At 63.6% G+C, this 55896-nt stretch carries 55 protein-coding genes, 2 tRNA genes, 1 pseudogene and 1 riboswitch (1 of these 59 only partly in view); of the genes and pseudogenes, 39 read left to right on the top strand and 19 right to left on the bottom strand.

What is annotated here, in order from left to right:
- The 3 genes and pseudogenes from ACR65W_RS18645 to ACR65W_RS18655 all read left to right on the top strand — a co-directional run.
- Positions 1-504 (top strand): annotated as a pseudogene (locus tag ACR65W_RS18645) (beta-ketoacyl-ACP synthase I); the annotation flags it as partial.
- A gap of 238 nt (positions 505-742) precedes the next feature.
- A complete protein-coding gene (gene fabI / locus ACR65W_RS18650) occupies positions 743-1552 on the top strand; it encodes an enoyl-ACP reductase FabI (protein ID WP_424373914.1) in 810 nt (269 codons plus the stop codon).
- A gap of 4 nt (positions 1553-1556) precedes the next feature.
- Complete coding sequence (locus ACR65W_RS18655) at positions 1557-1871, top strand: c-type cytochrome (protein WP_434498709.1); 315 nt, start codon at positions 1557-1559, stop codon at positions 1869-1871.
- 35 nt (positions 1872-1906) lie between these two features.
- Here the strand turns inward: ACR65W_RS18655 and ACR65W_RS18660 are convergent, their stop codons facing one another.
- Positions 1907-2248: a four-helix bundle copper-binding protein gene (locus ACR65W_RS18660; RefSeq protein WP_434498710.1), complete on the bottom strand. Its 342-nt coding sequence runs from the start codon at positions 2246-2248 to the stop codon at positions 1907-1909.
- A gap of 354 nt (positions 2249-2602) precedes the next feature.
- Here ACR65W_RS18660 and ACR65W_RS18665 point away from each other — a divergent pair, with 354 nt between their 5' ends.
- The 8 genes from ACR65W_RS18665 to phoB all read left to right on the top strand — a co-directional run bounded on the left by ACR65W_RS18665 (position 2603) and on the right by phoB (position 10234).
- On the top strand, positions 2603-3676 hold the full coding sequence (locus ACR65W_RS18665) for a lysylphosphatidylglycerol synthase domain-containing protein (RefSeq protein WP_434498711.1): 1074 nt from the start codon (positions 2603-2605) through the stop codon (positions 3674-3676).
- Entirely contained in the window at positions 3673-4770 is a 1098-nt protein-coding gene (locus tag ACR65W_RS18670) for an ATP-binding protein (protein WP_434498712.1), read from the top strand. The genes ACR65W_RS18665 and ACR65W_RS18670 overlap by 4 nt, the downstream gene beginning before the upstream one ends.
- A 149-nt stretch (positions 4771-4919) precedes the next feature.
- Positions 4920-5978: a phosphate ABC transporter substrate-binding protein PstS gene (pstS, locus tag ACR65W_RS18675; RefSeq protein ID WP_434498713.1), complete on the top strand. Its 1059-nt coding sequence runs from the start codon at positions 4920-4922 to the stop codon at positions 5976-5978.
- A gap of 149 nt (positions 5979-6127) precedes the next feature.
- Positions 6128-7117 (top strand): phosphate ABC transporter permease subunit PstC, encoded by a 990-nt coding sequence (pstC, locus tag ACR65W_RS18680; protein ID WP_175095676.1) that lies wholly within the window; start codon positions 6128-6130, stop codon positions 7115-7117.
- A gap of 12 nt (positions 7118-7129) precedes the next feature.
- A complete protein-coding gene (gene pstA / locus ACR65W_RS18685; RefSeq protein ID WP_434498714.1) occupies positions 7130-7972 on the top strand; it encodes a phosphate ABC transporter permease PstA in 843 nt (280 codons plus the stop codon).
- Positions 7969-8754, top strand: coding sequence for a phosphate ABC transporter ATP-binding protein PstB (gene pstB, locus ACR65W_RS18690; RefSeq protein ID WP_434498715.1), 786 nt, complete (start codon positions 7969-7971; stop codon positions 8752-8754). Before pstA ends, pstB begins: the two co-directional genes overlap by 4 nt.
- A 23-nt stretch (positions 8755-8777) precedes the next feature.
- Complete coding sequence (gene phoU / locus ACR65W_RS18695) at positions 8778-9491, top strand: phosphate signaling complex protein PhoU (RefSeq protein ID WP_434498716.1); 714 nt, start codon at positions 8778-8780, stop codon at positions 9489-9491.
- Complete coding sequence (gene phoB / locus ACR65W_RS18700) at positions 9488-10234, top strand: phosphate regulon transcriptional regulator PhoB (protein WP_175095680.1); 747 nt, start codon at positions 9488-9490, stop codon at positions 10232-10234. Before phoU ends, phoB begins: the two co-directional genes overlap by 4 nt.
- 18 nt (positions 10235-10252) lie before the next feature.
- On the opposite strand, the gene ACR65W_RS18705 is transcribed toward phoB, so the two are convergent.
- Positions 10253-10771: a GcrA family cell cycle regulator gene (locus tag ACR65W_RS18705; RefSeq protein ID WP_175095681.1), complete on the bottom strand. Its 519-nt coding sequence runs from the start codon at positions 10769-10771 to the stop codon at positions 10253-10255.
- A gap of 290 nt (positions 10772-11061) precedes the next feature.
- On the opposite strand from ACR65W_RS18705, the gene ACR65W_RS18710 reads away from it, so the two are divergent.
- The 8 genes from ACR65W_RS18710 (at position 11062) to prfB (ending at position 19035) form a co-directional block, all read left to right on the top strand.
- Positions 11062-11190: a hypothetical protein gene (locus ACR65W_RS18710; RefSeq protein WP_434498717.1), complete on the top strand. Its 129-nt coding sequence runs from the start codon at positions 11062-11064 to the stop codon at positions 11188-11190.
- Complete coding sequence (locus ACR65W_RS18715; protein ID WP_434498718.1) at positions 11187-12383, top strand: aspartate aminotransferase family protein; 1197 nt, start codon at positions 11187-11189, stop codon at positions 12381-12383. The genes ACR65W_RS18710 and ACR65W_RS18715 overlap by 4 nt, the downstream gene beginning before the upstream one ends.
- The gene (argF, locus tag ACR65W_RS18720) at positions 12383-13327 is read left to right on the top strand and encodes an ornithine carbamoyltransferase (protein WP_434498719.1); all 945 of its coding nucleotides are present in this window, start codon (positions 12383-12385) and stop codon (positions 13325-13327) included. Before ACR65W_RS18715 ends, argF begins: the two co-directional genes overlap by 1 nt.
- Positions 13327-14298 carry an Hsp33 family molecular chaperone gene (locus ACR65W_RS18725; RefSeq protein ID WP_434498720.1) on the top strand — a complete coding sequence of 324 codons (972 nt, stop codon included), beginning with the start codon at positions 13327-13329 and terminating at the stop codon, positions 14296-14298. Before argF ends, ACR65W_RS18725 begins: the two co-directional genes overlap by 1 nt.
- 27 nt (positions 14299-14325) lie before the next feature.
- Positions 14326-15033, top strand: a complete 708-nt coding sequence (locus ACR65W_RS18730; RefSeq protein WP_434498721.1) for a fumarylacetoacetate hydrolase family protein — start codon at positions 14326-14328, stop codon at positions 15031-15033.
- Between the two features lie 118 nt (positions 15034-15151).
- Entirely contained in the window at positions 15152-16648 is a 1497-nt protein-coding gene (locus ACR65W_RS18735) for a pyridoxal phosphate-dependent decarboxylase family protein (protein WP_434498838.1), read from the top strand.
- Positions 16649-16717: 69 nt separating this feature from the next.
- A complete protein-coding gene (locus tag ACR65W_RS18740) occupies positions 16718-17806 on the top strand; it encodes a CorA family divalent cation transporter (RefSeq protein WP_434498722.1) in 1089 nt (362 codons plus the stop codon).
- Positions 17807-17906: 100 nt separating this feature from the next.
- A protein-coding gene (gene prfB, locus ACR65W_RS18745) for a peptide chain release factor 2 (protein ID WP_434498723.1) occupies positions 17907-19035 on the top strand; the annotation gives its coding sequence in 2 pieces (ribosomal slippage) (positions 17907-17975 and positions 17977-19035; 1128 coding nt in all).
- A gap of 6 nt (positions 19036-19041) precedes the next feature.
- Here prfB and ACR65W_RS18750 read toward each other — a convergent pair.
- Positions 19042-19431, bottom strand: a complete 390-nt coding sequence (locus ACR65W_RS18750) for a PIN domain-containing protein (RefSeq protein WP_434498724.1) — start codon at positions 19429-19431, stop codon at positions 19042-19044.
- 4 nt (positions 19432-19435) lie between these two features.
- A complete protein-coding gene (locus ACR65W_RS18755; RefSeq protein ID WP_196399402.1) occupies positions 19436-19672 on the bottom strand; it encodes an antitoxin in 237 nt (78 codons plus the stop codon).
- Between the two features lie 256 nt (positions 19673-19928).
- Here ACR65W_RS18755 and ACR65W_RS18760 point away from each other — a divergent pair.
- A tRNA-Ser gene (locus ACR65W_RS18760) sits at positions 19929-20018 on the top strand.
- 104 nt (positions 20019-20122) lie between these two features.
- Here ACR65W_RS18760 and msrA read toward each other — a convergent pair.
- The 7 genes from msrA to ACR65W_RS18795 form a co-directional block, all read right to left on the bottom strand.
- Entirely contained in the window at positions 20123-20800 is a 678-nt protein-coding gene (msrA, locus tag ACR65W_RS18765; RefSeq protein WP_434498725.1) for a peptide-methionine (S)-S-oxide reductase MsrA, read from the bottom strand.
- A gap of 11 nt (positions 20801-20811) precedes the next feature.
- Complete coding sequence (msrB, locus tag ACR65W_RS18770) at positions 20812-21321, bottom strand: peptide-methionine (R)-S-oxide reductase MsrB (protein WP_434498839.1); 510 nt, start codon at positions 21319-21321, stop codon at positions 20812-20814.
- Between the two features lie 95 nt (positions 21322-21416).
- Positions 21417-23195, bottom strand: a complete 1779-nt coding sequence (gene mutL, locus ACR65W_RS18775; RefSeq protein ID WP_434498726.1) for a DNA mismatch repair endonuclease MutL — start codon at positions 23193-23195, stop codon at positions 21417-21419.
- A 46-nt stretch (positions 23196-23241) separates the two neighbouring features.
- The gene (locus tag ACR65W_RS18780) at positions 23242-23781 is read right to left on the bottom strand and encodes a hypothetical protein (RefSeq protein ID WP_434498727.1); all 540 of its coding nucleotides are present in this window, start codon (positions 23779-23781) and stop codon (positions 23242-23244) included.
- A gap of 86 nt (positions 23782-23867) precedes the next feature.
- Positions 23868-24332: an NfeD family protein gene (locus ACR65W_RS18785; protein ID WP_434498728.1), complete on the bottom strand. Its 465-nt coding sequence runs from the start codon at positions 24330-24332 to the stop codon at positions 23868-23870.
- Between the two features lie 2 nt (positions 24333-24334).
- Positions 24335-25327, bottom strand: a complete 993-nt coding sequence (locus ACR65W_RS18790) for an SPFH domain-containing protein (RefSeq protein WP_434498729.1) — start codon at positions 25325-25327, stop codon at positions 24335-24337.
- A 179-nt stretch (positions 25328-25506) separates the two neighbouring features.
- Complete coding sequence (locus ACR65W_RS18795; protein ID WP_434498730.1) at positions 25507-27336, bottom strand: extracellular solute-binding protein; 1830 nt, start codon at positions 27334-27336, stop codon at positions 25507-25509.
- A 367-nt stretch (positions 27337-27703) separates the two neighbouring features.
- Here ACR65W_RS18795 and ACR65W_RS18800 point away from each other — a divergent pair, with 367 nt between their 5' ends.
- From ACR65W_RS18800 to ACR65W_RS18825, 6 genes are all read left to right on the top strand, one after another.
- The gene (locus tag ACR65W_RS18800) at positions 27704-28429 is read left to right on the top strand and encodes an invasion associated locus B family protein (RefSeq protein ID WP_434498840.1); all 726 of its coding nucleotides are present in this window, start codon (positions 27704-27706) and stop codon (positions 28427-28429) included.
- A 249-nt stretch (positions 28430-28678) separates the two neighbouring features.
- Positions 28679-29506, top strand: a complete 828-nt coding sequence (locus tag ACR65W_RS18805) for a cytochrome c oxidase subunit II (protein WP_434498731.1) — start codon at positions 28679-28681, stop codon at positions 29504-29506.
- Between the two features lie 115 nt (positions 29507-29621).
- A complete protein-coding gene (locus ACR65W_RS18810) occupies positions 29622-31388 on the top strand; it encodes a cytochrome c oxidase subunit I (protein WP_434498732.1) in 1767 nt (588 codons plus the stop codon).
- Positions 31385-32095 carry a cytochrome c oxidase subunit 3 gene (locus ACR65W_RS18815; protein WP_434498733.1) on the top strand — a complete coding sequence of 237 codons (711 nt, stop codon included), beginning with the start codon at positions 31385-31387 and terminating at the stop codon, positions 32093-32095. Before ACR65W_RS18810 ends, ACR65W_RS18815 begins: the two co-directional genes overlap by 4 nt.
- A gap of 81 nt (positions 32096-32176) precedes the next feature.
- Positions 32177-32836, top strand: coding sequence for a heme-copper oxidase subunit III family protein (locus tag ACR65W_RS18820; RefSeq protein WP_018406230.1), 660 nt, complete (start codon positions 32177-32179; stop codon positions 32834-32836).
- Between the two features lie 17 nt (positions 32837-32853).
- Positions 32854-33237 (top strand): cytochrome C oxidase subunit IV family protein, encoded by a 384-nt coding sequence (locus ACR65W_RS18825; RefSeq protein ID WP_434498841.1) that lies wholly within the window; start codon positions 32854-32856, stop codon positions 33235-33237.
- A gap of 190 nt (positions 33238-33427) precedes the next feature.
- On the opposite strand, the gene ACR65W_RS18830 is transcribed toward ACR65W_RS18825, so the two are convergent.
- The 6 genes from ACR65W_RS18830 to dgcA all read right to left on the bottom strand — a co-directional run bounded on the left by ACR65W_RS18830 (position 33428) and on the right by dgcA (position 42449).
- On the bottom strand, positions 33428-34855 hold the full coding sequence (locus ACR65W_RS18830) for an MFS transporter (RefSeq protein ID WP_434498734.1): 1428 nt from the start codon (positions 34853-34855) through the stop codon (positions 33428-33430).
- Entirely contained in the window at positions 34852-35706 is an 855-nt protein-coding gene (locus ACR65W_RS18835; RefSeq protein WP_434498735.1) for a polyphosphate kinase 2 family protein, read from the bottom strand. The genes ACR65W_RS18830 and ACR65W_RS18835 overlap by 4 nt, the downstream gene beginning before the upstream one ends.
- Before the next feature lie 32 nt (positions 35707-35738).
- A complete protein-coding gene (locus ACR65W_RS18840; protein WP_434498736.1) occupies positions 35739-38300 on the bottom strand; it encodes a plasma-membrane proton-efflux P-type ATPase in 2562 nt (853 codons plus the stop codon).
- Between the two features lie 118 nt (positions 38301-38418).
- Positions 38419-39609: an HlyD family efflux transporter periplasmic adaptor subunit gene (locus ACR65W_RS18845; RefSeq protein WP_434498737.1), complete on the bottom strand. Its 1191-nt coding sequence runs from the start codon at positions 39607-39609 to the stop codon at positions 38419-38421.
- Between the two features lie 39 nt (positions 39610-39648).
- Positions 39649-41211 carry an efflux transporter outer membrane subunit gene (locus tag ACR65W_RS18850; RefSeq protein ID WP_434498738.1) on the bottom strand — a complete coding sequence of 521 codons (1563 nt, stop codon included), beginning with the start codon at positions 41209-41211 and terminating at the stop codon, positions 39649-39651.
- A 137-nt stretch (positions 41212-41348) separates the two neighbouring features.
- Positions 41349-41410: riboswitch (Fluoride riboswitch) on the bottom strand.
- 55 nt (positions 41411-41465) lie between these two features.
- Positions 41466-42449, bottom strand: a complete 984-nt coding sequence (gene dgcA / locus ACR65W_RS18855; protein WP_434498739.1) for an N-acetyl-D-Glu racemase DgcA — start codon at positions 42447-42449, stop codon at positions 41466-41468.
- Between the two features lie 216 nt (positions 42450-42665).
- Between dgcA and ACR65W_RS18860 the strand changes: the two genes are divergently transcribed.
- The 4 genes from ACR65W_RS18860 (at position 42666) to ACR65W_RS18875 (ending at position 46245) form a co-directional block, all read left to right on the top strand.
- On the top strand, positions 42666-43814 hold the full coding sequence (locus ACR65W_RS18860; RefSeq protein WP_434498740.1) for an MlaE family lipid ABC transporter permease subunit: 1149 nt from the start codon (positions 42666-42668) through the stop codon (positions 43812-43814).
- 5 nt (positions 43815-43819) lie between these two features.
- Positions 43820-44677, top strand: coding sequence for an ABC transporter ATP-binding protein (locus tag ACR65W_RS18865; protein ID WP_434498741.1), 858 nt, complete (start codon positions 43820-43822; stop codon positions 44675-44677).
- Positions 44650-45552: an MlaD family protein gene (locus ACR65W_RS18870; protein ID WP_434498742.1), complete on the top strand. Its 903-nt coding sequence runs from the start codon at positions 44650-44652 to the stop codon at positions 45550-45552. The genes ACR65W_RS18865 and ACR65W_RS18870 overlap by 28 nt, the downstream gene beginning before the upstream one ends.
- Positions 45553-45648: 96 nt before the next feature.
- Positions 45649-46245 (top strand): ABC-type transport auxiliary lipoprotein family protein, encoded by a 597-nt coding sequence (locus ACR65W_RS18875; protein ID WP_434498743.1) that lies wholly within the window; start codon positions 45649-45651, stop codon positions 46243-46245.
- A gap of 23 nt (positions 46246-46268) precedes the next feature.
- On the opposite strand, the gene ACR65W_RS18880 is transcribed toward ACR65W_RS18875, so the two are convergent.
- Positions 46269-47075 carry a methyltransferase domain-containing protein gene (locus ACR65W_RS18880; protein WP_434498744.1) on the bottom strand — a complete coding sequence of 269 codons (807 nt, stop codon included), beginning with the start codon at positions 47073-47075 and terminating at the stop codon, positions 46269-46271.
- A 235-nt stretch (positions 47076-47310) separates the two neighbouring features.
- On the opposite strand from ACR65W_RS18880, the gene ACR65W_RS18885 reads away from it, so the two are divergent.
- The 5 genes from ACR65W_RS18885 to ACR65W_RS18905 all read left to right on the top strand — a co-directional run bounded on the left by ACR65W_RS18885 (position 47311) and on the right by ACR65W_RS18905 (position 51146).
- A complete protein-coding gene (locus ACR65W_RS18885; RefSeq protein WP_434498842.1) occupies positions 47311-47700 on the top strand; it encodes a 2Fe-2S iron-sulfur cluster-binding protein in 390 nt (129 codons plus the stop codon).
- A gap of 189 nt (positions 47701-47889) precedes the next feature.
- Positions 47890-48939: an NAD(P)/FAD-dependent oxidoreductase gene (locus ACR65W_RS18890; RefSeq protein ID WP_434498745.1), complete on the top strand. Its 1050-nt coding sequence runs from the start codon at positions 47890-47892 to the stop codon at positions 48937-48939.
- Between the two features lie 17 nt (positions 48940-48956).
- The gene (locus tag ACR65W_RS18895; protein ID WP_434498746.1) at positions 48957-49664 is read left to right on the top strand and encodes a 4'-phosphopantetheinyl transferase family protein; all 708 of its coding nucleotides are present in this window, start codon (positions 48957-48959) and stop codon (positions 49662-49664) included.
- A 63-nt stretch (positions 49665-49727) separates the two neighbouring features.
- Positions 49728-50315 (top strand): SRPBCC family protein, encoded by a 588-nt coding sequence (locus ACR65W_RS18900; RefSeq protein ID WP_434498747.1) that lies wholly within the window; start codon positions 49728-49730, stop codon positions 50313-50315.
- 126 nt (positions 50316-50441) lie between these two features.
- The gene (locus tag ACR65W_RS18905) at positions 50442-51146 is read left to right on the top strand and encodes a sulfate transporter family protein (protein ID WP_434498748.1); all 705 of its coding nucleotides are present in this window, start codon (positions 50442-50444) and stop codon (positions 51144-51146) included.
- 16 nt (positions 51147-51162) lie between these two features.
- Here ACR65W_RS18905 and ACR65W_RS18910 read toward each other — a convergent pair whose 3' ends face one another.
- Positions 51163-52194 carry a complex I NDUFA9 subunit family protein gene (locus tag ACR65W_RS18910; RefSeq protein ID WP_434498749.1) on the bottom strand — a complete coding sequence of 344 codons (1032 nt, stop codon included), beginning with the start codon at positions 52192-52194 and terminating at the stop codon, positions 51163-51165.
- Positions 52195-52378: 184 nt separating this feature from the next.
- Between ACR65W_RS18910 and ACR65W_RS18915 the strand changes: the two genes are divergently transcribed.
- The 4 genes from ACR65W_RS18915 to ACR65W_RS18930 all read left to right on the top strand — a co-directional run.
- A tRNA-Leu gene (locus tag ACR65W_RS18915) sits at positions 52379-52463 on the top strand.
- A gap of 771 nt (positions 52464-53234) precedes the next feature.
- Positions 53235-54401, top strand: coding sequence for an alpha-amylase (locus ACR65W_RS18920; protein ID WP_434498750.1), 1167 nt, complete (start codon positions 53235-53237; stop codon positions 54399-54401).
- Positions 54402-54498: 97 nt separating this feature from the next.
- Positions 54499-55071, top strand: a complete 573-nt coding sequence (locus ACR65W_RS18925; protein ID WP_434497726.1) for an ANTAR domain-containing response regulator — start codon at positions 54499-54501, stop codon at positions 55069-55071.
- Positions 55068-55896 carry the 5' portion of a CmpA/NrtA family ABC transporter substrate-binding protein gene (locus ACR65W_RS18930; RefSeq protein ID WP_434498751.1) on the top strand. It continues 320 nt past the right edge of the window, so 829 of the gene's 1149 nt are visible here — the first part of the coding sequence; its start codon is at positions 55068-55070; the stop codon falls past the right edge of the window. Before ACR65W_RS18925 ends, ACR65W_RS18930 begins: the two co-directional genes overlap by 4 nt.

Here is a 55896-nt window from a genome sequence, read left to right on the forward strand (position 1 = left end):
TTCGAACACGCCAAGGCGCGCGGCGCGAAGATCTACGCCGAAGTCGCCGGCTATGGGGCGACCTCCGACGGCCATGACATGGTGGCGCCCTCGGGCGAAGGCGCGGTGCGCTGCATGCAGCAGGCGCTCGCGACGGTGAAGTGCCCGATCGACTACATCAACCCCCACGCCACGGCGACCCCGGTCGGCGACGCCAAGGAAATCGAGGCGCTGCGCGAAGTGTTCGGCGTCGGCGACAAATGCCCGCCGATCGCCGCGACCAAATCCCTGACCGGCCATTCGCTCGGCGCGACGGGCGTGCAGGAGGCGATCTATTCGTTGTTGATGATGCAGAACGGCTTCATCTGCGAAAGCGCCCATATCGAAGAGCTCGATCCGGATTTCGCCGACATGCCCATCATGCGGTCGCGCCGCGACAATGTGAAGCTTGGCGCGGTGCTGTCCAACTCATTCGGCTTCGGCGGCACCAATGCGACATTGGTGTTCAAGCATCCAGACGCATAAGTGTTCAGCGGCGAGCGTCATCGCCGGGCTTGTTCCGGCCATGGGCGTCGATGCATCAAGCCGGCGTTTAGGAGAAGGCGTTTTCTTCCAGTGGATGGATTTGCGAACGACGCCAGCGTCGCTCGTGGATAGAGGTGTCGCCGACACGGCCCCTAGCGTCGGTTCTTCTTTGCTTGTCTGCTTCTCCGATAGGGCTTAGGCCCAAACTTTCGATCTCTCCTACGATGACAATCGCCATATGACAGTTTCAACCGGTCTCCTGCAGGGTAAGCGCGGCCTCATCATGGGCGTCGCCAATGATCATTCAATCGCCTATGGCATCGCGCGCGTTCTTGCGCGCCACGGCGCGACGCTCGCATTCACCTATCAGGGCGAGGCGCTCGGCAAGCGCGTCAAACCGCTCGCGCAGGAGCTCGGGTCGAACCTTGTGCTGCCGTGCGACGCCGAAGATATTTCAACGGTGGATCAGGTGTTCGCGCGTCTCGAACACGACTGGGGCGATATGGATTTTCTCGTCCACTCCATCGCCTATTCCGACAAAAGCGAATTGAAGGGACTCTACGCCGACACCTCGCGCGAGAATTTCATTCGCACGCTTGTCATTTCCTGTTTTTCCTTCACCGAAGCCGCGCGCCGCGCCGCCACGCTGATGAAGAACGGCGGATCGTTGCTGACGGTCAGCTTCGGCGGCGGCACGCATGTCATGCCGAATTACAATGTCATGGGCGTCGCGAAGGCGGCGCTCGATTCATCGGTGCGTTATCTTGCCGCCGATTTCGGCGATCGCGGCATTCGCGTTAATGCGCTGTCGCCCGGCCCGGTGCGCACCATGGCGGGCGCCGGCATCACGGGCGCGCGGGCGATGGGCGCGTTTCAAAAAAAGCATTGTCCATTGCGTCGAATGATCACGCTTGATGAAATCGGCGGCTCGGCGCTTTATTTGCTGTCGGAGCTGTCGGGCGGCGTGACGGGCGAAGTTCATCTTGTCGACGCCGGTTATAATATCATGTTGCAGCCACGTCCCGAGGATCTCAACGGCGAGGAGTAAGGCAATGAGGATAGCGCTGTCTTTAGGCTTGGTCTTCATTGCGGCGCCGGCGATGGCCGCGAGCGCGGATCCGACGACCGGCGCGCGTATCGCCAAGGCCGAATGCGCCTCATGCCATGCCGTTGGATCCAACGCAGAGGCCAAGAGCCCGGATCCCAAGGCGCCGCGATTTATCGATGTGGCGAAGATGCCTTCGGCGACTGAACTGTCGCTTAAAGTTTTTCTGCGCTCTTCGCACAAGAACATGCCCAACATCATTCTTGCCCACGAAGAGATCGACTCGCTGGCGAGCTATATTTTGGGGCTTGGCGGCAAATAGCCGCCAAGCTGATTGAAGCTGTTCCGCGCGTAAATTTATGCGGCCATCTTGCGTCCGGACATCCTGCGGCACTCCTCGGCGCAGCGACGGCATTCGTCGGCGCATTCCTTCATGTCCGGAATCGGATCGCACTCCTTGGCGCAGGCTTCGCAAGCCTCGGCGCAAAGCGCGCACATCTGTTTCGCCAGCGGCGAATTCATCAGCATCATTTGCGTGCTGTTGCGGCACATATCGGCGCAGGCGATCATCGCCCGGAAATGTTTGGGCTTCACATGCTCGCCGCCTTTCTCAAGGCAATGGGTCATCGCCATGCCGAAGCACATCTGATAACAGTTCAGGCAGGCGTCGATGCAGGCCTGCATTTCCTTCGGGATCATGTGCATGATCGATCGTTCCTCTTAAAGGCTTTCCGCCTCGCCGCCCCGCAGGCAGCTAGTTCGCCCGCCTCGCAGGTCAAGATTTGTGACGAAGGCGCAGGACCGACAGTCAAGCTTACAGGCGCAGACTTGACGTCACATCGCCGAGCGCCAACCTTTTGAGAGGCGCGAGCGACTGGGATCGTGCTAGTCGTCGCCATGCTCGTCATCGATGCCAGTCATCGCCATGACATGATCGAGGGATTGAACCGGATGACGCTTGCAAGAAGACAAAGGCAAGCTTCACGCGATATGACGAGTAAGAGGGTTGTGCATTGAAGGCTCCGAGATCCGGGCGTTGGGCGCGAGGTCGGCGTGACTTCGCGCGATAACGACGTGTTCGAAGCCACCACGCCGGGGTTGCCCGTCGCGAGGCCACAAGCAAGCGGCGGATTTTACGAGTCGCTGCGTGAACGGCTGCCGAGAGGCGCGCTGGGCGCGCTGGGCGTGGCGGCCAGTCTCGCCGTCTTTGCGCTCGCCGCTTATATTCTGGGCCGAACGCTCTCAAGTCTCAGCTACGCCGATCTGCTGAATGCCTTTCGCGCGACGAGCGGCGCGCAGATTTTAGCGTCCTTGGCCCTCTCCGCGCTCTCCTATCTGTTCCTGACCGGTTATGACGTCGTCGCCCTCCATCATATGAGAACGCGCGCGCCCTACAGGGTCGCTGCGCTCGCGTCCTTCGCAAGCTACGCCATTTCCTTCAATCTTGGATTTCCCGTCATCACCAGCGCGGCCGTGCGCTACTGGATCTACTCTCGCGTCGCGTTGAGCGCGCTGCAAGTCGCCAACATAACGGTTTTCGCCGGCGTCACGTTCTGGCTCGGGATGACGCTGGTGATGGGGATAGGCTTTATCTATGGCGCGGACGCGCTCGCCGCGCTCGACGGCTTGCCGGCTTTCCTTCACATCATTCCCGGCGTTCTCATACTTGCAGGCGTGCTCTTTTATTTTGCCTGGGTGACGGTTGATCGCCGGACGATTCGACTTCGCGGCCACGCTTTGGAGTTGCCGGGTTTTATCCCGACTGTTGCGCAGTTTGCGCTTGGGGTCGCCGACCTGTGCTGCGCCTCGGGCGCGCTCTATGTGCTGCTTCCCGAGGGCGTCCCGCTGGACTTTGTGCCATTCGTCGCGGTCTATGTCGTCGCCTGCGTCCTCGGCGTGATCAGCCATGCGCCGGGCGGCATCGGCGTCTTCGAGGCGACGATGCTGCACGCCATCCCGGCGGCGTCGCATGAAAGCATTCTGGCGTCGCTGCTTCTGTTTCGCATGATCTATTATTTTATTCCATTCGTTGTCGCGCTTGCGCTTCTCGGCGCCGATGAGGGCGCGCGCCGCTGGGCGACGTTGCGGGATGCGATCGCGCGCATTTTGGAGGAGCGCTCGAATTGAACGGCGCCGGACCAGTCGCCACGACACTGTCGACCCAGCGGCTCAAATGGCGCGACCAGGCGATAGATCTCCTGGCGCCCGTCATCAACGCGCTCCCGGAGCCGATCTTCGTTATCGACTCCGAAACCCATGTCGCCGCCGTCAATGCCGCGGCGCAGGCGCTCTCGCCGGCCATTCGGCCGGGCGAACCGCTCTCCCGCAGCCTTCGCTCGCCCGATATGCTGGACGCTGTGGCGCGCGTGCTCGCCGGAGGCGAGACGGAGAAGACCGTCTGGGTCGAACGTCTGCCGGTGGAATGCTGGTTTGAAGCGCATGTCGCGCCGATGCAGATCGAAGGGTTCGAGCCGGCCGCCGTCGTGAGCCTGCGCGATCTGACCGAATCCCGGCGCGTCGAGCGCATGCGCGTCGACTTCGTCGCCAACGCCAGCCACGAGCTGCGCACGCCGCTCGCCTCGCTGCTGGGTTTCGTCGAAACCTTGCAAGGTCCGGCGCGCGAAGACGCCGTCACCCGCAACAAATTCCTCGGCATCATGCGCGAGCAGGCGCAGCGGATGGCGCGCCTCGTCGATGATCTGCTGTCGCTGTCGCGCATCGAGCAGCACATGCATCTGCGGCCCGCCACGCCCGTCGATCTCACGCTGCTCGTCGAGCATATCGTCGACACGCTGTCACAGATGGCCGAAGACAGGGGCGTCGCCATCAATCTCGATCTGCAGCCGAACGTCGTCGCGCCTGGAGATCGGGACGAGCTTGCCCGGGTCATCGAGAATCTCGTCGAGAACGCCCTGAAATACGGGTGCGGCGACGATGGCGGCTGCAAGCCCATCGACATCTCGCTGGTCCGCAAGGGGGCGCTCGTCGTTCTCTCGGTGCGCGACTATGGTCCCGGCGTCGCGCCGGAGCATATTCCGCGTCTGACGGAGCGTTTCTATCGGGTCGACGCAGGCAAGAGCCGCGCCAAAGGCGGCACCGGACTGGGCCTCGCCATCGTCAAACATATCGTGCTGCGCCACCGCGGCCGGCTCGGAATCGAGTCCGCGCTTGGCGAGGGAACGCTGTTTCGCGTCATTCTGCCGGCGAGCGATTCAGCGTAAATACGCTAAGTGTTTAAAATACAAGAGTATTCACTGTCATCATACTGTAATCTTTTCGTCACAAAACGCTGTTGTCGGACCAGTAGTTTCTGCCGCGTGATGACGCGGGGCGCATCGCAAGTCCATTCTCGAGCAAGAGAGACCCTCAAATGATCTCGACGATTTTCAGGCGCGGCGCTGGCGCGGCGCTGGCGCTCGCCGTTATGTGCGGCGGGGCTGCCGCCATAGACATTTCCGGCGCCGGCGCGACCTTCCCCTATCCGATCTACGCCAAATGGGCCGAGGCCTATAAGAAAGAGACCGGCAGCGGACTCAATTATCAATCGATCGGCTCGGGCGGCGGCATCAAGCAGATCAAGGCGCGAACGGTCACGTTCGGCGCCAGCGACCAGCCGCTGAAACCCGAGGAGCTCGAGGCGGCGGGTCTGATCCAATGGCCGCAGGTGATCGGCGGCATTGTGCCGGTGGTCAACCACGCTGGCATGGCTGGCGGCGACCTCACGCTCAGTGGCGAGACGGTGGCCAAAATCTTCCTCGGCGAGATCACCAAATGGGACGATCCGGCGATCAAGAAACTCAATCCGAAGGCGAAGCTTCCTTCGGCGCCGATCGTCGTCGTTCATCGCTCCGACGGATCTGGAACGACCTTCAACTTCACCAATTACCTCTCGAAGGTCTCGCCCGACTGGGCGTCCAAAGTCGGCGCGAACACTTCGGTCGAATGGCCCGTGGGCATCGGCGCCAAAGGGAATGAAGGCGTCGCGAACAACGTCGCCAACACTAAGGGATCGATCGGCTACGTCGAATACGCCTACGCCAAGCAGAACAAGTTGACTCACACGAAAATGATCAACAAGGACGGCAAGACCGTCGCGCCGAGCATGGAGACGTTCCAGGCGGCCGCCGCCGGCGCAGATTGGGCCCATGCCGAGGGGTTCTATGAAATCCTGACGAATGAGCCTGGCGCGAAATCCTGGCCGATCACCGCAGCGACCTTTATCCTTCTTCCCAAGGAGTCCAAAGACGAAGCCGCGGCGGCCGAGGCCATGAAATTCTTCTCCTGGGCCTTCGCCAGCGGCGGGAAGATGGCTGAAGAACTCGACTATATTCCGATGCCGAAACCGGTCGTCGAGCTCATCAAGAAGACTTGGACGAGCGTCAAGGGACCGGACGGCAAGCCGCTGTCGCTCTTGACTCGGCCGAACTGACCTTTTGGTTGAACCGACGGCCGTTCAGTGCGGCCGTCGGTTGTGATTGGCGCCATTCGCGAGGGACGGCGTCGGGAGATGAGCGAATGTTCTCGATCGAGCCGAGCCGGCGAAGCGCGAACGGAGCCGGCGGGGAGGCGGGTTCAGACATGTCGGAAGTAGTCTTGCAGCAGGCGGCGCCACTCTCAGTCGCCGCTGATCGAACACGCGTTCTCAGTCGGCTGGCGCTCGTCGACCGCCTATTTCGCCAGGTCACGCGCGCTGCGGCGGTGATCGTGCTGGTCATCCTGGGCGGCGTCATCGTCTCGCTCGTTTACGGCTCCTGGCCGGCGATGAAGGCTTTCGGTTTCGGCTTTCTCTTCTCGCAGTCGTGGAATCCGGTCACCGAGAACTTCGGCGCATTGCCGGCGATCTACGGCACGGTGATGACGTCGATCATCGCCATGCTCATCGCCGTGCCCGTCGGCCTTGGCATCGCGATTTTCCTCACGGAGCTTTGCCCCTATGTTCTGCGTCGGCCGATCGGCACCGCGATCGAGCTGCTGGCCGGGATTCCGTCGATCATCTACGGCATTTGGGGCCTCTTCGTTCTGGCGCCGTTTCTCCAGTCGCACGTCCAGCCTGCGCTGATCGCCGCCTTTGGCGATATCCCGGTGTTCTCGACGCTTTTCGCCGGCCCGCCTTACGGCATTGGCATGCTGACCGCGGGCTTCATTCTCGCCATCATGGTGCTGCCCTTCATCGCCTCGATCTCGCGCGACGTCTTCGAAACGGTGCCGCTGGTGCTGAAAGAAGCCGCTTGGGGCATCGGCGCCACGACATGGGAAGTGACGCGCTATGTCGTCATCCCTTACACGCGCGTCGGCGTGATTGGCGGCGTCATGCTTGGACTGGGGCGAGCGCTGGGCGAGACGATGGCGGTCACTTTCGTCATCGGCAATGCGCACAAGATTTCCGGGTCGCTGCTCGCGCCCGGCACCACGATTTCGGCGACGATCGCCAATGAGTTCACCGAGGCGGTCGGCGATCTCTACACCTCTGCGCTGATCGAACTCGGCCTCATCCTCTTCTTCATCACCTTCGTCGTTCTGGCGGTCGCGCGTTACATGCTGATGCGCATCGAACAGAAGTCGGCGTAAGGGAGGCGCTTCATGTCTCTTTATGCATCTCGACGCAGCGCCAACTCCATCGCGACGACGCTCTGCTGGGTCGCGGCGATTTTCGGGCTGGCTTGGCTTTTTGTGATCCTTGGGGTGCTTCTTTATGAAGGCGTCCGCGGCCTGTCGCCGGCGGTCTTTACCGAAATGACGCCGCCTCCCGGCAGCGCGGGAGGATTGCTCAACGCCATCGCCGGCTCGCTGGTCATGACCGCAATCGGCGTCGCGGTCGGCACGCCGCTCGGCATGCTGGCTGGCACATACATGGCGGAATATGGACGCTATACGAAGCTGACCATGGTCGTGCGCTTCATCAACGACATCTTGCTCAGCGCCCCGTCAATCGTCGTCGGCCTCTTCGTCTACACCATCCTGGTGCATCCGATGGGCCACTTCTCGGCGATCTCTGGCGCCGTGGCGCTGGCGTTATTGGTCGTCCCTGTCGTCGTGCGAACCACCGAGGACATGCTGCTGCTCGTGCCGGGTTCGATGCGCGAAGCGGCGACCGCGCTTGGCGCGCCACGTGCGCATGTCGTCGGGAAGGTCGCCTACCGCGCCGCAAAAGCCGGCCTCATCACCGGCGTGCTGCTCGCCGTAGCGCGCGTCTCTGGCGAGACGGCGCCGCTGCTCTTCACCGCGCTCAACAATCAGTTCTGGAGCAGCGACCTCTCGGCGCCGATGGCGAGCCTGCCGGTCGTCATCTTCCAGTTTGCGCTATCGCCCTACAAAGATTGGCAGCAACTTGCCTGGACCGGCGCGCTGCTCATCACTGTCGCTGTTCTCGCCCTATCGATCGCCGCGCGCGCATTGAGCGCCGGCCGGAGGAAATCGAAATGAACGCCGCTGTCCAAGCCACGAAAGAGCCGCCAACGAAAGTTTCGGTCCGCAGCCTCGATTTCTACTATGGCGCGGATCGTTCGCTCAAGAACATCAGCCTGCCGCTGCGCGCAAACAAAGTGACGGCCTTTATCGGGCCTTCTGGCTGTGGCAAGTCGACCTTGCTGCGCGTGTTGAACCGGATGTACGATCTTTATCCGGGACAGCGCGCAGAGGGCGAGGTGCTGCTTGACGGCGAGAACATCCTCGACCCGGCGATCGATCTCAACGCCCTGCGCTCGCGCGTCGGCATGATCTTCCAGAAGCCGACGCCTTTCCCAATGTCGATCTATGAGAACATCGCGTTCGGCATTCGGCTGTATGAGAAGCTGTCGCGCGCTGACATGGACGCGCGCGTCGAAGGCGCGCTCCGCGGCGCAGCCCTTTGGGACGAGGTGAAAGACAAGCTGCATACGAGCGGTCTCGGGCTCTCAGGCGGACAGCAGCAGCGCCTCTGCATCGCGCGCAGCGTCGCGGTGCAGCCGGAAGTCATCCTGTTCGACGAGCCGTGTTCGGCGCTCGATCCGATCTCGACGGCGAAGGTCGAGGAGCTCATCGACGAACTCACCCACCGCTACACGATCGCCATCGTCACCCACAATATGCAGCAGGCGGTGCGCATCTCCGATTACACCGCCTTCATGTATCTCGGCGAACTCGTCGAATTCGGCGAAACGGACGACGTCTTCAACAAGCCGAAGGAAAAGCGGACGCTTGACTACATCACCGGCCGCTTTGGCTAACCAGCGATTCAAGGACGGCGCTCATGAGCGATCATATTGTTAAATCCTACGACCGCGACCTTGAGGCGCTCGGACGTCGCATCGCTGAAATGGGCGGCGTCGCGGAGAAAATGCTGGCGGAGGCGATGGACGCGCTCTCCGGCTTCGACGTCGACCTCGCCCATCGGGTCGTCTCCAGCGATCCGCGGCTCGACGCGCTGCAGCGAGAAATCGAAGAGAACGCCATTCTCACCATCGCGCGCCGACAGCCGCTTGCGATCGATCTGCGCGAATGCATCGCCGCGATCCGCATTTCCGGCGACATCGAACGCGTCGGCGATCTCGCCAAGAACATCGCCAAGCGAACGCTCAAGATCGTGTCGGAAGCCCGCGTGCCGCGCGCGATCGTCGGTCTGAAATCGATGCACGAAATCGCCGCGATGCAGCTTAAGGACGCGCTGGACGCCTACGCCTTGCGCGACACCGAGCGGGCGCGCGCGGTCTGGCAGAACGATTCCGATCTCGACGCGCTGGAGGATTCCGTATTCCGCGATCTCCTCACCTTCATGATGGAGGATCCGCGCAACATATCCTTCTGCACGCATCTCCTGTTCTGCTCAAAGAACCTGGAGCGGATCGGCGATCACACAACGAATATATCGGAGACGGTCGTTTATCTGGTCACCGGCGAGTCGATGCCTACGGAGCGGCCAAAATCGCGTGTTGCCGACTTCGGGAAGGACGAGGCGGCGCAATGAGCGAAGTGACTTCCGCCGTCTTACAGCGGAGCGGGAAAAGCGATCGGGCGCCGCGAATCCTCGTCGTCGAGGATGAGACGTCGCTCGCGACGCTGCTCGTGTATAATCTCGAAGCCGAAGGCTATCAGGTCGAGCATGTCGACAATGGCGATGAAGCGGAGCTGCGGCTCGCGGAGTCGCCGCCGGATCTCGTCATTCTCGACTGGATGCTGCCGGGCGTTTCCGGACTTGAAATCTGCCGACGCCTGCGCGCCCGGGACAGCGCGAGAGACATGCCGGTGATCATGCTGACCGCGCGCGGCGAGGAAGGCGAGCGCGTGCGCGGTCTTTCGGTTGGCGCCGACGATTATGTCGTCAAGCCGTTTTCGACTCCGGAGCTGATGGCGCGGGTGCGCGCGCTGCTACGCCGGGCGCGCCCCGAGCGCGTCGCCTCACGGCTGACTCTCGGCGATATCGATCTCGACCGCGACACCCGTCGCGTGCGGCGATCCGCCCGCGAGATCCACCTCGGTCCGACCGAATTCCGGCTGCTCGAATATTTTATGGAGAAGCCTGGACGCGTGTTCACGCGCGCGCAGCTGCTCGACAGCGTTTGGGGCATGTCGGCGGAGATCGACGAGCGCACGGTCGACGTCCATGTCGGACGGCTCCGCAAGGCGCTGATCCGCGGCCGCGAGAAGGATCCGATCCGCACGGTGCGCGGCGCGGGCTATTCTTTCGACGAAACGTTCGGACACGAGTGACGCATCCGCCGACGCAGATTACGCGTAGCGCTGCGTCCGGAACTGATCGCGCGCGCGGCGGCGATCCTGGGCCGGCTGATAGGCGACGCGCGCATGATAGGCGCAATACGGCCCGCCGCCGACGGTTGACTTGCAGCCGCAGAAGCGGAACTCCGGCGATGTCGGATCGCCCATCGGCCAGCGGCACATGGATTCGCGGAGCTCCATGATCGTGACGCGCTCCGACATCGGGATCACCACTTCTTCTTCAGGCGCAAGCCGCGGCGCCGCCAGCGCATGCGGCGCGAAAGCGAGCGCCAGATTGCCGTGCGAGGAGACGCCGTTCATGCGCGGGTGCGTCGGGCGAGGAGCTTTGGCCGCGCGCGGCCGCTGCGCGCTCGCCGTCTTGGCGCGTTCGGCGAGTCCGAGACGATGGATCTTTCCGATCACGGCGTTGCGGGTGATGCCCGGTCCAAGTTCAGCCGCCACTTGGCTGGCGCTTAGACCGTCGGTCCAAAGCTTGCGGAGCAGTTCGACGCGTTCGTCGGTCCATGACATTAGGCTTCTCCATTCTTTCGGGTCGAGCGCGGGTCGGATGTTTCTTCCGACCGCAGCGCAGGCCTGAAGCCCTGCGGCGATGTGATTGCGCATCAACACTCGAGAGAACACGCCCAAACGAACTACGCGGGCGCCGACTAGAAACTTTCTGTTTACTTTGAATCATGCGCGAGTCGCGCTGGCAAGCGCGCGCTGGCGTTCTCAACAGGCTTTCGGCGAGACTGTTGCTCGCAGGACTCACCCTTGCGCAGCCGCGCCAGCCGCTTTGACGCTAATGATCGAACCGCGCCATGGATTTGACCGCGTCGGGCGGCGCGCTTAAAATCCGGTCTGAACTGCCGCCCGAAAAGGGCGGCGCTTTGTTTTTCGAGCTTCCTCTGGCCGGAGCCAGCGACGGGAGCATGGAGCAGGGCTTTTGACGTCAGCGCTTTATCCGACCTATCCGCGCGCCGATCTTGCATTCAAACATGGCGAAGGCGCGTGGTTGATTGCGGAAAACGGCGACCGCTATCTCGATTTCAGCGCGGGCGTCGCCGTGTTGTCGCTCGGCCATAATCATCCGCGCCTCGTCGAGACCTTAAAGCGCGCGGCGGAAGAACCGTGGCATGTCTCCAATCTCTTTCGTATCCCGCAAGCCGAGCGGCTCGCCGAGCGGCTCTGCGACGCCACATTCGCCGATCTGGTCTTTTTCACCAATTCCGGCGCGGAAGCCGTGGAGTGCGCGATCAAGACTGCGCGCAAATTCCACGCGGTCAACGGGCAGCCGGAACGCTATCGGCTGATCACCTTCGAAGGCGCCTTCCATGGCCGCACGCTCGCGACGATCGCCGCAGGCGGCAACGCGAAATATCTTGAAGGGTTCGGGCCGCCCGTCGAGGGCTTCGATCAGGTCCCTTTCGGCGATTTTGACGCTGTCGAGGCGGCGATCACGCATGAAACGGCGGGCGTCCTGCTCGAACCGATTCAGGGAGAAGGCGGGCTACGAGTCTTTTCGCCGTCGTTCCTTACGCGGCTGCGCGCGCTTTGCGACGCGCGCGGGCTGTTGCTGGTGTTCGACGAAGTCCAATGCGGCGTCGGCCGCACCGGCAAGTTCCTCGCCTGCGAACATGCCGGCGTCGCGCCCGATATCGCGGCGCTCGCCAAGGGACTGGGCGGCGGCTTTCCGCTCGGCGCGTGCCTCGCGACGCGCGAGGCGGCCAAAGGCATGACGCTGGGCGCGCATGGCTCGACCTTCGGCGGCAATCCGCTGGCCACGGCGGTGGGCGGCGCGGTTCTCGACGTTGTGCTCGCGGAGGGCTTCATGGCGCGCGTCGCGCGGCTTGGCGCGCTGTTGCGCCAGCGGCTGGCGGAGTTCGAGGACCGCTATCCGTCGCTCATCGAAGAAATCCGCGGCGAAGGGCTGATGTTCGGCGTCAAGACGCGGATTCCGAACGGCGACTTCGCCGCCGCCGCCCGCGCCGAAGGGCTGTTGACGGTGCTCGCCGGCGACAATGTCGTGCGCCTTTTGCCGCCGCTCATCATCGACGAGAGCGACATCGCTGCGGCGGCGGCGCGCCTTTCCGACGCCTGCGCCCGACTCGCCGCGCCCGCTGAAAAGCTCGGAGCCGCGTGATGACCGTCCATTCGCTGACGCGGCCGCGCAGCTTTCTCGATCTTTCCGATCACTCCGGCGACGAGCTGCGCCGCATTCTTAATCTCGCCAAATCGCTCAAGGCGCGCCGCGTCAAAGGCGTCGCGCCGACCGAACGACCGCTCGCCGGCAAATATCTCGGCATGGTGTTCGACAAGCCGTCGACCCGCACGCGCGTCTCCTTCGACATCGCGATGCGCGAACTCGGCGGCGAGACGATCATGTTGACCGGCGCCGAAATGCAGCTTGGCCGCGGCGAGACGATCGCCGACACGGCGCGCGTGCTCGCGCGGTTTCTCGACGCAATCATGGTGCGCATTCTGTCGCACCCCGATCTCATGGAGCTGGCGCGTTTCGGCAATCTGCCGGTCATCAACGGCCTCACCAAACAGTCGCATCCCTGCCAGGTGATGGCGGACGTGCTGACCTTCGAGGAGCATCTCGGTCCGATCGAAGGGCGCACGGTGGCCTGGAGCGGCGACGCCAATAATGTGCTTGCAAGCTGGGTGCATGCCGCCGGCCGCCTGGGCTTCACGATCAATGTGGCGACGCCGGCGGACTTTGCGCCCTCGGAAGATCTGGTCAGCTGGGCGAAAGCCAATGGCGCGAAGATGAATCTGACGCGCGACGCCTATGAGGCGGTGGACGGCGCCGACGCCGTCATCACCGACTGCTGGGTGTCGATGGGCGACGCGGACGAGGACCAGCGCCGCGCGGCGCTCGCGCCCTATCAGGTCGACTCGAAACTGATGCGCGCCGCCGCCAAGCACGCCGTCTTCATGCATTGCCTGCCGGCGCATCGCGGCGAGGAGGTCACCGAGGACGTGATCGACGGACCGCAGTCCGTGGTCTTCGACGAAGCCGAGAACCGCCTTCACGCTCAAAAAGGCGTGCTGTGCTGGTGTCTCGCGCCGGGGCAGTTCTGATGCCGCAAGGCGGGGGCTCGGCGCCGAGCCGGCCAGTCGCGCTCCATTCCGAGGATGACCGGGTGCTACCCTTCGCGGTCGAAGCGCTCGACCTGCGCGGCCGCGTCGTGCGTCTCGGCCCGACGGTCGATTCCATCCTGGGCCATTACGCCTATCCGCCGCAGGTCGCGCGCCTGCTCGGCGAAGCGGTGGCGCTTGCGGCGCTGCTCGGCTCGATTTTGGAATCGCACGGACGCTTTCAGCTGCAGACGCGCAGCGACGGCCCGGTCGATATGCTCGTCGTCGACTATGACGCGCCGGGAAAGCTGCGCGGCTTCGCCCGTTTCGACGCCGAGCGGGTCGCCGAAATACGCGACGCCTCGCCGGCGGCGCTGTTCGGACGCGGTCATCTGGCGCTCACCATCGAACGCGAGGAAGACGCCGCGCGCTACCAGGGCGTCGTGCCGCTGGAGGGCGAGAGCCTCGCCGAGGCCGCGCACATCTATTTCCGGCAATCGGAGCAGATCCCGTCTTTCGTCAGACTCGCCGTCGCCGAAAGCGTCACGCCGCAGGGCGCCAGCTGGCGCGCCGGCGGACTGCTGCTGCAATATTTGCCGCCCGGCGGCGCGCGCGCCCGCGATCTTCCGCCCGGCGACGCGCCCGAGGGCGCGGAGGGGTCTTCCGAGAACGACAATGATCATTGGACCGAAGGCCAAGCGCTCGCCGCCACTCTTGAAGACCACGAACTCGTCGATCCGGCGCTTTCGAGCGAGCGACTGCTCTATCGCCTTTTCCACGAGCGGGGCGTCAAGGTTTTCACCGAACGCGCGCTTGAGGAATTCTGCCGCTGTTCGAACGCGCGCATCGACAAGCTCCTGAGGAGCTTCTCGCCGCAAGAGCGCAGCGATATGATCGGCGACGACGGCCGCATCGGCGTCACCTGCGAATTCTGCGGCACGCTGCGCAGCTTCGATCCCGCCGATTTCGACTGATCCGCCGCCAAGCGCGAAGCCAAGAGAATGTCCGCTGAGTTTATCTTTCCGCCGCCGCCCTCCCCAAGCGTCGCCATCGCGCAAGACGCGCGGCGATTTCCCGTGCGGCGGATCTTCTGCATTGCGCTGAACTACGCCGCGCACGCCCGCGAAATGGGAAAGGACCCCGCCAAGGGCGGGGACGCGGGGCCGCCGGTGTTCTTCTCCAAGCCCGCCGACGCGGTGGTCGAGAGCGGCGCGACCATTCCCTATCCGACGCTGACGCATAATCTTCACCACGAGATCGAATTGGTTGCGGCGCTGGGCAAGGGAGGGGCCGATATTCCCGCCGAGCGGGCGCTCGACTGCGTCTTCGGCTATGCCGCCGGCATCGACCTGACCCGGCGCGACCTGCAAACGGCGGCGCGCAGCGCCGGCTGGCCGTGGGACATGTCAAAAGGCTTCGACCATTCGGCGCCCATCGGCGCGATCCGCCCCGTCGCCGCCATCGGCCATCCGACGCGGGGGCGCATCGCGCTCTCCGTCAATGGCGTGCTGCGACAGGCGGGCGACCTTAGCGATCTGATCTGGAGCGTGCCGGAAATCATCGCGGCGCTGTCACGAAATGTCGCGCTTGCGCCCGGCGATCTCATCTTCACCGGCACGACCTCGGGCGTTGGACCGCTCCTTCCCGGCGACATCGTCGACGGCGAGGTCGAACATGTCGGCTCTGTGGCCGTAAGCATCGGAAAATAAGCGAGGTTGCGCCGGGCAGGGAAACCCGGCTATTTGCAGAAGGGTGAAACGCCTTCGCGCGATCTTTCGCAACCGTGGTTGCGCCTCCACCGAGCCGCCGGCGCGCGAGGCCCTGGACATGCCGGTTAATCTCGACCCCGAAAACTGGGACGAATTTCGCGCCGAGAGCCATCGGGCGCTCGACATGATGCTCGACTATCTGCGCGGGATCAGAGAGCGCCCCGTATGGACCGAGCCGAGCGAAGAGGCGCGGGCGCGCTTCAAACGCGACCTTCCGCAAGAGGGCCGCGACATCTCCGCCGTGCTCGAGGATTTCGACCGCTACATCAAGCCGTTCGCAACCGGCAACACGCATCCGATGTTCATGGGCTGGGCGCAGGGCGCGGGCACGCCGGCCGGCATGATCGCCGAAATGCTCGCCGCCGGGATGAACTCCAATTGCGGCGGACGCAATCATATCGCCATCGACGTGGAGCGCCAGATCGCCGCCTGGATGGCGCAGGCTTTCGGCTTTCCGCCCGACGCGAGCGGCGTTTTCGTCACCGGAACCTCGATCGCCAACTTCCTGTGCCTGCTCGTCGCGCGTGACCAGGCCTATGGCGACAAGGACGTGCGGCTTAACGGGCTCTGCGCGCTTCCGGGCCAGCTCATCGCCTATGCGTCGCGCGAAGCGCATAATTGCGTGCGCCAGGCGATGGAGCTTGCCGGCCTTGGGGCGCGGCATCTGCGCCTCATTCCTTCGGACGAGCGGCGCGCAATGAAAGTGCGCGATCTTCGCCGCGCCATCGCCGCCGACCGCGCGGCGGGGTTCAGGCCGTTTCTGATCGTCGGCACGGCGGGCACGGTCGATACCGGCGCGATCGATCCGCTCGACCGGCTCGCCGACGTCGCGCACACCGAGGACATGTGGTTCCATGTCGACGGGGCCTTCGGCGCGCTGGCGGCGCTCTCGCCGGCGCTCAAGCCGTTGGTCAAGGGACTGGAGCGCGCCGACAGCGTCGCCTTCGACTTCCATAAATGGCTGCACGTCCCCTATGACGCCGGCTTCTTTCTGGTGCGCGACAAGGCGGCCCATAAGCGCGCCTTCGCGGCCAACGCCGCCTATTTGACGCGCGCGCCGCGCGGCCTCGCGGCGGGCGACACCTGGCCTTGCGATCTCGGCCCCGACCTGTCGCGCAGCTTTCGCGCGCTCAAAGCTTGGTTCACCATCGAAACCTTCGGCGCCAAGCGTTTGGGCGAATGTATCGAGCAGACCTGCCGCATGGCGAAGCGGCTCGAGGCGTGGATCTCGCAGTCGGACGCTTTCGCGCTGCGCGCGCCGGTGACGCTCAACATCGTCTGCTTCGGCGTCAAGGACGATGAGGACGGTTCGCTGGCGCGCGAAATCGTCATGGAGCTGCATGAGCGCGGCGAGGCGGCGCCGTCGCTGACGATCCTCGACGGGATTCCGGCGATCCGCGCCGCGATCATCAATCACCGGACCGAAGCGCGCGACATCGACGCCTTCACCGAGTTTCTCGACGCGGCGCTTCGGCGCGCGCGCAAGGAGCCGCATGATTTCGGCGCGCTCGTCGAACCGCACGGGCCGGGGAAGACCCGGCTCTCCGAGGATTGACGCCGCGCTTGTCGTCAGCCTGTCATATTTCGCCGGGCTCTCTTTTCGATCCTTTCCGTGAGCGCCGCTATGATCCCAGACCGCCTCGCACAGCCGCCGCACGCCGACATTCCCGGATGTCTATGGTTCGTGCGGTTCAACCGCGCCGGCGAAGCCGAGCCCGGAACGGCCGACGACTTCGAAAATATCGGCGCGCCGCGCGAAGGGTTCTTGTGGCTGCACATGGATCTCGCCGACGTGCGCACGCGCCCGCTGCTGGCGCGCATCGCGGCGCTTTCCGAAGACGCGCGCGATTCGCTGTGCGATCCCGTCGACCACCAGCATCTTGAATATTCGGAGGGACTGGTCAGCGGCGCGCTGCTCGACTATGAGCGCGATCTCGGCGGCCCGACCTCGCGCACCGACTATGTCCGCTTCGCCTCGGGCGCGAGCTTTTTCATCAGCGCGCGGCGGCTGCCGATGGACAGCGTCGAGGCGACGCGCATCGCCATCGATCGCGGCGCGCGCCTCACCTCGCCGATCGATCTTTTCGAAATGCTGACGGATGCGCTGATCGACGGGCTCGCGCGCAAAGCCGCCGAACTCGGCGCGGCCTTCGATCGCGTCGAGGATCGCATCATCGATCAGCGCGGTCGCCAGGCGCGGCCGGCGCTCAGCGCCGCGCGGCGCGACGCGGTGCGTCTGGCGCGCCAGATCAGCGGCCTTTCGTCGACGGTGGCGCGCCTCGAAACGATCGAGGAGGAGGTCGACGAACAGCGCGACAATGATCTGCGCGACGCCGCGGCAAGGCTGGTTCAACACGCCGCCGCGCTGACGCAGGACGTCACGAGCCTTCAGGAGCGCGCCCGTCTCCTGCAGGACGAGCTTAACGCCATTCTCAGCCTGGAGACCAATGATCGGCTCTATGCTTTGACGGTGACGACGATGCTGCTGCTGCCGGCGACCTTCGTCACCGGCTATTTCGGCATGAACACCAAGAATTTGCTGTTCGCGGAGGACGAGAACGGCACATTCTACGCGACGATCCTCTGCGTGCTCGCCTCGGCGACGGCGCTTTTCCTGATGCGCCGCTGGGGACTTGCCGGCGCGCCGGAGAGCGAGGACCAGCGGCCGGCCGCGCCGGAGCGCCGGGACCGTCCGGCGGACAGGAGTTTTTGACATTGGGCTTGTGAGTTGCGGGGTTTACAGGCGCGCGCGCGCCGCCTAACTTCCGCGCCGACTGGGGCGAGACGCCCTGCGAGCACAACCTGGGAAATCCATGCGCGCCGAACCGCTTGCGCTGAAAGCCGACATTGAGCAGTCCATCGGACTGCTGAGGAGGCATCTTTGACGTCGACGCCTCGCAACGGCGCCTCGCCGAACTGAACGTCCGGGCGGAAGACCCCGCGCTCTGGAACGATCCCGAAGCCGCGCAAAAACTGATGCGCGAGCGCACCCAGCTGGAAGAGCAGGTGGGGGCGCTGTCCGGCCTCGAGCGCGAGCTCGAAGACGCGCTGACGCTCGTTGAACTCGGCGAAGCCGAGGGCGACGCGGCGACCGAAAAAGAGGGCGTCGACGCGCTCAAGAGCATCCTGAAGCAGGCGCGCGCCCGCCAGACCGAGGCGCTGTTCGCCGGCGAAGCCGACGCCAACGACACCTATATCGAGGTGCATTCCGGCGCCGGCGGCACCGAGAGCCAGGATTGGGCGCGCATGCTTTTTCGCATGTACGCCCGCTGGGGCGAGCGTCACAAATTCCACGTCGAGGTGATCGAGGAGACGCCGGGCGAAGAGGCGGGCATCAAATCGGGCACGCTGCTCGTCAAGGGCCATAACGCCCATGGCTGGGCGAAGACCGAGTCCGGCGTGCATCGCCTGGTGCGGATTTCTCCGTTCGACTCCAACGCCCGCCGCCACACCAGCTTCGCCTCGGTCTGGGTCTATCCGGTGGTCGATGACCGGATCGAGGTGAACGTCAATGAATCCGATTGTCGTATAGACACGTATAGATCGTCAGGCGCGGGCGGCCAGCACGTCAATACGACCGACTCGGCGATCCGCATCACCCATATTCCGACCGGCATCGTCGTCGCCTGTCAGGCCGAGCGCTCGCAGCACAAGAACCGCGCCACCGCCTGGAACATGCTGCGCGCAAGGCTCTATGAACGCGAGCTCGAAATGCGCGAAGCCGAGGCCAACAAGGTCGCGGCGTCGAAGACCGAGATCGGCTGGGGCCATCAGATCCGCAGCTATGTGCTGCAGCCCTATCAGCTGGTGAAGGATCTGCGCTCCGGATTCACATCGGGGACGCCTTCCGAGGTTCTCGATGGCGAACTCGACGATTTCATGCAGGCCTCTCTCGCCCAGCGTATATACGGCGGTCCAGAGGCCGTTGAGGACGTCGAGTAGCCGCGCTCACGCCCATTTCTCGACCGTCAGGCTGGGAATGTCGTCGAAATCCTCGCTATTCGCCACGACCAGCGTGAGGCCGAGATCGAGCGCCTGCGCGGCGATCATTCGATCGAGCGTGCGGCGGCGCTTCGGGTCTAGCTTGCGGAGCAGCGCCCCATAGGCGTCGGCGGCGCCGCGGTCGAAGGGCAGCACATCCAGATTCTCGGCGAGCAGCGCGATATTCTCCGCGAGCCGTCCGTTATGTTCGGCGGCGGCTGCGCCAAGCGTCTCGGCGAGACTGATCGCCGAGACCGCCACGTCGCCGACCTCGAGCGCGGCGAGCCGATCGAGCACGCCGGGAAGACCAAGCGCCGCGGCGATGACGATATTGGTGTCGAGGAGGTAGCGCGCCATAGCGCTAGCGGGCGTCGAACAGCCGCTTGGGCGGCTTGAACTCGGGGCGCGCGATCGAGGCCGGCGGCGGCGCGGCTTTGAGCCGCGCGACGAGTTCGGCCATATCGAGCCGCGCCGGCGTCACCACGAGACTTCCGCCTTGCCGCCGCACGACGACTTCGGCGCCCTCGTCGAAAGCGATTCCGCGCGGAATTCTTACCGCCAGACTATTGCCCGATTTGAAAATGCGCGTGGAGCTCATGACATCAGTCTGCCAAGGCGGCCGCGTTCTGTCAATCTGAGTATATACGTCCCTTGACGGAACGGCCGCCACTGCGCGGGATCGCCTTCGGTCCCGTCCAACCCCGGCGACCGCGCCACGCCAAAGGCGATTTCGAAAAGATAACGCAGCGCCTTAATGCGGCGGGCCGACGAATTTAGTTGCGTCCGCGCGCACGGCGCGCGCTTGATCCCTTGGGCGAGCGCGTGCTATCTGCGGCGCGCCACGCATGCGCTGCGGAGAGGTGGCTGAGTGGTTGAAAGCACCGCACTCGAAATGCGGCATACGGGCAACCGTATCGGGGGTTCAAATCCCTCCCTCTCCGCCAACTGCTCGCGAACCGTCTGATTTCCAAGAAACCTACGGTGGAAGACTTGGCAAAACATCCCCCGATTGAAGTGACGTGTGGCGGTCTACCAATTTAGCTTCGGATCAGTTGGTCAGCGCCGGGCTTTCGCGATAGAGCGATGGAAAGAGGCGCTTGAGATCGTCGATCTTCGGCAGGTCATTGTAGACGATGTAAGGCTGCGCGGGATGGCGAAGGAGATAGTCCTGATGATAGGCCTCCGCCGGGTAGAACTCCCTGAGCGGTTCGAGCGTCGTGACGATCGGCGCGAAGAAGACCTTCGAGTCAGACAGCTGCGCAATATAGGCGCGCGCGGCCTTTTCCTGATCGGCGTTGGCGACGAAAATCGTTGAACGGTATTGCGCGCCTGCGTCAGGGCCCTGGCGGTTAAGCTGCGTCGGATCATGCGCGACGGAAAAGTAGACGCGCAACAGTTCTCCAAGACTCACGGTCTTCGGATCATAAGTGACTTCGACCGCTTCAGCGTGACCGGTGTCGCCCCCGGAAACCTTCTCGTAGCGGGCCGTCTCCTTGGCGCCGCCCGCATAGCCGGACACGGCGCGCGAGACGCCCTCGACGCGCTGAAACACGCCTTGCACGCCCCAAAAACAGCCGCCGGCGACGACGAGCTTCTGTTCCTGGCTGCTCGTGGCCGGCGGATCGTAAGCGGGCGCAGGCAGAACAATTGCGCGCTCGGCGGCTTCCCCGCACAAGGAAGCGAAAATGATCAGCGCGGCGACGAGAACAGCGGCGGTGAATCTCATGGCGATCTCTCCTACGCTTGTCCGCGTCCCACGAAACGCAGCGCGACGCCGTTCATGCAGTAGCGCAGCCCCGTCGGCCTCGGACCGTCGGTGAAGACATGGCCAAGATGCGCGTCGCAGCGCTTGCAGGAGACGGCGACGCGCCTCATGCCGAACGACGTATCGGCGCTTTCCACGACATTCGCCTTGGAAATCGGCGCGAAAAAGCTCGGCCAGCCTGTGCCAGAGTCATATTTCGTCTTTGAGTCGAACAGCGCGGTATCGCAGCAGACGCATCGATAAAGTCCGTCTGCGTGATTATCCCAGTCGGGTCCGGTAAACGCGCGCTCCGTGCCGTCCTTGCGCGTGACCTCAAAAGCGAGCGGCGAGAGCTGCGCGCGCCATTCGGCATCGGTCTTGACGATCTTTTCCAGGCGCGAAAGTCCAGCACTCCTGCCGTTCGAGTCGAATGTTTCGATCTCGACCATTTCGGCGGCGGCACGGGCGTTCCGAGCGAAGGCCAGAAAAAAGGCGCCAGACATGAGGCTGCGACGATTCAAGATCGGCTCCTGCGTTCTCACTCTGTCTATTCGCCCGCGCGCCGGAAAGCGTTACGGCGCCGCGAAAAATTTCCGTTTCACCGGCGTCCGAAGAGCTTTTCGATGTCGGCGAGCTTCAGCTCAATATAGGTGGGCCGGCCGTGATTGCATTGGCCTGCCCCCGGGGTCGTCTCCATCTCGCGCAGCAGCGCATTCATCTCGGGCGCCGAAAGCCGCCTGCCGGCGCGCACCGAATGATGGCAGGCGCAGGTCGCGAGCACGTGATCGAGCCTGCGCGAAAGTCCGCGCGCGTCGCCTTCTTCCGCCAAGAGGTCGGCGATGTCCTCGACGAGACGCTTGCAGTCCACTTCGCCGAGCAGCGCCGGGGTCTCGCGCACGAGCATGGCGCCGGGGCCGAAAGTTTCAAGCGCCAGACCGAACGCCGCGAGTTCGTCCAGCGCCGGCGCAAGCGCGGTCATGCGCGACTCGTCGAGTTCGACGACGGCGGGGATCAGCAGCATCTGACGTGCGACGCCGGCCTCCTCGCGCTGGCGCTTGAGCTTCTCATAGACGATGCGCTCATGCGCCGCATGCTGGTCGACGATGACGAGACCGTCCTGCGTCTGCGCGATGATGTAGGTTTCGTGCAGCTGCGCCCGCGCCGCGCCGAGCGGCGACTCGGGCTCCGGCGCAGGCGTATCATGCGCGCGCGAATCGGCCATTGGCGCGCCGGCGTCAAAGGCGGCTTGCGGCTGGTCTTCGAAGCCGGCGGGCGCGTAAGGCGAGCGCGGTAGGCTCCAGTTTGCGGGCGGCGGCGCGCGATATCGGGCGCCATTGCCGCGCGCCAAAGCGTCGATCGCCGCGCGCGCGTTTGTGTCGGCGCTGCGATGGCTCTTCTCGGCGAGCGCCTGCTTCAACGCGCCGACGACGAGGCCGCGCACCAGCCCCGGATCGGCGAAGCGCACCTCCGCCTTGGCCGGATGCACATTGACGTCGACGCTGCGCGGATCGCAGTCGATGAAGAGCGCGGCGACGGGATGGCGGTCGGAACTCAAAAAATCGAGATAGGCGGCGCGAATGGCGCCGGCGAAGAGCTTGTCGCGCACCGGCCTTCCATTGACATAGACATATTGCATCTGGGCGTTGCCGCGACTGTAGGTCGGCAGCCCCGCGAGGCCCGAGAGCTTCACGCCTTCGCGTTCCGCTTCCAGCCGAAACGCATTGGCGGCGAATTCTTCGCCAAGGATCTGGAAGATGCGCCGCGCGGAATCGTCGCCGCAGGGCGGATAGTCGAAGAGCGCGCCGCTGTCGGCGGACAGCGTGAACCGCGTCTGCGGATGGGCCATGGCGAGTCGCTTGACGACATCGACGATCGCCGCGGTCTCGGTGCGCTCGGTTTTGAGAAACTTGAGCCGCGCCGGCGTCGCGGCGAACAGCGCGCGCGCTTCGATCTTGGTGCCGCGCGGCCAGTTCGAGGCGGAGAGTCCACGCTTTTCGCCGGCGTCGACTCGGATCGAAACGCCGTGCGGGGCGCCCATCGCCCGGGTTTCGATCGTCAGGTCGGCCACCGCCGCGATCGACGGCAGCGCCTCGCCGCGAAAGCCGAGCGTGGCGATCGCGGTCAGATCGCCGTCGGGGATTTTCGAGGTCGCGTGGCGCTCGATCGCGAGCGCGAGGTCGCGCGCGTCCATGCCGCTTCCGTCGTCGATGACGCGGATGAGGCTTTTGCCGCCGTGTTCGACCGCGACGTCGATGCGCGTCGCGCCGGCGTCAAGCGCGTTCTCGACCAGCTCCTTGACGGCGGACGCCGGGCGCTCGACCACTTCGCCGGCGGCGATGCGATCGACGAGAAGGGGGTCGAGGCGGCGAACGGGCATGGGTGGATCCACTTATTAGCGGCACACATAATCTCGATCATACGCATCACCCATCAACAAGAGTCGTCGAAAGCGCCCATGCAAAGGTCTTTTCTTGTTGCTCCCGAACGAAAGCTTCCTCGTCGATGACCGAGTAGCCTATTAGACGCGCTCCGCGACAGAAACCCTCTCGCGATCCCGCTTTGTGAGTGCCTGTGGTGAGGCCAGTTTGATCAACAACAATCGCCCCGATAAGGGGCCAGCCTTGGAGATGCGCATACTCGATGATCGCGTACATGTGCGGGCCAACAGCGCGATGCAATGCCATACTCCACTTCAGCCCGCTCTCTGCTGCGACCTCTTTGTATGATATGAATCTGCGCTCGCGTGCGGCTTTGAGGATCGCTGCTCTAGTCTTGTGGAAGCTCAATCCTTTCGCAGACACTTCCTCTAGGCGCTCTAGAGCCCGAAGATAAAGTGGATTACTAGTCAATCCGGCGCGGCGATAATTGCTGATCAGCGATCTTAACTTGGTTTCGTCCAAACCTTCAACATTGACCGTTGGCTGCTTGAGCGGCGTAGGGCTTTTTGTACTAGTGGCTGTCACGGTCGGCATCCCTCGTGCTTAGAGGGGATGAGCCCTCTAATTCATCATTACACGTCCCCCCATTTGGCTCTTCGCAAATCTTTCGGTCAAATCATCGGCGCCAGCACCAGCGCCAGATTCTCCACCGCCACCACCCGCGCCCTGGCGCCAGGCGCAAGGCTCTCGACCGCCGAATCTTGTGCAAGTCGCGCCTGCCATTCGACGCCGGACCAGAACACGACGCCGCGGGTTTTCGTCACCTCATGCGTCATCGTCAGTTCGCGGCCGATCAGATCGCTGCTCTTATCTTCTTCGATGTCGGCGTTTTGAAACCGCTGCAGCGGCTTCCTGCCGACGATGGCGATCAGCAGGCCGGCGCCGGCGACGATCGCCGCGGTTTCAATGAGCGATGGCCGCCAGCCGGTCGCATAGAGAACCGCGCTGGTCAGGAGCGCGCCCACCGCTACGAACATCACCGGCGACAGGCCGATCACGACGATGTCGAGTCCGAGCAGGATCAGGCCGGCGATCAGGCTCGCATTGGCGGGGTCGTAGAGGAAGGCGGGCTCCATCTTTATTCCGCTTCCCGCCAAGGCTGCGCGCGGCGCTGCTGAGTATCGTTCGACGCCGGGCTGGCGTTGACGGCCTTGAGCACCGCCATCGCCTTGGCGATCCAGCCGGCGGGGTCGGCGCCGTCGCCCATCAACACCAGCGAATTGCCGGCCTTGGCGAGGCGGCCATATTGCTCGATGGCGCTCTTGGCGACTTCGAGCTGCACCGCCTGATCGCCGCCGACCTGGGTGATTTGCGTACGCACCAGTTCGATCGCCTTCGCCTGGCCTTCGGCGCGCAAAATCGCCGCCTGTTTCTCGCCGTCGGCGCGGTTGATCTCGGATTGTTTCACGCCTTCCGATTCGAGCACCGTCGCCCGCTTGTCGCGCTCGGCCTTCATCTGCCGCTCCATCGACTGGCGCAGCGATTCAGGCATGGCGATGTCCTTGATCTCATAGCGCGTGACATGCGCGCCCCAGAGCTGGGCGGCGTCGGAGACGGCGCGCACCACCCGCTCATTGATCTCGCTTCGGTTCTCGAAGGTCTTGTCGAGCTCCATCGAGCCGATCGCTGAGCGCATCGAGGTCTGCGCCAGATTGATGATGGCGCGGCGGATGTCCTGCGCGCCATAGGCGGCGTCCTTGGCGTTGACGATCTTGTAATAGAGAACGCCGTCGATGGTGACGGTGGCGTTGTCCTTGGTGATCGCGTCCTGCTCCGGCACGTCGATCACCTGTTCGCGCAGATCGAAGGTGTAGGCCACCCGCTCGACGATCGGCCAGACGAAATTGACGCCCGCGGTCAGCGATCGGTTGTAGCGGCCCAGCCGCTCGATGACGAGCACGGTCTGCTGGCGCACGAAGCGCACCATCGTCGACAGCGCCAGCAGCGCGACATAGGCGAACCAGAACAGCGGATTTTGGAAGAGACCAATCGGCAGGCCGAGATTGAAGGACCGGTCGATGATCAAGAGGCCGATAGCGGCGGCGCCGACGATAAAAAGTGCGAAACCCATGGAATGAACCCTCCGCGACAGGCGCGTTGAGAGAAAGTTATCGAGCGACTGAGACACGGGCGCTCCTATTCATGGCGCATGGGGGAGGCCTTCCCGCGAAGGCGATCCCTCGGCGCCAATCGACGTCTAGCGCGCCAGAAACGCCGAAGGCGTGCGCCGGCGCATGTCTCGTTCGAGGCTCAGCGCTGTCTCCACCAGCTTTCGAGCGTCGGACCGAACATCGGCGAAGCATAGCGCGGCAATCGCGCCGGGCGCGCGATGTCGGTCGAATGCGCCAGCCATTGGTCGGACGCATGAAACAGCGGCACGACGTAGAAGCCGGAAAGCAGCACGCGGTCGTAGGCGCGAACGGCGGTGATGAAATCGTCGTGGCTTGTCGCGGCCAGCAGGGCGGCGATGAGCGCGTCGATCGCCGGCGAGGCGGCGCCAGCCAAATTGAAGGAGGCTTCCTGGTTTGCGCTTGAAGAGCCCCAGCGCATGCGCTGCTCATTGCCCGGCGACGCCGAGGCGACCCACTGGCCGAGCATCATGTCGAAATCGAACTTCTGCCGTCGGCGTTGATATTGCACCTCGTCGACGAGACGCACGCGGGCGTCGACCCCGATGCGCTGCAGCGAGCCGGCATAGTTGAGCGCAAGCCGCTCCTGATTGCGGTCCTTGACCATGATCTCGAAGGCGACAGGCTCGCCGTCCTTGCGCAAAACGCCGTTTTCGATGCGGTAGCCGGCGCTCTCGAGCAGATCGAGCGCGCGCTTGGCCATCTCGCGGTCGCGGCCTGAACCGTCATTGATGGGCGGTCGCCAGCGGCCTTCCAGAATGTCTTCGCGCACGGCATCCGGAAACGGCGCCAGCAAGGCGCGCTCGCCGGGGGACGCCGGGCGGCCGGACGAGGACAATTCGGATTCGTCGAAGAAGCTTTTCGTGCGGGTATAGAGGCCGGCGTAGAGATTCGTGTTGACCCATTCGAAGTCGAACATCATGCCGAGCGCTTCGCGCAGGCGGATGTCCTTGAACAGGGGACGACGCGTATTGAAGACGAACCCCTCCATGCCTTTGGGATTTTCGTTTTTCAGCGTCTCCTTCACCACGCGGCCTTCCGTGAGCGCCGGGAAGTCGTAGCCGCTCGCCCAGCGGGTCGTGCTGGTTTCGTCGCGATAGTCGAGCAGGCCCGCCTTGAAGGCCTCAAAGAGCGAATTGCCGTCGCGGAAATATTGAATGTCGATCTCGTCGAAATTGTAGAATCCGCGCTGGCTCGGCAGGTCGGCGCCCCAATAGTCCTCATTGCGGCGCAGCAACAGGCGCGCGCCGACTTGCGCGTCTGCGATCACATAGGGACCGGAGCCGACGGGCTTGGCGAGCGTCGCTTCAGAGAAGCGCTCGACGTCGGTCGCGTGTTTGGGCAGCACCGGCATGATCGCCAGAATGAGCGGCAGCTCCCGGTCGCCGACGCCTGAGAGGTCGTAATGGACGGTATGCGCGTCGGGCGCGTCGATCGATTTGACCAGCCCATAGGCGATGCGCTGCTGCGGCCGTCCCTTCGTCTTTAAGAGATCGAACGAGAACAGCACGTCTTGCGCGGTGATCGGCTTGCCGTCGGAAAAGCGCGCGCGCGGGTCGAGATGGAAGGTCACCTGCGAACGCGCCTGATCGACGTCGATTGACTGCGCGATCAGGCCGTAGAGCGTGAATGGTTCGTCTTGCGAGCGGGCCATTAGGCTTTGAAAAACATTGCCGACAAGCCCCTGCGCCGCGGTTCCCGACTTGAGATTGAACGGGTTGAGGCTGTCGAAGGTGCCGGCAAGGCCGACGCGAAGTTTGCCGCCCCGCTCCGCGCCCGGCTCGGCGTAAGGGAAGTGGTGGAAATCGCTCGGTAAAGCTGGCGCGCCGTGCATGGCGATCCCATGCGTCGGGCAGGGCGCTTCGGCCGCGCGCGGGGGCGGCGCGGCGCCCGAAGCGGGCGCGGCGATAAGGAGCGACAGGGCGAAGCTGAGCGCGCGGCGCCCCCGCATTCGCTGTTCCCCGCCGCCGCTGGCGGGGCGTCTTGCAGGAATCGGGTGAATCTTCATCGGCGGACCATAATCCAACGTCCTGTCGCAAGAAGCGAGTCGCGCTTAAGTTTTCGGCCATTTTTTTGCGATAGTTGTGGGCAAAAAGCGCCTTCTCCAAGCATTGAGCGCTCCATCCGGCTGGAATTTACTGCCGCGACCATGTAAGAGCGATGCCGTCGCCTCGTCGGCGTCTCGCGATCGCGCTGGAACACGGGCTGGTCAAGTTCCATGGCGCTGTGGCGCGAAGGCGGCTCCCGTTATGACGCGATCTCGAAACTATCCGGAGCCGGAGAGCGCCGGCCAGCAGGACAATCGAAAGGAACTTCCGATGTCGACCCATATCTCGCGTTCTTGCGCGATCGCCCTTGCGGGAGCGTTGCTGTTCGTCGGCGGCGGCGCATTGGCTCAGCAGGCGCCCGCGGCCGGCGCAGCGCAGCAACAGCAACAGCAGCCTCAGGGGCCGATTGCCGCCGAACTCGTCGCTGTCCAGCCGGACTGGACCAAGGTGTGCGGCGCTGATCCGCAGACCAAAAAGGAAATGTGCTACACGACGCGCGACTTCGGCGTGTCGGCGAAGGAGGGCGAGGCGCCCCAGCCGCTGCTCGCGCTCGCGATTTACGATCCCAAGGGCGACGATCAGAAGATCATCCGCCTGCTGCTGCCGCCGGGCCTCATGCTGAAGCCCGGCTTCCGCTTTTCGATCGATAAGGGAGCGCCGGAAAGCGGCGCGTTCGAAATCTGCTTCCCCAATGGCTGCTTCGCCGAGGCGAAGGTCAAGAAGGCGGTCGTCGACGGCATGAAGAAGGCCGAAAAGATGACGGTGGTCGTTAAGAATCAGGCGAACGGCGAGGTCACCTTCTATCTGCCGCTCGCCAATTTCGGCAAAGCCTTCGACGGCCCCGCCGTCGACCCCAAGGTCCTCGAAGAGCAGCAAAAGAAGCTCCAGGAAGAACTGCAGAAAAAGGCCGAGGAGGAGCGCAAGAAGCTCGAGGTCCAGAAGGGCGCCGCCGCGCCGGCCGCCACGAAGCCCGCGCCGGCCGCCGCGAAGAAATAAGTTTGTAACGAGCCCGAGACGAACGCCCGCGCGGGACGCTCCCGCGCGGTTTTTTTTGTGGGCATGGCCTCGGGAGCGAATGACGCGTGGCGCGGCGTCGCCCTTCCGCCCTCAGCATTTCCGGGAGATTCGCTGAACTCCCGACCAGTCGCGCATAACGACAGCGTCACTTTGACGCGCGACGATGAGCCGGTCTATATAGGCCGTCGGGCCGTATCGATCGCAACCACCGGCGAGGTCAAAGCACGCATGTCTATCGCCATCGCTATGGTCCTGGTCGTCGCGGGTTCGATCCTGTTTCACATGTTGAGTCCCTGGCGGGCGACGCCGATCGCGTCGAACTGGGGCTTCATCGACGATACGATGGGTCTGACCTTCCTGGTGACGGGGGCCGGATTCGTCGCCGTCATCCTGTTTATGGCGTATTGCCTCTATCGCTTTCGCCATGTGCCGGGCCGGCGCGCCGCCTATGAGCCGGAGAATCAGAAGCTCGAAGCCTGGCTTGGAATCGTCACGACGATCGCCGTCATCATTCTCCTCGCGCCCGGCCTGTTCGTCTGGGGCCAGTTCATCACCGTGCCTAAGGACGCGATGGAGATCGAAGCGGTGGGAGTCCAGTGGAACTGGAGCTTTCGCCTGCCGGGCGCTGACGCCCAGCTCGGCTCGAGCGATGTGCGCTACATCGACTCAACCAATTCCATGGGTCTGAGCCCGGCCGATCCGAAGGGACAGGACGATCTGCTGATCACGAGCGGGGACCTGCACCTGCCGCTTGGCAAGCCGGTCAAGGTCCTGCTGCGATCGATCGACGTCCTACATGACTTCTATGTCCCCGAGATCAGGGCGAAGATGGACCTCGTGCCGGGCATCGTCACATATTTTTGGTTCACGCCGACCAAGATCGGCGAATATGAGATACTCTGCGCCGCCTATTGCGGCACAGGGCATCCGCAGATGCGCGGCAAGATGGTCATAGAGTCGGAGGCTGACTTCGAGACCTGGCGCACGGCGCAGCAGACGTTCGAGCAGTCGCGCAAGAGCGACGCAGGCCGAGACAAGCGGGCCTCTGCTCAATGACGCTCACCGATGCGAGTTGCGCCGCTTTGACATTCATCGCCGCTGATCGAGCGCCGCTGCGACGGGGCTCGATCGATCGCCGGAAGCGCGATAGCGGCGAAGGGAGGATCGTTCCATGACCGACGCCAGCGTACCACAGAACGTCGCGCCGCCGCCGGCGGAGGTGGCGGACGTCGAACTCTATCACGCTCACAGCTGGATCACGAAATATGTGTTCAGCCAGGACGCCAAGGTCATCGCCATTCAATACGCCGGCACGGCCATCACCGTCGGCATTTTGGCCCTGGTGCTGTCATGGGTGATTCGCCTGCAGCTCGCCTTTCCAGGGGCAATCCCTTTCATTGACGCCAATGTCTATTACCAGTCCGTGACCATGCATGGCATGATCATGGTCGTCTACATGCTCACCGCCATCTTTCTCGGCGGCTTCGGCAACTATCTCATTCCACTGATGGTGGGCGCGAGGGACATGGTGTTCCCTTACGTCAACATGCTCAGCTTCTGGGTCTATCTGATCGCGACCCTGGTTCTCGTCTCGAGCTATTTCTTCCCTGGCGGGCCGACCGGCGCCGGCTGGACTCTTTATCCGCCGCAATCGATCCTGACAGGCACGCCGGGCCACGAATACGGCATCATCCTGATGCTCGTTTCGTTGATCCTCTTCATCGTCGGCTTCACGATGGGCGGACTGAATTACGTGGTGACGGTGCTGCAGGCGCGCACCCGAGGCATGACGCTGATGCGCATGCCGCTGACGGTTTGGGGGATCTTCTCCGCCGCGGTCATGGCGCTTCTCGCCTTCCCCGGCCTCTTCGTCGCCTGCCTCATGCTGCTCCTCGACCGCACGCTCGGCACGAGCTTCTTCATGCCGTCGCTCGTCGAACTCGGCGAGCGCAAGGACTATGTCGGCGGCAGCCCGATCCTGTTCCAGCACCTGTTCTGGTTCTTTGGGCATCCGGAGGTCTATATCGTCGCGCTGCCGGCCTTCGGCGTCGTTTCCGATCTGATCAGCGTGCATGCGCGCAAGAACATCTTCGGATACAGGATGATGGTTTGGGCCATCATCGCCATTGGCGTGCTCAGCATGGTGGTCTGGGGCCACCATATGTATATCAGCGGCATGGACCCGTGGTTCGGGTTCTTCTTCGCGGTGACGACGCTCGCGATCGCGGTGCCGACGGCGCTGAAGGTCTATAATTGGGTGCTGACCCTCTGGCACGCCGACATCCATTTCACGACGCCGATGCTGTTCGCGCTGGGGTTCCTCGTCACCTTCGTCAACGGCGGCATCACCGGCCTTTACCTCGGCAATGTCATCGTCGACGTGCCACTGTCGGCGACGCTGTTCGTCGTCGCCCATTTCCACATGGTGATGGGCATCGCGCCGGTGCTCGTGATCTTCGGCGCCATCTATCATTGGTTTCCGAAAATCACTGGCCGCATGATGGACGAGCGGCTCGGCAAGATTCACTTCTGGATCACCTTCCTTGGCGCCTATGCGATCTTCTTTCCGATGCACTATCTGGGCGTGCTCGGGATGCCGCGGCGCTTTTATGAGATGGGCGAAACCGCCTTCGTTCCCGCGTCGGCGGAAACGCTCAACATTGTGATCACGGTCATCGCCTTGGCGGTCGGCTTCGCGCAGTCGATCTTCTTCTACAATCTGTATAAGAGCCTGAAGCATGGCGCGGCGGCCGGCGGCAATCCGTGGCGCGCCGCTTCGCTCGAATGGCAGACTCCCGAAACGCCGCCGGGTCACGGCAATTGGGGCAAGAATCTGCCGGTGGTTTATCGCTGGCCTTACGCCTACAGCGTGCCCGGCGCGCCGGAGGATTATCTGCCGCAGAACGCGCCGCCAGTGAGAGGAGAGCGTTCGCCATGAGCGTCATGGGGCTCTTCTTCGTCTTTATCGCCACGGTCGCGATCATGTGGTTGGTGCGCCAGGGAGTGATGGAGTCGCCCTGGCTCGAGGAAGGCGAGGTCGCGCATTATCGTCGCGCCGGCGGCGCCGAGCCGCCGACAGCCGGGAGAGTGGGGCTGGCGGTCTTTCTCGCCGTCGCCGGCTGTCTGTTCTCTCTGCTCGCCGCCGCCTTTTTCATGCGCGGCGACGCGCCCGACTGGCAGATGCCGCCGATCCCCGGCGTGCTCTGGGTCAACACTTTTCTTCTCGCCGCCAGCAGCGTCGCGCTGCAGGTCGCGGTCTTCGCCGCCCGACGCGCCAACGCCGAGCGGGTCAAGACGGCGCTGCTTGTCGGAGCCGTAACCGCGGCTCTTTTCCTGATCGGTCAAATCTGGGCGTGGCGCGAGCTTCTCGAGCTGCGATTCTTCGCCTCGAGCAACGCCGCCAACGCCTTCTTCTATCTGCTGACGGGCGTGCATGCGCTGCATCTCATTGGCGGTCTGGTGGCGCTTGCGCGAACCACCGACAAGGTGCGCGGCGCCGAGCGAGTCACCAAGGCGCTGACGACGAGCGTCGAACTCTGCGCCATCTATTGGCATTTTCTGCTGTTCGTCTGGTTGCTGATGTTCGCCATGCTGATCGGTTGGGCCGATGGTTTCGGCGCCATCTGCCGGCGTCTGCTTTCGTAAAGGGAATGCGCTATGACGGCGGAGCCTGTCACGACTGAACATGTAACGACTGAGCCCACGCTGCGGAGCAGCCTGCACGGCATGGTCGCTGACTGGTCCTCGGATCAGCGCTCTTTCAAGAGCGCGTCCTGGGGCAAGGCCATGATGTGGATCTTCCTCGTCAGCGACACCTTCGTCTTCAGCTGCTTTCTGATTTCCTACATGACGGTGCGCATGTCCACGACGGTGGAATGGCCGCACCCGAGCGAAATCTTCGCTCTCGAGATCGGCGGCAAGAAAATCCCGCTCATCCTCATCGCCATCATGACGTTCGATCTCATCACGAGCTCGGGCACCATGGCGATGGCCGTCAACTTCGCCTATGCGCGCGAGCGCAGGAAGGCCGCGATTTTGATGCTGGTGACAGCGTTCTTTGGCGCCGCCTTCGTTGGCATGCAGGCCTTCGAATGGACCAAGCTCATTCACGAAGGCGTGCGGCCGTGGGGCAATCCCTTCGGCGCGGCGCAGTTCGGCTCGAGCTTCTTCATGATCACCGGTTTTCACGGCTTCCACGTGTCGATCGGCGTGATTTTCCTGCTCATCGTGGCGCGCGCCGTCTGGCGCGGCGATTATGACGTCGGACGGCGCGGTTTTTTCACGAGTCGCAAGGGCAGATACGAGATCGTCGAGATCATGGGCCTATATTGGCACTTTGTGGATCTCGTATGGGTCTTCATCTTCGCATTCTTCTATCTGTGGTGACGTCTCCGACGGGGGAAATGATGACGGTGACGACGGAAAATACGACGCATAGCCATGCGCCTGTCACGCAAGCGGCGCAGCCCGCGGCGCAGGCGCATGGCCAGCAGCATCCAATCAAGCTCTATCTTCTGGTGTGGGGGCTGCTCTTCTTTCTGAGCGCCTGCTCCTATCTCGTCGATTATTTCGACTTTCAGGGCTATTTGCGATGGTTCCTGATCGTCCTGTTCATGCTGCTAAAGGCGGGGCTCATCGTCGCCGTCTTCATGCACATGGCATGGGAGCGGCTGGCGCTGGTCGTCGCCATTCTGGCGCCGCCGATGGCGGTTCTCGTGCTGATGGCGATGATGGCGTGGGAAGGCGACTACACCAACTATCTGCGCGTGATCTTTTTCGGCGCGTGACGCGGGCTTGCCCGCTCCGCCTGAATGAATCGCGCCGATCTCGGGCCGTCGGAGAATCGCGAATGCGAAGGGACGATCAGCGCGTCGCCAATAAGGCGATCCTCATCGTCCTCTCGGCGCTCTGCCTCGTCATGATCATTTTTCTCGGCGCCTGGACGGTGGTCGCGCATCTGCAATAGCGCCGCCTCGGCTATTCCTCGAGCGCCCCCTCCTCATTGACCGCATGCGCGAGGCCGGCCGTCGTCACCAGCCCCGCGACGCTGACGGCGACCATGAGGGCGACGACGCCCGTGAGTCCCCAGCCGGCCTGCAGTTGCGGCACGACGAATGTGCCGAAAGTGGCGCCGACCTTGGCGCTGGCCGCCGCGAAGCCGCTGGCCGAGGCGCGAATCGCCGTCGGGAACAGCGTCGGCGCGAGGGTGAACGTCGTGGCGTTGGGTCCGGCGTTCATCGCGAAATTGAACAGCATGAAGCCGCCGATGACGAAGGCGAGATGCGCATTCGCGCCATTGTCCGACATCGCGGCGAAGAGCAACAGCAGCATGCCGAGCCCCATGCCGCTAAATCCCGCGACCTGCATGGTGATCCGCCCAAAGCGCGGAACGGCCCAGAGGCTCGCCACAAAGCCGATGATCAGAAAGGCGTCGACGATGGCGCTGCCTTCCGCGTCGGCGAAATCGGCCGCGAGCGAGCCCGCGTCGGCGGCGCCAAGATGCATGGCGCCGAGAATGACCGGCGTGAACAGTCCGACGCCGTAGGTCGCGACGTCCATCAGCATCCACGGCAAGGAGACGAGCATCGTGCGGGCGCGAAAGGCTTCGCTGAACAGCGCCGAATAGCCGACGTCCTGCGCCTTGGGCGCGGAAGCCCGTTTCGACGCCGCAAGGGCGACCGGTTTGGCGCCAAGGTTCACAAGCGGCTCGCCGAACTCGACCAATAACGTCCTGAGCAGCGCCCTTGCCTCGCTGATCCGCCCCTGCGCCACCAGCCAGCGCACGCTTTCCGGCGCCCATAGGCGCGCAGTTAGAAAAAGCAGCGCGATGGCGCCCCCGGCGCCGAACAGCAGCCGCCAATCCTCCGTCGAGGGCCGCAGCTTCAAAATGGCAAGTCCGGCGAGAGCCGCCGCCGCCATGCCGACCGATTGCAGGGCGATCGTCGCGACCGTCATTCTGTTGCGCGTCGCGCGCGGCATGAGCTCCGACACATAGGCGCCGCTCGTCGGAAAATCGATGCCGACGCCAACGCCAAGCAGGAACTGCGACAGCAGGATGACGCGGGCGTTCGGCGCCGCCGCGCCGATAAAGCACGCGAGCGCGATGATCGCCATGTCGGCGATGAAGACGCGCTTGCGGCCGAACCTGTCCGCGCCGATGCCGCCGAGCGCCGACCCGGCGACCGCGCCGAGCACCAGCGCCGATCCAATCAGGCCGACGAAAAGCGGACTGATCGGAAAGTCGCGCTTGAGCAGCGGCAGCGCGACGCCCAGGCCGGACACCGAGAAGCCGTCCAAAAACGCGCCGCCGCTCGCTGCGAGCCAATAGGCGTAATGACGCCATGTCATCGGCGCTTCGTCGAGTGCGGAAAAGACCGATGTGGCGTTCAATGGCGAGGCCGTCACCCGGCCTTGCTCCTTTCCTCTTCGTTCTTTGCTTGTTGATAAAGCTTGCGGATTTCGTCGATGTCGACGGAGGGCTTCGGCAGCTTCAGGTTAAGATCGTCGAGCGTATCGGCGATGATGCTGGAAACCGCCAGATTGCGAAACCATTTGTGATTTGCCGGGATGACGAACCAGGGCGCATGTTCGGTCGAGCAGCGCGACAAGGCCGCCTCGAAGGCCTTGATGTAGTCGTCCCATTTTTTGCGCTCGGAATAGTCGCTGGCGCTGATCTTCCATTGATTCGCCGGATCGTCGAGCCGCGCCTTGAAGCGCTTGAGCTGTTCTTCTTTGGAGATGTAGAGAAAGAATTTCAGAATCGTCGTCTTGTTTTCTACCGTAAGCAGCTTTTCCCATTCGTTGATGAAATCATAGCGCGGCTTCCAGACCTCCTTGGGCGCAAGCTTATGCACGCGCACGACGAGCACGTCTTCGTAATGCGAGCGATTGAAGATCGAAACATAGCCGCGTTGCGGCGCATGCGGATGAACGCGCCACAGAAAGTCGTGCTCCTGTTCTGCGGGGGTCGGCTGCTTGAACCCCGTCACCTGCACGCCCTGCGGGTCCATGGCGCTGATGACATGCCAGCAGGTGCCGTCCTTGCCGGCGCTGTCAATGCCCTGCAAGACGATCAGCAGTGAATGCGTGCGGTCGGCGTAGAGTTTGCGCTGCAGCTCGGTAATGCGCGTGAGATTGCGTTGCAATTCCTGCGCCGCTTCGGCGTCATTCGCATAGTCGCCATGAAAGCCCGGATCAATTGATCCAAGATTGACGTCCGAGCCGGGCTCGACGCGGAACTTCTTGACGAATTTCATGTGCTCCGCCTCCTTCGTCTCGTCGCTCTCGTTTAACCGGCGAGAGCGACATGGCTCGCAGTCAGGTTCTTGTCGCGCCGCCCGGCCAGACGCCAGTAGATCATCTTCACGATCTCAGTCACGACGACCCAGAGCAGGCAGTAGAGCCACACGCCGACGATCGCCGCGCCGGGAACGGCGTGGACGCCGACCCCGAAGAGGCAGAGCAACACGGCGACGACCTGCGTCGCCGCGATCGCCCAGAAGAGTCTGGCGCTGGGATAAGGCGGCGCAATAATCGCTTGTTTGGTGCGCACGCTGAGGAGCAGCAGATGGCCGCCGACGGCGAGTTGCAGAAACAGCAGAGTCTGAAGCTGGCCGGGATCGATCGGAATCATCGTCTGCAGCGAATCGTCGAGCGTCCAGCGCATGCCGATCAGCAAAAACCCGAAAGTCTCGGCGACCGCGATCAGTCCCATCAGCGAAGCGAAAATGAAGATGCGGTGCATGTCCCATCTCACCGGCTGCGGCGCGACGGGGACATTGTCGTAGGCGATCGTCATGATCGGGATGTCGTCGAGGAGCGCGAGCGCGACGATCATGATGGCGGTGAGCGGCTGAAAGTCGAAAAACACGATCGATGCGACGACGACGATCATGATGTCGAGCGTCATGGCGATCCGATAGTAAATGTAGCTTTCGATGCGCTGGAAAATTTGGCGCGACACACGGATCGCATTAACGATGGTCGAAAGCCCGGGCGCTGTGAGAATCAATGCGGCGGCGCTTCGCGCCGCATCGGTCGCGCCGCTGACGGCGATGCCGCAATCGGCTTGTTTAAGGGCCGGCGCATCGTTTACGCCGTCGCCGGTCATCGCGACGATATGGCCGACCGACTGAAGCGCCTTGACGATCTCATATTTGTGTTCCGGGAACACTCTGCCGAATCCGTCGGCCCGCTCCACCGCGTCGACGACGTTGCGCGGCAGAGCGCCGGCCTTGACGTCCCCTTTGAAGACATCGCTCGCGACGAGAAGATGCGAACCCATGCCGAGCTGGGCGGCGATCTCATCGCCGATGGCGACGTCATCGCCGGTCACCATCTTGACTTCCAGGCCGAGTTTGCGCGCCTCCGCGATTGTCGCCTTGGCGTCGGCGCGCGGCGGGTCCATCAGCGAGATCAATCCGACCAGTTGCCACCGCGCGCCATCTTCCGACATGGCGACGCCCAGCGCGCGTTGGCCTTTGACGGCGAGCGCAGCCACCTCGTTCTGATAGCGCTGCAGAGTCTGCGAATCGGGCCGCACGAGCGCGGATATCGCCTGCGGCGCTCCCTTGGCGTAGTGGCGAACGCCGCCAGAGGCGTCGGCGACCGTCGAGATGGTGCGTTTGCTGACGGGATCGAACGGCGTGAACGCCTTCTGCTTGAAGGCGTCGAGCGCATCATGCGCCGGCAGCGCCGCCATCACGGCGAGGTCAATCGCGTCTTCGCTGCTTTTTTGCGTCGCCAGCGCCGCGAAGAGCAGCACGTCGTCGCTCTTGAAAGCGCCATAGGGAACGGCGCTTTGCACCGTGAGCTTGTTCATCGTCAGCGTGCCGGTTTTGTCGCTGCACAGCACGTCGACCCCGGCAAGCTCCTCGATCGCGTTCAGGCGCGAAACAATGGCCTTCTGCAAAGACAGCGTATAGGCGCCGATCGCCATCGTCACGGACATGACCGCCGGCAGCGCGACCGGAATCGATGCGATCAGCAGCACCAGCACATATTGGGCGATGGAGCCGACGCGATCCCAGCTCCAGTCGTCCGGCGCGATGACTTCCCGATAGAGCTGCGCGCCGACGAGGATCAGCGCCAGAAAAAATGCGAGCACGAGGAGAAAATCGCCGACCTCCGCCACCGCGCGCTGCGAATGCGAAACGGCGCCGGCGGCGCCGACGAGCTTCGCGGTGCGCCCGAAGAAGGTGCGCTCGCCCGTCGCCGTGACCACGCCAGTCATGGCGCCTTGTTTAGCAATTGCGCCCGCATAGGCGTCGTCGCCGATTTTCTTGGAGACCGGCAGCGATTCGCCGGTGAGCGCCGCCTGATCGCAGCTCAAATAATCGCCTTCAATGAGCAGGAGATCGGCGGGGATGATCTGGCCCGCGGCGACGCTGACAATATCGCCCGGCGTCAGTTCGACGGCGGGGATCGTCGTCCAGGCGCCGTCGCGCATCACGCGCGCGCGGGGCGCGAGGTTTTTCTTTAGGGCCGCGAGCGCGTTCGCCGCCTTGTTGTCCTGCCAGAAGCCGACCACGGCGTTATAGAGAAGAAGACCCGCGACGACGCCGAAATCCGGCCAATCCCGTCGCACGGCGGAGATGACGGCGGCGGCTTCGATGAGGAACGGCAGCGGTCCCCAGAAATAGTTGAGCAGACGGCGCCACTTGCTTTCCGTCTTGTCCTCTAGCGCGTTCGGCCCATATTCCGCGAGCCGCCGCGCCGCTTCGGCGGCGGTGAGGCCGCTCTCTGTCGTCTTCAGCGTTTCAAGGCGCTGCGAGATTCTGACCTGCGCCGGATCTAGGGAAAGCGCTGGTGAAGATTGGCCCGCCGGCGTTTTCGCGCTGACGTCCGGCATGCTTGCTCTCCCTATCAGATCATCAAAATATCCGAACCGAATCTTACGGCGGGATCCGAGTCTCGCCAAGAGACTCGTTCAAAAAGGCAAGCGCGAGTCGAAATTAACCTTGCACAGCTCATTCGGCGGCTGTGCAGGCGGCGCCGTCGTTCGACGCGCCTACGGCGTTATCCTTCACGATCCTGTCGGCGCGCGCCTTCGCATCTGCGAGATCCTTGTCATAGACGTCGGTCAGATATTCATTCGTCGACGTCTTGACGATCGAGCGATTCGGCGATTGCAGCGGGCCGGACACATTAATCGAGACGACCGTCGACAGGCCGGGACGCAAGGGCTGTTTCTCGAGTTCGTCCGCCCGCAGGGCGATACGCACCGGAATGCGCTGAACGATTCGAATGAAGTTGCCGGTCGCGTTATCGGGGGGCAGAGCCGCGAAAACGGCGCCGGAGCCCGGAACGAGACCCGCTACTTCTCCGTGGTAGATGTGTTCCGATCCGTAGAGATCGACCTTGATCGTCGCCGGCTGCCCGGGACGCACCCTGGCCATCCTGTTTTCCCAGAGATTCGCTTCGACCCAGAGATGGTCGAGCGGCACGATATTGAGAATGGCGTCGCCGGGGCGCACCCGATCGCCGACTTGCACGCGGCGCTTTGCGACGTAGCCGGTCGCCGGCGCTCGGATATTCTGGCGCACGTATTCGATGTAGGCGTCGTTGTATCTGGCTTTGGCGGCCTCAATGTCGGGATGGTTCAAACGCGTGACGCCGACAACTCGCGCCTCGATCGCCTGATATTCCGACTGCGCCTCGCGCAGATCGGCTTCCTGCGCGGCGAGCTGATCCTCGGCATTCTGCAGCACCTGTCGGGACGATGCGCCGCTCGCCGCCGCCTGCCTGTATCTTGCGAGGTCGTGACGCGTCCTGTCCCGGACCGCGGCGCGGGAGATGGCCTTCTGGCAGACTTGGCGGCGCTGCGCATAAAGCGCGCCCACGGCGCGGACTGCGCGACCCAGTTCGGCCTCGGCCTGCGCGAGCGCCGCTCTCGCGCGTTGGCCGTCTAGCCGAACGAGCACGTCGCCCTTCTTCACCTGCTGTGTTTCTTCGGCGAGCACGGCGGCGACCACGCCGGTCGCGTCGGCCTTGACGGGAATGATGTTGCCGGTGATGAAGGCGTTGTCCGTCGTCACCCAGTCGCGGTCGTAAAAATACCATCGCGAGAAAGCGATCAGCGCGCCGGCAAGAACTGCGGCAACGACGATCTTGAGCAGAAATTCTCTGCGGGAGCGGATGCTTTTGCGGGATAGCGCCATCGATGGGGTTCGCGTTCTTCTGATAAAGACGTGGGGCGTTCAGCCGCCGCCAAGCGACTGGATCGTCTCGACGGCCGGCGTCAAAGGGTCGGTTTCGGGCGCCGGCTTCGGCGCGGCCAGCGGCGGACCATCGGCATAGCCGCCGCCCAGCGCCTGATACAAGTCGACGGCGGCGATCAGCCTGTCGCCTTCAAGCGCGCGCTGCGCGAAGCCGGACTCGAGAAGATCAACACGCTCGGCGATGGTTTCGCGGCGATCCTTAATGCCGTCGCGCAGCCGCGATTGCGCGAGGTCATATTGCACGCGCGCCACGCGCAGGTACCGGCTTTGCGCCTCATATTCGGCGCGCGCGCGCTTGAGATTGGCGATGGCGTCGGCGACCTGCTGCGCCGCTTGCAGCAGAGTCTCATTATACGAGTCGACCGCCTGATCATAATCGGCGCGCTGAAACTCCAGATTTCCGCTGAGGCGGCCGCCCTGGAAAATGGGCAGGCGCAGTCCGGGCGAGACTGCGTAGCCGATCGCCGAGGGCGTAAAAAGATAGCCCGCGAGTTTGCTGATCTTCGTCGAGGTCACCGAGCCTTCGAAGCCGCCGGTGATCGCAAGATCGATCGAGGGAAGAAACATCGTTTTGGCGACGTGAACCCGGGCCGCCGCCGCCTCGGCGCGGCGCAGCGCGGCGGCGAGATCCGGTCGGTGCGCGAGCAGTTCAAGGGGCAGGCTTCGTGGCAGCGGCGGCGACGCCGGCGCTGGCGCGCTTCGGCCGGCGTAAAGGTCGCGCGCGGCGTCGGGTCCTTCTCCCATGAGCCGAGCGAGCGCATCCTTCTGCAGCGTCACCAGCGCCTGCGCGGCCGCTTCGCGCCGGACGGCGTTTTCGAATTCGGCGCGGGCGATCTGCACCCCGTCCAAGGAGTCGAGTCCGGTGCGATAGCGGGTTTCGGCAAGCGAAACCAAATCGCGGCGCAGACGCGTCAAAGCCCTGGCGACCTCGAGCTGGCGCGCCGCGGCGTAGCCGCGCAGATAGGCGCGCGCGACCGAGGCGGTCAGCAGCAGGCGCGCCTGCTGCAATTCGGCCTCTTGCGCCGCCGACTCGCCGATCGCCGAGTCGAGCAGAGCCCGGTTTTTTTGCCAGAAATCCAGCTCCCAGGTCAGCGCAATCGGATTGATGAAGGCCATGGTCTTCTGCAATCCGCCCTGCGCCGGATTGTAGGAGGCCACGACGCCATGCAGCGGGTTGCGGGACTGCCGCATGCCGAAGGTCGCTTGGACCTCCGGCAGAAGCCTGGCGCCGGCGACCTGTACGATGGCGTCCGCGCCGCGCAGAGTGTCTTCCGCTTTCTTGAGGCTTTGATTGTCGCGCAACGCCTTGTCGATGACGCCGTCAAGCTCTGCGCTGCGGAAGGCGCGCCACCATTCCTCGCGGGGCCAAGCTGTTTCGCCAACGGCGGCTTTCAGCCCGGATCTGGCCAGCGTGCGCTCCATGGCCGGCGCGCCGAGAAATTGGGCGCGCTCCACCGGCATCGTGGGCGCGCAGCCGGCGAGAAAAAGCGCGATAGGGGTTCCGCAGCACAGCCATCGCCGCCGGGTCCCGCGCCGAATCACGCCGATGCGCCAAGCGACGATCCCGCGGCCAGGGCGCAGGCGGCATGGGCGAAGGCGGGAAGGCGCACGACGGGGTGCGGGCTCTCTAAGCAATAGACACTCCTACCCTGCGCCGACGATCTTAAGAACGCGGCGGCGAGTTCGCAGGAGTCATCAGCCTTTCGGCGGTTATCGGGGGAACCCCATCCCCATCCGTTAAAACTTAGTTTACGACAGAGCTACCGGTCAATAAGTCCAGATGGCGACCGCGCGCGCTATCCCCAGAGCTCCGGCGTCGGCGGCATGAGGGTCGATCCCTCATAGGACAGTCCGGGAACGCGATCGCGGGCCAGAAGCAGAGGCCCGTCGAGGTCGACGAAGGCGGCGATCTGCCCCACCAGGACAGCCGGCGCCATGGCGAGAGACGTTCCCACCATGCAGCCCGCCATGATGGAAAAGCCCATCTCCTGCGCCGCGCGCGCCAGCGCCAGCGCTTCGGTCAGGCCGCCGGTCTTGTCGAGCTTGACGTTGATTGCGTCGTAGCGGCCCTTGAGCGGCGCGAGCGAGGCGCGGTCATGCACACTTTCGTCGGCGCAGATCGGCACGGGGCGGGGCATGGTCGCGAGGATGTCGTCGCGGCCGGCCGGCAGAGGCTGCTCAACGAGCGAGACGCCGTAATCGGCGCAAGCGGCGAGCTGGCGGGGAAGGGTTTCCGTCGTCCATGATTCGTTGGCGTCGACGATAAGGGCTGAATCGGGGGCGCCCGCGCGCACCGCGGCGAGGCGCGCTTCATCGCCTTCTCCGGCGAGCTTAATTTTCAAGAGCGGCCGGTCTGCCGCCCTTTCCGCCGCGGCGCGCATCTGATCGGGCGCGCCGAGCGAGATCGTGAAGGCCGTCACGAGCGGCGAGAGCGCCTCGAAACCTGCCGCGACATGGGCCGGAACGCCCGAAAGCTTGGCCTCAAGGTCCCAGAGCGCGCAATCGAGCGCGTTGCGCGCCGCCCCCGCCGGCAGCAGGCGCTGCAGAGCGGCGCGGTCGGCGCCGGCTTCGAGGGCGTCGCGCACGCTTTCAATTGTGGCGACGACGCTTTCGGCGCTTTCGCCATAGCGTGCATAAGGCACGCATTCGCCCCGCCCGACGCCGCCGCCTTGAACCAAAGTCGCGGTCACGACTACGGCTTCGGTCCTGGCGCCGCGCGAAATCACGAAGCTGCCGGCGATCGGGTAACTCTGTATGGCGACAGATAGTTTTCGCTTCAAATCTCTCTCCGGCGCCCGCGTCGCGCGGCTGTAGTTGGCGCTTGCGATGTGCGCCGACGCGCTTGCTGACGTCAATTCACGAAGTTATGACGTTTTTGCAAGAGGCGGCTTTACAAGCGGCGGCGCGCCGGCCCGCGTCAGCGGGGCGCCACAATCGTCGGATAGGATGACGCCATCAATGAGCCGATTACTGACTCCAGCGCGGAGCGAAGCCCGATGACCGTCGCGGCGATGCAGCGTCCGCCCAAAGTCGCGCGCCAGTCCTCGGCGGCGGGCGTGCGCCTTGCGCTTTCGGGCGACTGGACGCTCTTCGCCTCGCACCGCCTGGAGGAGGAGGGGAGTCGAATTGTCGAGGAGGCCCGCCTCGACCGCATGGTCGCGATCAATCTTTCGCAAGTCTCGCAACTCGACACGGCCGGCGCCTGGCTGATCAATCGCGCGCGGCATGATCTGGCGCGCCGCGACGTCGCGGTCACGCTCGAAGATGTGCGCCCTGAATATTCGACTCTGCTCGAAGAAACGCATTACCGCGCCTTCGTTGCGCCCTCGCGGCCGCGGTTCAATGTCATCTTCGTTCTGCTTGCGGACTTCGGCGAATCGATCGTGGATGCGCTTCACGAATTTTACCGCGGCGTCGGCTTTCTCGGCGAATTCGTCTCCTCGATGATCTATGTGGCGGCCAATCCGCGGCGGTTCAGGCTCACTTCGCTCGTCGCGCAAATCGAGCTGGTCGGCTTTCGCAGCGTCCCAATCATCGTGCTGATCAACATTCTGGTTGGCGGCATCGTCGCGCAGCAGGGCATCTTTCAGTTGCTCAAGTTCGGCGCGTCCAGCTACTCGGTCAGCCTGATTGGCATTCTTGTCTTGCGCGAACTCGGCGTGCTGCTGACCTCGATCATGATTGCCGGCCGCTCAGGCTCGGCGATCACCGCCGAACTCGGCTCGATGAAAATGCGCGAGGAGATCGATGCGCTGCAGGTGATGGGACTTTCACCGATCGAGGTGCTCATCGCGCCGCGCGTGCTCGGTCTCGTGATCTCTCTGCCGATTTTGACCTTCATCGCCGACATAGCGGCGCTCTTTGGCGGGATGGTCGTGTCCTGGTGGTACGGGGGGATCAGCCCCGCGGCGTTCGCGTCACTGCTCAAGGAGGCCATTGCGCTGCATACGTTTCTTGTCGGCATCATCAAGGCGCCCTTCATGGCGCTGGTGATTGGCCTCATCGCCTCGATGGACGGACTCGCGACGCAGGGCTCCGCCGAATCGCTTGGCCGTCAGGTCACCTCCTCGGTGGTGAAATCGATCTTTATGGTCATTGTGATGGATGGGTTGTTCGCCGTGTTTTTTGCGGCGATCGACTATTGAGCGCGATGACCAGTTCCTCGACTCATGCCAACGACGTCGCTCAACAGCGCCTCAACCACGATGTCATCATCAGCGTGCGCGACCTCGTCGTCGGCTTTGGCGACAAAACCATCATGAAAGGGCTCAGCCTCGACGTTTACCGCGGCGAGGTGCTCGGCTTCGTCGGAGGATCTGGGCAGGGAAAATCGGTGCTGACCCGTGCGATTCTCGGACTCGTGCCGACGCGAGGCGGCGCCATTCGGGTTTTTGGGCAGGATCGCGACGCGCTCGCGCCGCTCGAGCGGCGTGCGCTGGAACAGCGTTGGGGCGTGTTGTTTCAGAACGGCGCGCTGTTTTCGGGCCTCACGGTAAAGCAGAACATTCAGATGCCGATGCGCGAAATGCGCGACCTCTCTCAGCGACTGATGGACGAGCTGGCCATGCTGAAGCTCGAGCTTGTTGGCCTTAGTCCCGACGCCGCGGACAAATTTCCGTCAGAATTGTCGGGCGGCATGGTGAAGCGCGCGGCCCTGGCGCGCGCCTTGGCGCTTGATCCCGAGCTTGTGTTCCTGGACGAGCCGACATCGGGACTTGATCCGATCAGCGCCGCCGAATTCGACGAGTTGATCGGCACGCTGCAGCAGACCCTCGGGCTGACCGTGTTCATGGTGACGCACGATCTCGACAGCCTGTACTCTATCTGCGACAGGGTGGCCGCGCTCGCTGAAGGTCGGGTCATCGCCGCAGGGCCGCTGGAAACCTTGCTCGCGTCCGACCATCCGTGGCTGAAAGCCTATTTCCACGGCGTGCGCGGCGGCAGACTGACTGCGGCGCGCGTCGAGCAGAAGGACGAACAATGGAAACCCGCGCCAACTACGCCCTGATCGGCGCTTTCACGCTGGCGGTCGCCTTCGCCGCCTTTCTCTTCGTCTACTGGTTTTCCGGACCGAGCCAACTTGGCCGGCAGGAAACTTTCCAGATTGTTTTCACCGCGGTTTCAGGGCTGACCCGCGGCTCCTCGGTGCTGTTCAACGGCGTGAAAGTCGGCGAGGTCACGCATCTTGGCATTTCTGATCAAGATCCAAGCAAGGTCGACGTGCTCGTCAGGATCGACAGCAGAACGCCGGTCAAGACGGACACGCGCGCGCGTCTCGAGACGCGGGGCTTTACGGGCGTTTCCGACGTCCTGCTCGTCGGCGGCACGCCCGGCGCGCCGGCTCTGACGGCGCAAGTCGGCCAGAAATATCCCCAAATCCAGGCTGAGCGCTCCGAAATCCAAAATTTGCTGGTCAACGTTCAGAGCCTATCGACGAAGGCCGCCGAACTCCTCACGAAACTCGACAAGCTCATTGACGATAACGGGCCGGCCATCACCGCGACGCTCAAAAACGCTGAAATCGTCAGTAAGACTCTCGCCGACAACTCCGCTTCGATCACAAGCTTCATCCGCGACGCATCCGATGTCGCGCAGTCGCTAAAGCCGGCTGCGGCGCGGCTCGACAAGGTCCTCGCGGCCGGCGAAAAGACGATCAAGGCGATTGACCCCAAGCAGATCAAGGCGATCACCGGCAATATCGCCGGGGCTTCGGAACGCATCAACCGTTTCGCCGCGACGGGGCTGCGGGAATATGAACAGCTTGCGGTGGATGGGCGCAAGGCCGTCGACTCATTCGATCGCACGCTGCGTTCGGTCGAGAAAAACCCGTCACAATTCATCTTCGGGCCGTCCCAGTCCGTGCCGGAGTATCAAGGCCGCTAGATCAATCCAAGGCGTGGCTTTAAGCCAATGCGCGTATCGGTTAGAAGAGCGACGAGCCCGACTACGCGCGCGGGCGAAATGGGGCGACGGGTCGGCATGAAACTGAAGGCGTCCGCTGCGACGCAACGAAAGGTCGCGCAGGCCACGGCGCTCGCGTCGCTTGCGTTTCTCGTGACCGCCTGCGCCCAAGCGCCCCGCGAGACGTTCGATCTGACGACCGGGACGGGCGTTTTACGAAGCGTCGCCTTGCGCGGCGGCCCCGCGGTCTTCGTGCCTGAACCCGCGGCGCTCGCTCCGACCTCCTCAGATCGCATCGTGGTTCGCGCCGGCGATGAGAGCGTGGCCGTTCTTCCCGCCGTGCAGTGGTCGGATCCGATGCCGCGTCTTTTCCAGCGTCGCCTGATCGAAGCGCTGCAGCAGTGCGGTCTTTCAGCCTCTTCCAACTTTGGCGCGCAAACAATACTGCAGACGGACGTGCGACGCTTCGAGATCGACCTCGCCCGCAATCTCGCCGTCATTGAAGTTTCCGTCCAGCTTGTCGAGTCGGGCGGCGGCCGGGCGAAGGCGGCGCGGATCTTTGTCGAAGAGGCGCCGGCCCCGGAACACACCGGCTCGCCAGCCGCGCGGGCGCTCAGCGACGCTGCGGCGCGTGTCGCGCTGCGCATCGGCCAATGGACGCGCGCTCGGCTATAGCAGCGCTGGCAGGGCGCAACCGCTCAGTCCGGGATCGAACCTTCCCACAGCATGATGTTCAGGCACGCGAGAAACGCGCCGCTTTGCGACGCCGCTTTAGACGCGCTCGACCAGTCTTCCGCCTCGCCTCGCGTCAAGACGCCCGCGGATACGCAGTTCTCCGTCACGCGCGCGAGGTCGAAGATGATCTCCGCCGCGTCGAGGCTTCTGACGACGAGAGCATGGGCCCGGCAGCCGATGTTCTCGACGCCGCACTTTTCCAGCAGAACGCCGATCTCTCGGCCGATGTAGGGATTGGCGAAAGACTTCTCCCATAGTCCCGCCAGCTTCGCCCCGGTTTCGAGCTTTCCGTTGTAGACGAAATATGTTCCCCAATCGGGCTCGGCGACGACGATTCTGCCGCCCTTGCGCGTCACCCGGACCATTTCGCGCAGCGCCTCGATGGGGGCGCTGATGTGCTGCAAGGAGCGGTCGATTCGAACGCCGTCGAACTGGCGATCGCCGAAGGGCAGGCGGCGGGAGTCGCCGCCGACGAAAAACGCATTGGGAAGCCCCCGCGCCCGCTCTCGCGCCAGCCCTAGAAAGCCATGCGCCGAATCGAGGCCAAAGACGTCGGCGCGCGGGAATCGCCGCGCGAGTCCGATGACGTCGAAGCCGACGCCGCAGGCCACGTCCAATATCTTGCTGTTTCCGGATATTTGCAGCGCGACCCAGGTCTCTCGTTTGTAGCGTTGGAAAAAAGGCGTTTCGTTCATGAAATCGAGACAGCCGGTCAGCTCGGACCGCAGCGCGCCATCGGCGTTCCGGAAGCTTAAAGCGATGTCTGTCATATGCGCGCCTCTTTCGGCCTTTCTCGGTGAATCCATCGAATGTGGCCTACGGTCGCGCGCGCTGGGAGGGGCTAGCGCCGCAAACGGACGGGTGCTAACTGAACGGCGACAATTTGGGCAGCGCTGGCGGCGCAACCGCACGACGCGCGGAAGAACAATGGCTCGTGGCTTCCCGCTTCAAGCACAGTCGGGAGCGCCGCGAAAGTCGAGCATGCATGAGGAAGAGACAGGCGTCATGGCGAAGATGAGCTTTGAGGATGCTGCGACCCGCTATGGCGCGGAACCGGGGGGCGGCGCGCCGACAAAGGTCAAGATCACCTTCGTCGATTCCCAGGGTCAAGCCCGATCCGTCGAGGGCGAGGTCGGCTCGACTGTGATGGAGACAGCCCGACGCAACGATATTCCCGAGATCACCGCGGAATGCGGAGGCGCCTGCGCCTGCGCCACCTGTCACGTCTATGTTGATGAAAAATGGGCCGAAAAGACCGGCAAGGCGTCGCAGATGGAGGAGGATATGCTCGACTTCGCCTTTGACGTGAAGCCGAATTCGCGGCTGTGCTGCCAGATCACTGTAAGGCCGGAACTTGACGGGCTCGTCATAACGACCCCCGCTCAGCAGGGCTGACGCCGCAATTTTTCCAGACTGCGCCCGAGCGGGTTTGAATCTTTCGACAAATGCGATAGACGACCGGCAGGGCGAGTTTTGAAGCCGGCCGCCGCGCAAGACGCGCGCGCAGCGCCGGGCGGCGGCCCGCACGCGGCGCGAACGGCGTCTTCGATCTTCCGCGTTTGAGGATTTAGTCGGGAATTGACGATGAACCAGCTTAAAGAAGCGGCGATCGAAACCGATGTGGTCATTGTCGGCGCCGGCCCGGCGGGTCTTTTTTCGGTGTTCGAACTTGGCCTGTTGGACATCAAGGCGCATGTCATCGACATTCTTCCGCGCGCCGGCGGCCAGTGCTCGGAACTCTATCCCGAAAAGCCGATCTATGACATTCCCGGCCTGCCGGTCTGCACCGGCCAGGAGCTGACGGACAATCTCCTGAAGCAGATCGAGCCGTTTCATCCGACCTTTCACTTCAACGAAATGGTCGAGACGCTCGTGTCGCTGGGAACGGCCGAAAAGCCGGAATTTCGCCTCAGCACGGACGCGGGAAAAATTTTCCACGCCAAGGTCGTCTTCATCGCCGCCGGCGGGGGATCGTTCCAGCCCAAGAAGCCGCCGATCCCGAAGATCGAGTCCTATGAGGGGACGTCGGTGTTTTACGCCGTGCGCCGCATGGAGGACTTCCGCGACAAGAACGTCGTCATCGTCGGCGGCGGCGACTCGGCGCTCGATTGGACGCTCAATCTGCAGCCGGTGGCGAAAAGCATCACACTGGTTCATCGTCGCGATCAGTTCCGCGCCGCGCCGCATTCCGTCTCGGCGATGCAGGAGCTCGTCGCCGCGGGCAAGATCGACTTCAAGCTCGGCCAGATCACTGCGGTCGAAGGCGAGGATGGCGAACTGGCGAGCGCGGTCCTCAAGGGCAATGACGGCGTCGTAGAGAAGCTCGCCTGCGAGCGCCTGATGCCGTTCTTTGGCCTTACCATGAAGCTTGGCCCCGTCGCCGATTGGGGGCTTCAGCTCAATGAAAACCTCATTCCCGTCGACACCGAGAAATTCGAAACGAGCCATCCGGGCATTTTTGCCGTTGGCGACATCAACTCTTATCCCGGCAAATTGAAGCTCATCCTTTCGGGCTTCCACGAGGTCGCGCTCGCCGCGCAGAAGGCCCATCGTTACGTCTATCCCGAAAAGAAGCTTCTGTTCCAATACACGACGTCCTCGACCAATCTGCAAAAGAAGCTCGGGGTCTCCTGACGTCGGCCGACGCTGAGATGTCCGCCGCCTTCGTCGATGTGTTCTTCATCGACGTCGCGCAGATCGCCGACGACGAATGGCCGAAGCTCGCTGCGCTTCTCGACGAAGCCGAAACAGCGCGGGCGGCGCGTTTCGCTTTCGAATCCGATCGCCGCGCCTATGTCGCCGCGCATGCGCTGTTGCGCGCAAGCCTTTCCGAGCGCGCGAAATGGGTTGCGCCCGCCGCGTGGCGATTTGGCGTGACGCCGCACGGCAAGCCCTTCCTGCTGTCGCCGCGCACCGGCCTTGACGTCAGCCTGTCGCATACCCGGGGCATGGCCGCCGTGGCGATCGCGTCGGGACGCGACGTCGGCGTCGACGTCGAATCATTTCTCAAGCCGCGAGACGCGTTGAAGGTGGCCGAGCGCTTCTTTGCGCCCGAAGAGGCCGCGATCGTGCGCGCCCAGTCCGATCCGGAGTCGCAGAGCGAAGTTTTCTTTGCGATCTGGACTCTCAAGGAGGCTGTCTTGAAGGCGGACGGGCGCGGCCTGGCGGGCGGGCTCGACAGCTTTGTCGTGAGCCTGTCGCCGCTCGCCGTTAGCAGCGGTCCCGACGAGAGCTACGGCGTTGCGCAATGGCGGCGCGCGGGTTTCTTCGTCGCTGCGGCGGCGCGCGGCGACGACGTCACTTTCCGAATCGAGGAAGCGCGCGTGAGCGCGCTGATCCGGACGGGGCAAATCGTTTGAAGCCTGAGCCCGGCGCGCTAGTTCTGTCGCGGACTGTTGTCGCGCAGGCATTGGAGGAGATTCATGACCACCTTGCTCTTTATCGTCATTTGCTATGGCGCCGCTTTGCTTGCGTTGGCCGTTTATCTTCAGCCGGATCGTTTCGTGGTGCGGCGCGAGGCGGTCATCAATGCGCCGCCGCGCCAGGTTTTCGCGGCGATCAACAATCTGCGCAATTGGGAATCTTGGTCGCCCTGGGCGAAACTCGATCCAAGCGCTGAAACCCGTTACGAGGGCCCCGCCGCCGGCCCCGGCGCCGCCTTCGAATGGGCCGGCGACAGGAATGTCGGCGCAGGTCGCATGACCATCGTCGACAGTCGGCCGAGCGAGCGCGTGGATCTCAGACTCGATATGCGGAAGCCCTTTGCCGCGGCCAACGACGTGACCTTTTTTCTCGCTCCTGACGGCGAACTGACGAAAGGTCGCTGGCTCGCGCGCACGCTGGGTTTGGGCGGCGATTCTGCGGCGCATAAGACTCATGTCGTTTGGAGCATGTCCGGCAACGCCAGTCTCGCCAGCAAGGCGATGAACATCTTCATCAGCCGCGACAAGATGATCGGCGACCAGTTCGAGAAAGGCCTCGAAAATCTCGGCGCGCATCTCAGCACATAGCGACAGACCTCTGACCCCGCGCGGCTCTTGCGTCGCGCGCTGCGAAACGCCATCTGGATGGCGGCCGCAACGCGCTCGCCGATTTCCGCGGCGCGACTCGCTGATTGATGCAGGTGATTGACTCGCATGACCGAAATGTTCGAGGCCGCTTTGGCGGCGCTGCGCCAGATCGTGACGCCGCCGTTCCGCGCGGTCCTCGTCAAGAGTCTGGGCATGACCTTCCTGCTGCTGGCGCTGGCCTGGGTCGGTCTCGATAAGCTCGCCATGTCCTTCGTGATGGTCGAGCATCCTTGGCTGCGGACGGCTCTCACCTATGCGACGGGCGCCGGACTGTTCTTCCTGATGGCGTTTCTCATCGCCCCCGTCTCCGTGCTGGTTTCGGGATTATTCCTCGACGATCTCGCCGATCACGTCGAAGCGGACCTCTATCCGCCGGGACAACACGGTCGCGCCATTCCGGCGACCCAGGCGATTTTCATGGGACTGCGCTTCGCTGGGATTTCGGCGATCGTCAATTTTTTCGCGCTGCTGCTGCTGTTCGTGCCGGGAATAAACGCCGCGGCCTTTCTGCTCGCCAACGCCTATCTCTTCGGTCGCGAATATTTTCTCTTCGCCGCGACGCGCTTTCGTTCGCTGCAAGAGTCGGAAGAGTTGCGCCGTCGCCATGCGCTATGGCTCTTCGTCGCCGGACTGTTCATCGCCGTCTTCGTCGCGACGCCGGGACTGAATGTGCTGACGCCGCTCTTTGCCGTCGCTTTCATGACCCGCATCCATCGGATGCTGCCGCCACACCCGCGTGGGGAAACGACGCAGTCCGCCCGTCGGCGCTAGCTCGGAAGCGACGTCGTCAACGCGAGGCGGATTCGCCCAGCCGCTGCGTCTGATATTGCCCCACCTTGCGGAAGCGATAGAGATAGGTCGGCACGATCGACTCGATCGATTGCGGATCAGCGATTCCGAGCCCCTGGAGGGTGCGCGCGTCCGCCTTGGCCGCGTCGCTGACGACATTGTCGTGCTTGAGCAATTCGACCTGATCACGCGTCATGCGCAAGAGCTTCGGGAACAGTCCGAGCGAAAGCTTGGTCAGCATTTGCGTCACGCTGGCCATAAGCTTGCCTGCGCCGAAGGAGAGTTTCAGAAGGCGGCGCTGGCGCTGCGTGACCTTCAGAACATAATCGACGATCTCCGCGAAGCTTTTGACCTCCGGACCGCCGAGTTCATAAGCGGCGCCCGGCTTGGCGCGGCCGGCGAGCGCGATCGCCACTGCGTCGGCGACGTCGCCGACATAGACCGGTTGGAATTTCGTCTCGGCTCCGACGATCGGCACGACGGGAAAGTAGCGCGCCATGGTGGCGAAGCGGTTGAAGAAATCATCTTCCGGCCCGAAAATCACTGAAGGGCGCAGGATGACCGCGGCAGGAACCGCCGCAAGCATGGCGGCTTCGCCTTCCGCCTTGCTTCGGCCATAGGCCGAGGGCGACTGCGGATCCGCGCCGATGGCGGAGATGTGGACGACATTGGCGATGCCGGCGGCTTTCGCCGCCTCGGCGATCACGCGCGCGCCGCCAGCCTGAACGGTCGAGAATTTCTGCGCGCCGGTTTCAGCAAGAATGCCGACAAGATTAACCACCGCCGAGGCGCCGCGCAGGGCCGCCGCAATCGACTCGGGACTGCGCACATTGGCCTGCACCGCCATCACCTGGCCGACGCGGCCGAGCGGCTGAAGAAAGAAGGCAAGGTCGGGCCGCCGGCAGGCGACGCGCACACGCCAGCCGTCGCGCGCCAGCGCCCGGACGACGTAACGGCCGACAAAGCCGGAGCCGCCGAACACCGTCACCACCCGTCCTTCGCCAATGGTCTGGTTATTGTCGCCGATCATCGCGATTTGCTCCGCTTGCGCCGCGCCGGCTCCCGCCGGAAAAATGGTCGCTATGGCTCTAGCGAAATTTGACGACGAAGGAAATGCGCGAGGCGGGCGCCTCCGCGACCTGGGCGGCCATGCGGTTTTGCGTGAAGCGCGCATTGACACGAGGCGTCCGCTGCCCCTATGAGACGCGCTCTAAGCCCAGGTGGCGGAATTGGTAGACGCGCTGGTTTCAGGTACCAGTGGTGAAAGCCGTGGAGGTTCGAGTCCTCTCCTGGGCACCAAGCACTCATCTCAAACACGTCTGAAGACGTCTCGTCAGCCGTTTTCAGTCTACGAAGGCGTCGCCCTGGTCGCCTCGCGCCGGGACTCGGAAGTCCAGCGGCGGTTATCGGGCCCGTCCGTTTATGGGGCGAGGGCAGCTGCGGAAGCCGCACGCATATCGTAGCGTCCAGCAAGTCTGCGAATCATAGCTTCGAATGGTCGAGCGGCTCGAGCGAATGCGAATTCGGCTTCAAGCTCGGCGAGCGCTGACGATCTCCGCAATATAAAAATCGTCGACGTCGTAGCCCGATTATAGACCGTCCCTCCCACAGCGCTCCTTTATACTGCCGGTCAAGAAAAACCGAGCGCTGTCGCTGTTGGCGGCAGAATGCGAATTTTTTCAGCGCTCGCTGCCGCCTCTCATGCAAAGCGCGCCACGCGAATGGTTCCTCGTGAACGTTTCGCTTGCCAGCGTGTGTAACCGCAAACGCTCGCAAAAGCCTGTCGTTCAGCGCGACTAAGCGACTCGCGCCATACAGCTTGGCTGTAGGTGGCGCCTTCATTGCATCCGTTTGGCGCGAGGGCGTCGCTTGCGACGTCACCCGGTCCACAGAAGGGCCCCCAGCATCGCCGCTGTCCTGAACGTCTGCTTCGCAGGCGTTCAGGCAGCGGCTTTTTTCGTTTCTGGGGCGCGCGCAGGCGAGATGCAGATGAGGTTCGTTATGAAGAGAGCACAGTCCCAGCGATCGATGCGCCGACAGCCGCCATGGCGCGGCGCAAGATTGATAGTCGTGGCGGCCGCGCTCGTCGCGACCGACGCGAACGCCGCGCCCCGCAAGAACGCGCCGTCCGAGGCGACTTCGATACAAGTGCAAGCGCCGCCGCCATCGCTCGCTGCGCCCGCGCCGCCTCCGCCGCCGCCGGCGCCCATGGGGGTGTTCGGCGCCGATATGCCGGCCGCCGGCAAACTCGTTTTCTCCATTACGCCGGTGTTCGCCAATCTGTCGGGCATCAAAATGGGAACGCGCACGGTCTCAAACGAATATATCGTCACGACGGTGCCGTTCTTTCTCAATCCCAAGCAGACTGTGCGTATTATTCCGCAAAACATTGCGGTCGCGACGCAAATTGCCGGCCTGAGCTACGGCGTCACGAAAGATTTCGCGGTGGTGCTCACGGCCGGCATGATAGAGAAAAATCTCAACGCGCTAACCTTCAAGGGCGCGTCGGGCATTTTGCCGCTCGGCAGGAGTTTGCCGGGAACGACGAGCCTTGCCGACGTCACTTTGTCGGGCGTCTATCGCATCTATCAGGACGACGTCCACCGCATCCAGCTCTCGCTTGGCATCTCCTTCCCCGCCGGCAGCTACACGGCCACGTTCAAGGACTTTCTCTTGCCCGACGGCACCCGCCGCAACGTCCGCGCGTTCTACGGGATGCAGCCCGGCACGGGCACATTCGATTTCCTACCGGGCATCGTCTATGCAGGCTATCTGGGACCATGGTCGTGGGGTCTCGGCTATCGCGGGCGCTTCCCTCTGGCCGCAAATTCACTGGGCTATTCCTGGGACTACCTGCTCGAATATCGCCTGCGCTTCCCGCTCGGCCCCACTCCTTCCGGGGGCTACCGCTGGGGCGATCTGCATGAATTCAACGCCTGGGGCGGCTATACTTGGACGCCCGGACTCACCACCACCTTCCGCGTGAGCGGTTCGACGCAGGGCCCGATTCGCGGCTTCGATCCTGAAATCCGCGGCCCGGCCGTGCCGGCAAATCCGGCCTTTTACGGCGGGCAGCGGGTCGAACTCTTCGGCGGCGCGACGATCAGCGGCAAATTTGTCGGCTATGACAATGCGACGGTCGCGGTCGAGGCCGGTTTGCCCGTCTATCAGAATCTCAACGGTCCGCAGATCATGAAAAACTGGCAGGCGGGCATGTCGTTGCGCTTCAAGATATAACGTGCGTTGGTCGCGGCCCGGCGGGCGGATCGCGGAGACTTTCGGCGATGCGCCGCCGCTGGCGCGACCGATACATGCGCTCACTGGACGCCGTGAATTGAAGATCGTCATTGTCGACGAAAGCCCCATTCGCTCGTTGATCCTCGAGGAGGGACTGCGTGACGCCGGCTTCACGCAGGTCGAGCGCATCAGCGAGATGCACAATCTGCTGAAGCACATCTACGCCAGCGACCCCGACGTGATTCTGATTGATCTCGAGAATCCTTCGCGCGATACGCTTGAACAAATGTTTCAGGTCAGTCGCGCCGTGCGTCGGCCGATCGCCATGTTTGTCGATCAGAGCGATACGGCGTCAATTCAAGCCTCGGTCGACGCTGGCGTCTCGGCCTATATCGTCGACGGATTGAAAAAGGAGCGCATCAAATCGATCCTCGATCTGTGCGTGTCGCGGTTCAATGCCTTCTCGAAGCTTCAGGATGATCTCGAGCAGGCCAAATCCGATCTCGAGGAGCGCAAGACGATCGAACGCGCCAAAGGCATATTGATGAAGGCGAAGAAGCTTTCCGAAGACGACGCCTACAAGATGCTGCGCGGCGCCGCCATGCGCGAAAACAAAAAGATTATCGAAATTGCACGCTCGGTCATCACTGCGGCGGAGATGTTTAAATGACCGGCGAAGCGCATGTGAAAATCGGGTTCATTCCGCTCGTCGACGCCGCCGCGCTGTTGATTGCCGCGCATAAGGGCTTCGCCAAGGCGGAAGGTCTCGACATCGAACTGATCCGCGAAGCGTCTTGGGCGAATATTAGAGACAAGCTCGCCATCGGCCGTTTCGACGCGGCGCATCTTCTGGCGCCGATGGCGGTCGCTTCCACGCTCGGACTGGGCCATGTGCGAGTCCCGCTTGTCGCGCCGATGAATCTCGCGATGAACGGCAATGCGATCGCGGTGTCGACAGCGCTTTATGGGGAACTCGCCGCGGAAGGCGAGGTGGCGCATCCGGCGCAAACCGCCCGCGCGCTCGCTAAGCTCGTCGCGCGGCGACGGGCCGAGGGACGTGAGCCTTTGACCTTCGGCATGACCTTTCCTTTTTCCATGCACAATTATCAGCTGCGCTACTGGATGGCCGAAGGCGGCGTCGATCCGGATGAAGACCTGCGGTTGATCGTTCTGCCGCCGCCCTACATGGTCGAAAATCTGGCGCGCGGCCAGCTCGACGGCTTTTGCGTCGGCGCGCCCTGGAGTTCTGTCGCGGTCGACGCCGGCGTTGGCGTCATTCTGCATTTCGGCTGCGAGATTTTCGCGAGCGCGCCCGAGAAAGTCCTCGCTCTGCGCGAAAGCTTCGCCGACGATGATCATAATCTCGTCGCCGCGCTGATCCGCGCGCTCGATAGGGGGGCCGCCTTCGTCGACGAGCCGCAAAACCTAGGCGAGGTTTCGCAAATCCTCTCGCGGCCGGAATATGTCGGCGTCGACGCCGAGATCATCCGCCGCG

The organism is Methylocystis sp. (genome assembly GCF_051062815.1).
Lineage (GTDB): Bacteria > Pseudomonadota > Alphaproteobacteria > Rhizobiales > Beijerinckiaceae > Methylocystis.

Excerpts from the sequence above, each read along its gene's own strand:
- ACR65W_RS18895 (WP_434498746.1), top strand. The coding sequence starts at position 48,957 with ATGTCCGCCGCCTTCGTCGATGTGTTCTTCATCGACGTCGCGCAGATC.
- phoU (WP_434498716.1), top strand. The coding sequence starts at position 8,778 with ATGAGCGATCATATTGTTAAATCCTACGACCGCGACCTTGAGGCGCTC.
- ACR65W_RS18900 (WP_434498747.1), top strand. The coding sequence starts at position 49,728 with ATGACCACCTTGCTCTTTATCGTCATTTGCTATGGCGCCGCTTTGCTT.
- ACR65W_RS18870 (WP_434498742.1), top strand. The coding sequence starts at position 44,650 with ATGGAAACCCGCGCCAACTACGCCCTGATCGGCGCTTTCACGCTGGCG.
- ACR65W_RS18800 (WP_434498840.1), top strand. The coding sequence starts at position 27,704 with ATGTCGACCCATATCTCGCGTTCTTGCGCGATCGCCCTTGCGGGAGCG.
- ACR65W_RS18910 (WP_434498749.1), bottom strand. The coding sequence starts at position 52,194 with ATGATCGGCGACAATAACCAGACCATTGGCGAAGGACGGGTGGTGACG.
- ACR65W_RS18875 (WP_434498743.1), top strand. The coding sequence starts at position 45,649 with ATGAAACTGAAGGCGTCCGCTGCGACGCAACGAAAGGTCGCGCAGGCC.
- ACR65W_RS18755 (WP_196399402.1), bottom strand. The coding sequence starts at position 19,672 with ATGAGCTCCACGCGCATTTTCAAATCGGGCAATAGTCTGGCGGTAAGA.
- ACR65W_RS18825 (WP_434498841.1), top strand. The coding sequence starts at position 32,854 with ATGATGACGGTGACGACGGAAAATACGACGCATAGCCATGCGCCTGTC.
- ACR65W_RS18905 (WP_434498748.1), top strand. The coding sequence starts at position 50,442 with ATGACCGAAATGTTCGAGGCCGCTTTGGCGGCGCTGCGCCAGATCGTG.
- pstB (WP_434498715.1), top strand. The coding sequence starts at position 7,969 with ATGAACGCCGCTGTCCAAGCCACGAAAGAGCCGCCAACGAAAGTTTCG.
- ACR65W_RS18790 (WP_434498729.1), bottom strand. The coding sequence starts at position 25,327 with ATGGGTTTCGCACTTTTTATCGTCGGCGCCGCCGCTATCGGCCTCTTG.
- ACR65W_RS18660 (WP_434498710.1), bottom strand. The coding sequence starts at position 2,248 with ATGATCCCGAAGGAAATGCAGGCCTGCATCGACGCCTGCCTGAACTGT.
- ACR65W_RS18835 (WP_434498735.1), bottom strand. The coding sequence starts at position 35,706 with ATGAAATTCGTCAAGAAGTTCCGCGTCGAGCCCGGCTCGGACGTCAAT.
- ACR65W_RS18710 (WP_434498717.1), top strand. The coding sequence starts at position 11,062 with ATGGATTTGACCGCGTCGGGCGGCGCGCTTAAAATCCGGTCTGAACTG.
- pstS (WP_434498713.1), top strand. The coding sequence starts at position 4,920 with ATGATCTCGACGATTTTCAGGCGCGGCGCTGGCGCGGCGCTGGCGCTC.
- ACR65W_RS18810 (WP_434498732.1), top strand. The coding sequence starts at position 29,622 with ATGACCGACGCCAGCGTACCACAGAACGTCGCGCCGCCGCCGGCGGAG.
- ACR65W_RS18655 (WP_434498709.1), top strand. The coding sequence starts at position 1,557 with ATGAGGATAGCGCTGTCTTTAGGCTTGGTCTTCATTGCGGCGCCGGCG.
- ACR65W_RS18845 (WP_434498737.1), bottom strand. The coding sequence starts at position 39,609 with ATGGCGCTATCCCGCAAAAGCATCCGCTCCCGCAGAGAATTTCTGCTC.
- ACR65W_RS18795 (WP_434498730.1), bottom strand. The coding sequence starts at position 27,336 with ATGCGGGGGCGCCGCGCGCTCAGCTTCGCCCTGTCGCTCCTTATCGCC.
- ACR65W_RS18740 (WP_434498722.1), top strand. The coding sequence starts at position 16,718 with ATGATCCCAGACCGCCTCGCACAGCCGCCGCACGCCGACATTCCCGGA.
- ACR65W_RS18735 (WP_434498838.1), top strand. The coding sequence starts at position 15,152 with ATGCCGGTTAATCTCGACCCCGAAAACTGGGACGAATTTCGCGCCGAG.
- ACR65W_RS18885 (WP_434498842.1), top strand. The coding sequence starts at position 47,311 with ATGGCGAAGATGAGCTTTGAGGATGCTGCGACCCGCTATGGCGCGGAA.
- ACR65W_RS18890 (WP_434498745.1), top strand. The coding sequence starts at position 47,890 with ATGAACCAGCTTAAAGAAGCGGCGATCGAAACCGATGTGGTCATTGTC.
- ACR65W_RS18730 (WP_434498721.1), top strand. The coding sequence starts at position 14,326 with ATGTCCGCTGAGTTTATCTTTCCGCCGCCGCCCTCCCCAAGCGTCGCC.
- ACR65W_RS18880 (WP_434498744.1), bottom strand. The coding sequence starts at position 47,075 with ATGACAGACATCGCTTTAAGCTTCCGGAACGCCGATGGCGCGCTGCGG.
- ACR65W_RS18750 (WP_434498724.1), bottom strand. The coding sequence starts at position 19,431 with ATGGCGCGCTACCTCCTCGACACCAATATCGTCATCGCCGCGGCGCTT.
- ACR65W_RS18725 (WP_434498720.1), top strand. The coding sequence starts at position 13,327 with ATGCCGCAAGGCGGGGGCTCGGCGCCGAGCCGGCCAGTCGCGCTCCAT.
- ACR65W_RS18840 (WP_434498736.1), bottom strand. The coding sequence starts at position 38,300 with ATGCCGGACGTCAGCGCGAAAACGCCGGCGGGCCAATCTTCACCAGCG.
- ACR65W_RS18860 (WP_434498740.1), top strand. The coding sequence starts at position 42,666 with ATGACCGTCGCGGCGATGCAGCGTCCGCCCAAAGTCGCGCGCCAGTCC.
- pstC (WP_175095676.1), top strand. The coding sequence starts at position 6,128 with ATGTCGGAAGTAGTCTTGCAGCAGGCGGCGCCACTCTCAGTCGCCGCT.
- msrA (WP_434498725.1), bottom strand. The coding sequence starts at position 20,800 with ATGAGATTCACCGCCGCTGTTCTCGTCGCCGCGCTGATCATTTTCGCT.
- ACR65W_RS18815 (WP_434498733.1), top strand. The coding sequence starts at position 31,385 with ATGAGCGTCATGGGGCTCTTCTTCGTCTTTATCGCCACGGTCGCGATC.
- phoB (WP_175095680.1), top strand. The coding sequence starts at position 9,488 with ATGAGCGAAGTGACTTCCGCCGTCTTACAGCGGAGCGGGAAAAGCGAT.
- ACR65W_RS18865 (WP_434498741.1), top strand. The coding sequence starts at position 43,820 with ATGACCAGTTCCTCGACTCATGCCAACGACGTCGCTCAACAGCGCCTC.
- pstA (WP_434498714.1), top strand. The coding sequence starts at position 7,130 with ATGTCTCTTTATGCATCTCGACGCAGCGCCAACTCCATCGCGACGACG.
- ACR65W_RS18820 (WP_018406230.1), top strand. The coding sequence starts at position 32,177 with ATGGTCGCTGACTGGTCCTCGGATCAGCGCTCTTTCAAGAGCGCGTCC.
- ACR65W_RS18805 (WP_434498731.1), top strand. The coding sequence starts at position 28,679 with ATGTCTATCGCCATCGCTATGGTCCTGGTCGTCGCGGGTTCGATCCTG.
- ACR65W_RS18705 (WP_175095681.1), bottom strand. The coding sequence starts at position 10,771 with ATGTCATGGACCGACGAACGCGTCGAACTGCTCCGCAAGCTTTGGACC.
- ACR65W_RS18785 (WP_434498728.1), bottom strand. The coding sequence starts at position 24,332 with ATGGAGCCCGCCTTCCTCTACGACCCCGCCAATGCGAGCCTGATCGCC.
- argF (WP_434498719.1), top strand. The coding sequence starts at position 12,383 with ATGACCGTCCATTCGCTGACGCGGCCGCGCAGCTTTCTCGATCTTTCC.
- fabI (WP_424373914.1), top strand. The coding sequence starts at position 743 with ATGACAGTTTCAACCGGTCTCCTGCAGGGTAAGCGCGGCCTCATCATG.
- mutL (WP_434498726.1), bottom strand. The coding sequence starts at position 23,195 with ATGCCCGTTCGCCGCCTCGACCCCCTTCTCGTCGATCGCATCGCCGCC.
- msrB (WP_434498839.1), bottom strand. The coding sequence starts at position 21,321 with ATGTCTGGCGCCTTTTTTCTGGCCTTCGCTCGGAACGCCCGTGCCGCC.